Genomic DNA, 57,671 nt, shown 5'->3' on the forward strand with positions numbered 1-57,671 from the left:
GCCCCCCGCCTCCCCCGCCGCGGGGGGGGCCCCCGCCCCACACCCCCCCCCCCCCCCCCGCGCGGCCCCCCCCCGCCCCCCCCCCCCCCCCCCGGCCCCGGGGGGGGGGGCCCACCCCGGGGCCGGACCCTGCGGCAGGGGCCGCGCACCGCGCACCGGCCGGCGGGACGGATCCCGCCGGCCGGTGCGCAGGTGGCGTGGGCGTTACGCCCGCGGCTTCTCGCGCATCTCGTACGTCGCGATGACGTCGCCGACCTTGATGTCGTTGAAGTTGCCGAGGTTGATACCGCCCTCGAACCCTTCGCGGATCTCGGTGACGTCGTCCTTGAAGCGACGCAGACCCTCGATGTTGAGGTTCTCCGCGATGACCTTGCCGTCGCGGATGAGGCGCGCCTTGGTGTTGCGGCGGACCTCGCCGGAGCGGATGAGCACACCCGCGATGTTGCCCAGCTTGGACGAGCGGAAGACCTCGCGGATCTCCGCCGTGCCGAGCTCGACCTCTTCGTACTCCGGCTTGAGCATGCCCTTGAGGGCCGCCTCGATCTCCTCGATCGCCTGGTAGATGACCGAGTAGTACCGGACGTCCACGCCCTCGCGCTCCGCCATCTGCTGGGCGCGTCCGGCGGCGCGGACGTTGAAGCCGATGACGATGGCGTCCGAGCCCATGGCCAGGTCGATGTCCGACTCCGTGACCGCACCGACGCCGCGGTGCAGGACGCGGATGTCGACCTCCTCGCCGACGTCCAGCTGGAGCAGGGACGACTCGAGCGCCTCGACGGATCCGGAAGCGTCACCCTTGATGATCAGGTTGAGCTGCTGGACCTCGCCGGCCTTGAGCACCTTGTCCAGGTCCTCCAGGGACACGCGGCGCGTGCGCTTGGCGAACGCTGCGTTGCGCTCGCGGGCGGCGCGCTTCTCCGCGATCTGGCGGGCCGTACGGTCCTCGTCGACCACGAGGAAGTTGTCACCCGCACCCGGGACGTTGGTCAGGCCCAGGACCTGGACCGGCGTCGAGGGGCCGGCCTCGGCGACGTTGTTGCCATTGTCGTCGAGCATGGCGCGGACGCGGCCGTAGGCGTCGCCCACGACCATCGTGTCGCCGACGCGCAGCGTGCCTCGCTGGACGAGGACCGTCGCCACGGCACCGCGGCCGCGGTCGAGGCGGGACTCGATCGAGATGCCCTGCGCGTCCTGGTGGGGGTTGGCCCGCAGGTCGAGCGAGGCGTCGGCGGTCAGGACGACCGCCTCCAGCAGCGAGTCGATGTGCAGACCCTGCTTGGCGGAGATGTCGACGAACATCGTGTCGCCGCCGTACTCCTCGGCCACCAGGCCGTACTCGGTCAGCTGACCGCGCACCTTGGTCGGGTCGGCACCCTCCACGTCGATCTTGTTGACCGCGACCACGATCGGCACGTCGGCCGCCTTGGCGTGGTTCAGCGCCTCGACCGTCTGCGGCATGACGCCGTCGTTGGCCGCGACGACCAGGATCGCGATGTCGGTCGACTTCGCACCACGGGCACGCATGGCGGTGAACGCCTCGTGACCCGGGGTGTCGATGAAGGTGATCTTGCGCTCTTCACCGTTGACCTCGGTCGAGACCTGGTAGGCACCGATGTGCTGGGTGATGCCGCCGGCCTCGCCCGCGATGACGTTGGTCTTGCGGATGGCGTCGAGCAGGCGGGTCTTTCCGTGGTCGACGTGACCCATGACGGTCACGACCGGCGGACGGACGACCAGGTCCTCCTCGGAGCCCTCGTCCTCACCGAACTCGATGTCGAAGGACTCGAGCAGCTCACGGTCCTCCTCCTCGGGGCTGACGATCTGAACCTGGTAGTTCATCTCGTCGGCGAGGAGCTGCAGCGTCTCGTCGGAGACGGACTGCGTGGCCGTGACCATCTCGCCCAGGTTCATCATGACCGCGACGAGGGAGGCCGGGTTGGCGTTGATCTTCTCCGCGAAGTCCGTGAGCGACGCGCCGCGGGAGAGACGGATCGTCTCGCCGTTGCCGCGCGGCAGCATCACGCCGCCGACGCTCGGGGCCTGCATGGCCTCGTACTCCTGACGGCGCTGCCGCTTCGACTTGCGGCCGCGCCGCGCGGGACCGCCCGGACGCCCGAAGGCACCCTGCGTGCCGCCACGGCCACCGGGACCACCCGGACGGCCGCCGAAGCCGGGACGGCCACCGCCGCCGCCGAAGCCACCGCCGGGACCGCCGCCACCGGGACGGCCGGCGAAGCCGCCGCCACCACCGGGACGACCGCCGCCGCCACCGCCGGGACGCCCGGCGAAGCCGCCGCCGGGACGGCCGGCGCCGCCGGGACGACCCGCACCGCCCGGACCGCGGCCGCCGGGGCCGGGGCGCGGGCCGGCAGCGGGACGCTGCGGCATCATGCCGGGGTTCGGACGCGGACCGGCCGGGCCGGGACGCGGACCGCCCTGCGGACGGGGCATCGAGCCCGGGGTCGGCCGGGCGCCGCCCGGAGCCTGCGGACGCGGACCGCCGCCCTGGGCGCCGGGCGCCTGCGGACGGGGACCGGCGCCGGGGGCACCGGGGCCGCCGGGACGCGCGCCCTGCGGACGGGGCGCCTGCGGGCGCGCCATGCCGGTGGAGCCACCGGAGGTGAAGGGGTTGTTGCCCGGACGCGGGCCGGCCGGACGGGCACCCGGACGCGGGGCCTGGCCGCCGGAACGCGGGCCGGACTGGCCGGGACGGGCCTGGCCCTGGCCGGGACCGCCGGGACGGCCGGCACCGGGCTTGGGGGCACCCGGACGGGCGCCGGGGCGCGGGCCCTGGGCGGCGGCCGGGGACGGAGCCGGGGCCGACGGCGGAGCGGTGAACTCCGGCGTGGCCGGCGCCGCGGGGGCCGGACGCGGTGCGGGCTTGGGACCCGGCACCGGACGCGGGCCCGGCGCGGGGGCCGACGGGGCCGCGGGCTGCTGGGCCGCGGGCCTCGGGGCGGCCGGCGGCCTGGGGGCAGCCGGACGCTCCCCCGCCGGCTTCGCGGCGCGGGAGGGACCCCCGGACTGCGCCGGTGAAGGCGCGGCGGGCCTGGGGGCGGCCTTCTTCGGGGCACCCGGCTTGGCGGACCTGCCGCTGCCGTTGCCCTGCTGGAAGGCGTCAGTCAGTTTGCGTACTACGGGCGCCTCGATCGTCGAGGACGCCGATCGGACGAATTCACCGAGTTCCTGGAGCTTGGCCATGACGACCTTGCTCTCGACACCGAACTCCTTGGCGAGTTCGTAGACCCGGACCTTAGCCACTTCGCTCCTTTGAGGTCCGGGTTGCGGCCGGACCGTCGCTAGTTCATGGGCGTACTCATCGCGTACTCATCGAGTGCTCATCGCAATCTCGACCTGCTTTCGACTCGCGAGGTACCAGGCCGCACGGGGGGTTCCGTACGGCACGCTTCTTACGGTGTTGCCTGATCGACAACTGTTGTCCGCTCGACGTATCGGCGCAACGCCTTTGTGTCGAGCGCTCCCGCGGCACGCAGTGCCCGCGTGAACGCCCGGCGGCGCACCGCCTGGTCAAGACAGACCAGGGCGGGGTGTACATACGCACCCCGGCCGGGCAGCGTACCGCGAGGATCGGGGACGCAGGCGCCCTCGACCGCCACGGTGCGCAGCAGATCCTTCTTGGCCGCTCGCTCCCGGCACCCCACACAGGTGCGTTCAGGGCATGCTCGGGCGGGCGTCCGGCCAGACACAGCTAAGTCTACCTCCCCGCGCCGACCTCACCCTTTTGGGGCAGGAATCGAACGGTTGTTGTCGTGATCTCAGCGACCTGCGGCTGGGATCTATTCCCCGTTCCGGGCACCGGTCTGCTCGGTGTCCGGACGGATGTCGATGCGCCATCCGGTCAGCCGGGCGGCGAGCCGGGCGTTCTGCCCCTCCTTGCCGATGGCCAGGGAGAGCTGGTAGTCGGGCACGGTCACCCGGGCCGACCGGGTGGCCATGTCCACGACCTCGACCTTGGAGACACGGGCCGGCGAGAGCGCGTTGGCGACCATCTCGGCCGGGTCGTCCGACCAGTCCACGATGTCGATCTTCTCACCGTTCAGCTCGCCCATCACATTGCGCACCCGGGCGCCCATGGGGCCGATGCAGGCCCCCTTGGCGTTCAGGCCCGAACGGGTGGAACGGACGGCGATCTTCGTGCGGTGGCCGGCCTCACGGGCGATCGCGGCGATCTCCACGGAACCGTCCGCGATCTCCGGGACCTCCAGCGCGAAGAGCTTCTTCACCAGGTTCGGGTGCGTCCGGGACAGGGTCACGGACGGTCCCCGCACGCCCTTGGCCACCCGGACGACGTAGCAGCGCAGCCGCGTGCCGTGCGCGTACGTCTCGCCCGGGACCTGCTCCTGCACCGGCAGGATGGCCTCCAGCTTGCCGATGTCGACCAGCACGTTCTTCGGGTCGCGGCCCTGCTGGACCACGCCGGTGACGATGTCGCCCTCGCGCCCGGCGTACTCGCCGAGCGTCGCGTCGTCCTCGGCGTCGCGCAGCCGCTGCAGGATGACCTGCTTGGCGGTGGTGGCGGCGATACGGCCGAAGCCGGACGGGGTGTCGTCGAACTCGCGGGGCTCCTGGCCCTCCTCGAGGTCCTCGGGGTCCTCCTTCGCCCACACGGTCACGTGCCCGGTCTCCCGGTCGAGCTCCACGCGCGCGTGGCGGCGGCTCCCCTCGGTGCGGTGGTAGGCGATGAGGAGGGCCGACTCGATCGCCTCGACCAGCAGGTCGAAGGAGATCTCCTTCTCCCGAACCAAGCCCCGCAGGGCACTCATGTCGATGTCCACGGCTACGCCTCCTCTTCCTTCTCGTCCTCGCTGCTGCTGTCCTTGCCGTCCCTGCGGCTGAACTCGACCTGCACGCGCGCCTTGGCGACGTCCTGGAAGGCGAGTCTGCGGGCGGTGGGCCGGCGGCCCTTCACGCCGGGCACCTCCAGGTCGACTCCCTCGTCGTCGACCCGCAGGATCCTGGCCACCAGCTCGCCGCCGCCGGCCAGCTGGAACTTCACCAGCCTGCCGGTGGCGCGCACGTAGTGCCGGTGTTCGGTGAGAAGGCGCTCCGCGCCCGGGGTACCGACCTCGAGGAGGTACTCCCCCTCGCCCATCGCGTCCGTCTCGTCGAGCTTCGCCGAGAGCGCGCGGCTCACTTCGGCGATCCGGTCCAGGTCCGCTCCGGTGTCGGAGTCGACGACGACGCTCAGCACACGCTTGCGTCCCACGGAGTCCACGGTGATCTCTTCCAGATCCAGTCCCTGGGAGGCGACGAGCGGTTCCAGGAGCTCTCGCAGCCTCTCGCTGTGGGTGGTGCTCATCCGGGTGACTCCTCGGCCGCGTGTGCTGTTGTGGGATGGGGCGCGTGTCTGGTCAAAGGGTATCCGGTCCCGGGGGGTGTTGCCGTCCACCTGGGCACGGGCGGTGCCGCTGAGTGGTGCCCGAGGGGGGCGCGGGTACGGTGATCACGGGCGAGCCGCCCCTGTCGCTCCGTTCGTACGCACCCCGAGGACGTCTGCCGTGCCGTTGCCCCCCTCACCGCGCCCCCTTGCGGGACCGCGCAGAAGGAGCCTGCTCGCCTCGGCGGCGGGCGCCGCCCTGCTCACGGGCTGCTCCGGCGGGCCCGACGACTCCGGCGCCGCCACGGGCGGCGGCCCCTCGCTCGCCGACCGGGTGCGCGCGCGTGCCGCCCGGGACAGCCAGGATCTGGCGGAGCGGTACGACGCGGTGATCGCGGCGCATCCGGCGCTGGCCGAGCGGCTGCGGCCGCTGCGGGCCGAGGTCGTGGCGCACCGGGACGCGTTCGGCGGCGCGGCGGCGGCCTCGCCCGGCGCGTCGGCGGGCGCCTCGGCGGGCGCCTCGGGCACCCCGTCCCCGGACGCGCCCGGGACGTCCGCGACGCGGGCGGCGGCCACGGCGTCCGCCGGGACCGCGGCGGCGGAGTCCGGGGCGCCGGCGGGCGCCGAGGCCTCGCCGTCCGGTGGGGTGCCGGCCACTCCCCGGCAGGCCCTGGCCTCGCTGGCCGCCGCCGAGCGCGGGCTCGCCGACCGCCGGGTGGCCGGCCTGGGGGAGGTGCCCGGCGAGCTGGCACGGCTGCTGGCCTCGGTGGCGGCGGCCGGGGCGGCGCACGCGTATCTGCTGACGGAGGGCGACAGGTGAGCGGGGCGACGGAACACACTGCCATGGGGTCGGCCAAGGGGTCGGCCATGGGGTCGGCCAAGGGGTGGCTCACGGCCCTCCAGGCGGCGATCGCGGCGGAGCACGCGGCGGTGTACGGCTACGGCGTGGTCGGCGGCCGTCTCGGCGAGGAGCGGCGCGCGGAGGCCCGGGCGGCCTACGACGCCCACCGTGCGCGGCGCGACGCCCTCACGCGCGAGGTGCGGGACCTGGGGGAGCGTCCGGCGGCCGCCGCGGCGGCGTACGCTCTGCCGTTCCCGGTGACGGACTCCGCCACGGCCGTACGGTTCGCCGCCGAGCTGGAGGAACGCGTGGCCGGGGTCTACTCCGACCTGGTGCGGGCGGCCGGGGGCGCGCGGCGGCGCGAGGCGGCGGGTGCGCTGCGCGAGGCGGCGGTCCGGGCGGTGCGCTGGCGCGGGGAGAGCGTAGCCTTCCCTGGTCTCGCCGAACGGGCCGGTGGCGCCACCGGCCCGGCGACACCGACCACCGGATCGGCGACACCGCCCGCGTGAGGCGGACGGCACGGGCGTGAGGACGCCCGGAGGGACGCACGGAAGGACGCACGGAGGGACCGCGGAGGCGCGCGCAGGGGCCGGGGCGCCCACGGCGCGCACCCCGCGGGGCAGGCGCCGACGGCGCACGACGACAGCGCGGAACGCGTCGGGGAAGTCGAGGAAGGAACGACTCGCGCATGGCTTTCGAACCGCCGCGGCGACTGGTGCGGGCACTCGGTGAGACGGCACCGGACGACGACTGGCTGGAGAGGCTGCCCGGACTGGCGCGACAGGCCGTGGCGCTGCGTGAGCTGACCGTCGAGCGGGTGCAGGTGCCCGGGGGGCGCAGCAGCCTGGTGCTGCTGGTGCGGACGGCGGACGGCACACCGGCCGTGCTCAAGCTGGCACCGCCCCGGGCCCGTCCGGAGAGCGAGCGCGCCGCGCTCGCGCACTGGGCCGGGCGCGGGGCCGTGCAGCTGCTGGAGGGCGGGCCGGGGACCGAGCCGGAGAGCGAGGGCGTGCTGCTGCTGGAGCGGCTGCACCCCGATGTGTCGGTGCGGTCGCTGCCCGAGGCGAAGGCGCTGCTGGAGGCCGCGGGGACGCTGCGGCGGCTGTGGGTCGAGCCGCCCGCCGGGCACTCCTTCGAGACGGTCGCCGAGCGGACCGGGCGCCAGGCGGAGGCGATGCGGGCGGGCGCGGAACGCGACGCCGAGCTGGCGCCGCTGGTGGACGCGGCGCTCGCGGCCCGTACGGAGCTGCTGGCCGCGCCGCCGGAGGAGCGGCTGCTGCACGGCACGTTCCGGCAGAGCAAGGTGCTGGCGGCCGACCGGCTGCCGTGGCTGGCCGTGGGTCCGGACCCGGTCGTCGGCGAGACCGCCTTCGACCTGGCCCGGCTGGTCCGGGACCGGGTGGAGGACCTGATCGCCTCCCCGTCGGGGGCCGCCACCACCCGGCGGCGGATCAGACGGCTCGCGGAGTCCCTGGAGGTGGACCAGGAGCGTCTGCGCGGGTGGACCCTGTTCCGCGCCGTGGAGTCCGGCGTCCGGGCCCGCCGGGTGGGCCGCCCCCGGGACGCGGAGCTCCTCCTGGAATTCGCCGCCTGGCTCTGACCGGCCGTCCCGCCCCGCGGCACCCGCCCGGACGACCACCGCCTCCGCCGGGGCCCCCGGTCGCACACCTGCCCGCGCCCCGCCCGCCCGCGCCCCGTCCGACTCCGCGCGCGGCCCCACGTCTCCACGCGGCCCCAGGGCTCACGCGCGGGGGCAGACGGCCGCGCGGCCCCGTCCCGCACGCGCGCGGACACCGGACCCGGCCGCACGGCCGCACGTGCCGTCCACCGCAGGCCCGGCGTGCCTCCCCAGCCGGTACGGCACGACCGCACCCCGCGGACACGCGGCTCACCCGGCCAACCGCGCCCGCACCGGCACCGGCACCTCCGTGCCGATCCCCCGGCCACGGACGCACAGCCCACCCCCCCCAGAGCTCAGGCCGCGCGGGCCGAGGACCGCCCGCGCCACCGGTGCACGGTCCCGCCGGGGAGCGGCGCGCACCCCGGGCGGGCCGGCCGGTGCCGCACGACCACGCCCCCGCGCACACGTGCCCCACCCCGCCGGCCACAGACACACCAGCGCCGCCGCACCAGCCCCCGGCCACAGCCATACAGCCCACCGCCCTCGCGGACTTCAGGGTGCGAGGGCGGTGGGCCGGCCGGTGTGTGTGGGGCGGGTCAGGCCGTGAGGCGGGTGACGGCCTCCTCGACCGTCACTTCCTCGCGCTCGCCCGTGCGGCGGTCCTTCAGCTCGACCACGCCCTCGCCCGCACGGCGGCCGACGACCAGGATCCGGGGGACGCCGATCAGCTCGGAGTCGGTGAACTTCACGCCCGGGGAGACGCCGGCCCGGTCGTCGACCAGGACGCGGACGCCGGCGGCGGCGAGCTTCTGCGAGACGTCCAGGGCCAGCTCGGTCTGCAGCGCCTTGCCCGCGGCGACCACGTGGACATCGGCCGGCGCGACCTCGGTGGGCCAGATCAGGCCCTTGTCGTCGGCGTGCTGCTCGGCCAGGGCCGCGACCGCGCGGGAGACGCCGATGCCGTACGAGCCCATGGTGACGCGGACCGGCTTGCCGTTCTGGCCGAGGACGTCGAGCTTGAGGGCGTCGGTGTACTTGCGGCCCAGCTGGAAGATGTGGCCGATCTCGATGGCGCGGTCGAGCCGGAGCCCGGTGCCGCACTTCGGGCAGGGGTCGCCCTCCCGCACCACCACGACGTCGACGTACTCGTCGACCTGGAAGTCGCGGCCGGCGACCACGTTCCTGGCGTGGGTGTGCTCCTTGTTGGCGCCGGTGATCCACGCCGTGCCGGGCGCGACCCGCGGGTCGGCGATGTAGCGCACCTTCTCCAGGCCCTGCGGGCCGACGTAGCCGCGGACCAGGTCCGGGCGGCCCACGAAGTCCTCGGCGGTGACCAGTTCGACGGCGGCCGGGGCGAAGTGCGCCTCGACCTTGTCCATGTCCACCTCGCGGTCACCGGGCACGCCGACGGCGATGATCTCGCCGCCCACCTTGACCAGCAGGTTCTTGAGCGTGGCGGAGGCCGGGACGCCGAGGGACGCGGCCAGGGTCTCGATGGTGGGGGTGTCCGGGGTCGGGATCTCCTCGGCCGCGGGCACGGCGGAGCCGTCCACCGGGCTGACCTCGTAGGTGATCGCCTCGGTGTTGGCGGCGAAGTCGCAGTTCGGGCAGTCGGCGAAGACGTCCTCGCCGGCGGCGGCCGGGGCGAGGAACTCCTCGGACTTGGACCCGCCCATCGCACCCGCGGTCGCCGCGCAGATGCGGTAGTCCAGGCCGAGGCGCCGGAAGATGCGCTGGTAGGCCTCGCGGTGCAGGGCGTAGGACTCGGACAGGCCCTCGTCGGAGACGTCGAAGGAGTAGGAGTCCTTCATCAGGAACTCGCGGCCGCGCAGGATGCCGGCCCGGGGCCGGGCCTCGTCACGGTACTTGTTCTGGATCTGGTAGAGGATGACCGGCAGGTCCTTGTAGGAGGACGCCTGGTCCTTCACCAGCAGGGTGAAGATCTCCTCGTGGGTGGGGCCGAGCAGGTAGTCGCCGCCCTTGCGGTCCTTGAGCCGGAACAGCTCGCCGCCGTACTCGTCCCAGCGGCCGGTGGCGTCGTACGGCTCGCGCGGCAGGAGCGCGGGCAGCAGCACCTCCTGGGCGCCGATGGCGTCCATCTCCTCGCGCACGATCCGCTCGACGTTCGCGAGGACCTTCCTGCCGAGCGGCAGCCAGCTCCAGATGCCCGCGGCGGTGCGGCGGACATAACCGGCGCGGACCAGCAGCTTGTGGCTGAGGACCTCGGCGTCGGCCGGGTCGTCGCGCAGTGTCTTGGCCATCAACTGGGACATGCGCTGGACCGGTGCGTTCGCCATGGTTGTCGTACTCCTGCCGATGGTGGTCCCCCGGCTCCGGCGAAGCCGGGAGCGGGGGGAAGGTGATGGCTAGGAGGTTAGCCGGGCGGGGTGGGCCGGTGGAAATCGGTTTGCCGGCGGCGGGGGTGCGTTCAGCGCCGCCGCAGCGGCAGCGGGGCGCCCATCACGGCGTACGGCATCGGGGCGCTGGGGAAGAGGACCTGACGGGCCAGGTCCTCGTAGCCGAGGGAGCGGTACAGGGCGCGGGCCGGGCTGTCGGTGTCGATCGCGGAGAGGATCGAGCGCGGCTCGGCGGCGCCGTCGGTGATGGTGGTGATCAGGGCGCGCCCGATGCCGAGGTTCTGGTGGCGCGGGTGGACGTGCAGTTCGGTGATCACGAAGGAGTCGTCGAGCCAGTCGTCGTGCCCGCGGGCGCGCAGATAGGGCTCGACGACGGTGGACCACCAGTGGGCGCGGTCGTTGGGCATCCCGTAGACGAAGCCGGCGAGCCGGCCGTCGGCGGTGGTGGCGCCGAGCGCGCGGGCTCCGGGGAAGGTCATGTGGCGCAGCACGATCTGCCGGCGTACGGCGACCTCGTCGGGGCCGAGTCCGAAGGCGACGGCCTGTACGGCGAGGGCCTCGTCCACGCGGGCCGGCAGGTCCAGGGGGCCGATCACGACGTCGTCGGGGCGGCGGCCGGGGGCGTGACCGGGAAAGTGCGGCATGCCGGGGAGACTACCCGGCTCCCACCGGCCTCAGAACAGTGCTGGTGGCACCGGCCGGAACACCGGTCGGAACAGCACGCTCATCCGGTCAGAACAGCACGCTCATGAAGGAGCCGACCTCCTGGAAGCCCACCCTTCGGTACGTCCGCCGTGCGGGGGTGTTGAAGTCGTTGACGTACAGGCTCGCGACCGGGGCGACGTCGGCCAGCGCGTAGCGCAGCACCGCCGCCATGCCGGGGGCCGCGAGTCCCCTCCCCCGGTACTCCGGGGCCACCCACACCCCCTGTATCTGGCAGGCGCGGTCGGTGGCCGCGCCGATCTCCGCCTTGAACATCACCTTGCCGTGCTGGTCGAGGCGGGCGAAGGAGCGGCCGGAGCCGACGAGTTCGGCGACCCGGGCCTGGTAGAGCAGGCCGCCGTCGCCGGCCATCGGGGAGACGCCGACCTCCTCGGTGAACATCGCCACGCAGGCCGGCATGATCGTCTCCATCTCGTCCTTGCGGATGCGGCGGACGTAGGGGTCCGGGGCGATGTCGGAGGGCAGCCGGTCGGTGATCATGAGCGGCTGGCGGGCGCGGACCTCGCGGGCGGGTCCCCAGCTGGGTTCGAGCAGCCGCCACAGCTGGGCGGTGGGCTCGGCGGGGCCGACGATCGAGGAGCAGCGGCGGCCTGCGCGGCGGGCGCGGTCGGCGAAGGCGCGTACGGCGCGCGGGGTGGCGCAGATCGGGACCAGGTTGGCGCCCGCGTAGCACAGGGACGCGAGCATGCCGTCCTCGTACCAGCCCCACATCTCGCCGCCGAGGCGCCACGGGTCGAGTCCGGCGACCCGTACGCGGGACGTCACGAAGGCGTTCGCGACCGGCTCGCGGTCGAGGACGGCGAGCGCGGCGTCCAGGTCGCTCGGTTCGAGCACCCGTGAGGTGGTCTGGGTCAACACGTACGGGGCCTCACGCTGGGGGTTTGGCTGATCTCCGCACTGTACCCGCCCGATCCGGGCGGCGCCGCCCCCGGGCAGGGGGCGGCGGGACCGGCCGGGCGGTGGTGCTCCGGGGTGCTCAGCCGGCGACCGAGACCTCGGGTTCGCCGGAGGCGGCGCCCTCGGCCTCCATGCGTGCGGCGAGTTTCATGGCCTCCTCGATCAGGGTCTCCACGATCTTCGACTCCGGCACGGTCTTGATCACCTCGCCCTTGACGAAGATCTGCCCCTTGCCGTTGCCCGAGGCCACCCCCAGATCCGCCTCCCGCGCCTCCCCCGGCCCGTTCACCACACACCCCATCACCGCCACTCGCAGCGGCACCTCCAACCCCGTCAGCCCCGCCGTGACCTCCTCCGCCAGCTTGTACACATCCACCTGCGCCCGCCCGCACGACGGACACGACACGATCTCCAGACCCCGCTGCCGCAGATTCAACGACTCCAGGATCTGGATACCGACCTTGACCTCCTCCACCGGCGGCGCCGACAGCGACACCCGGATCGTGTCCCCGATCCCCCGCGACAACAGCGCACCGAACGCCACCGCCGACTTGATCGTCCCCTGGAACGCCGGACCCGCCTCCGTCACCCCCAGATGCAGCGGATACTCACACCGCTCCGCCAGCTGCCGGTACGCCTCGATCATCACCACCGGGTCGTTGTGCTTCACCGAGATCTTGATGTCCCGGAACCCGTGCTCCTCGAACAGCGACGCCTCCCACAGCGCCGACTCCACCAGCGCCTCCGGCGTCGCCTTGCCGTACTTCTGCAACAGCCGCCGGTCCAGCGACCCCGCGTTCACCCCGATCCGGATCGGCGTGCCATGGTCCTTCGCCGCCCGCGCGATCTCCCGCACCTGGTCGTCGAACTTCTTGATGTTGCCCGGGTTCACCCGCACCGCCGCGCAGCCCGCCTCGATCGCCGCGAACACGTACTTCGGCTGGAAGTGGATGTCCGCGATCACCGGGATCTGCGACTTGCGCGCGATCGTCGCCAGCGCGTCCGCGTCGTCCTGCGTCGGACACGCCACCCGCACGATCTGGCACCCCGACGCCGTCAGCTCCGCGATCTGCTGCAGCGTCGCACCCACGTCCGAGGTCCGCGTCGTCGTCATCGACTGCACCGACACCGGCGCGTCCCCGCCCACCGCCACACTGCCGACCTGGATCTGCCGGCTCCTGCGGCGCTCGGCGAGCTGGGTAGGAACGGACGGCATGCCGAGAGAAATCGCAGTCATCTGCTGTGCAACCCCAAGTCGTGGATCAAGGTCCGGCCCCGTTGAGCGGCGGGCTCCAGGCTCTGAGATTACGGTACGGCCGCCCTCGCGGGCACATCCCACCCGGCCGTGCCCGCCCGTGAAAGGGCGGCCGGGCGCGGTGCGCGCCCGGCCGCCCTCTGGACGGACGCAGGCTAGGAGATCTTGACCGGGTTGACGACGTCCGCCACCAGGACCAGCAGGGTGAAGCAGATGAAGACGCTCGCCACCACGTAGGCCACGGGCATCAGCTTGGCCACGTCGAAGGGGCCCGGGTCCGGACGGCGCAGCACCCTGGCCAGGTGGCGGCGCAGCGACTCCCACAGGGCGCCGGCGATGTGCCCGCCGTCGAGCGGCAGGAGGGGGAGCATGTTGAACAGGAACAGGGAGAGGTTGAAGCCGGCGACCAGCATCAGGGCCATGGCCAGCTGCTGGGTGGGCGGGATGTCCAGGGTGAAGATCTCACCGCCGACGCGGGCCGCGCCGACCACGCCCATCGGGGAGTCGGGCTGCCGGGGGGCGCCGTCGAAGGCCGCGTCCCACAGGGCGGGGATCTTGCCGGGCAGGCTCGCGATGGAGTCGACGGCCTCGCCGAGCCGGTCGCCCATCCAGGTGACCGACTGGCCGAAGTCCTGGCGGACGACGCCGGTGGCGGCGCTGAACCCGAGGAAGCCCGCGGTGACGTACTGCCCCTGGACGATCTGGCCGTGGGAGTCCTTCTTGGCGACCTTGTTGGTGGCGATCTTCGCGTGCAGGGTCACGTCCCGGCCGTCCCGGTCGACGACGATCGCCACGTCCTTGCCGGGGGTGGCGCGGATGAGGTCGGAGAGCTTGTTCCAGTCGTCGGTCCGCACCCCGTCGAAGGAGACGATCCGGTCGCCGGCCTTGAGGCCGGCGGCGGCGGCCGGGGAGGCCGGGTCCGACTTGGCGCAGGTGTCGCGGTTCTCGCTCTGCGCGATGACGCACTGGGAGACGGAGCTGACCGAGGTGGTCTGCTGGGAGATGCCGAAGCCCATCAGGACGGTGAGGAACAGCGCGACGGCGAGCACCAGGTTCATGAAGGGGCCCGCGAACATCACGACGACCCGCTTCCACGGGGCGCGCGTGTAGAACAGGCGCTTGTCGTCGCCGGGGCGCAGCTCCTCGAAGGCGGCCGAGCGGGCGTCCTCGATCATGCCGCGCCAGGGCGAGGTGGAGCGGGCGGCGATGCGGCCGTCGTCGCCGGGCGGGAACATGCCGATCATGCGGATGTAGCCGCCGAACGGGATGGCCTTGATGCCGTACTCCGTCTCGCCCTTCCGGCGCGACCAGATGGTCGGGCCGAAGCCGACCATGTACTGCGGCACCCGGATGCCGAAGAGCTTGGCGGTGGACAGGTGCCCCAGCTCGTGCCAGGCGATCGAGACCAGCAGGCCGATCACGAAGACGACTATGCCGAGGATCATCATCAGGGATGTCATGCACGCGCCTCCGCGGTCGCCGTCTGCGCTGTCAGTTCCCGGGCCCGGGCGCGGGCCCAGGTCTCCGCTTCGAGGACGTCCGGCACGGTGAGCGAAGTTCCCGCGCCGCCGGGGTTCCCCCGCCCGGGCGAGGCCGGGAGCGCGGGCGTGCCGTGCTCCTCGACCACCCGGGTCACGGTGTCCATGATCCCGTTGAAGGGCAGTGCGCCGCGCAGGAAGGCGTCGACGCACTCCTCGTTGGCCGCGTTGAACACGGCCGGGGCGGTGCCGCCCAGCCGGCCCACGTGCCGGGCCAGGCCCACGGAGGGGAAGGCGTCGTCGTCGAGCGGGAAGAACTCCCAGGTCGACGCCTTGCTCCAGTCGAAGGCGGGCGCGGCGTCGGGGACGCGTTCGGGCCAGCCGAGGCCTATGGCGATGGGCCCGCGCATGTCGGGGGGCGTCGCCTGGGCGAGTGTGGATCCGTCGGTGAACTCAACCATCGAGTGGACATACGACTGCGGATGCACGACGACCTCAATGCGGTCGAAGGGAATGTCGTACAGCAGGTGCGCCTCGATGACTTCCAGGCCCTTGTTGACCAGGGTGGCGGAGTTGACCGTGATCACCGGTCCCATGGCCCAGGTGGGGTGGGCGAGGGCGTCCTCGACGGTGACGTGGGCCAGCTCCTGCCGGGTACGTCCGCGGAAAGGGCCGCCGGACGCGGTGACGACCAGCTTGCGCACATCGGCCCTGGTGCCGGCGGCGAGCGCCTGGAAGAGGGCGGCGTGCTCGGAGTCCACGGGGATGATCTGGCCCGGCTTGGCGAGGGCCCTGACCAGCGGGCCGCCGACGATGAGCGACTCCTTGTTGGCGAGCGCCAGGGTGCGCCCGGCCTCCAGGGCGGCGAGGGTCGGGGCGAGGCCGATGGAGCCGGTGATGCCGTTGAGGACGGTGTGGCAGTCGGAGGCGGCCAGCTCGGTGGCCGCGCCGGGGCCGGCGAGGATCTCGGGCAGCGGCCCGGCGGTCCCGTACTGGGCGCGGAGCGCCTCCCGCAGTTCCGGTACGACGTCCTCGCGGGCCACGGCGACGGTCCGCACCCCCAGCCGGCGGGCCTGTTCGGCCAGGAGACCGACCCGGCCGCCGTTGGCGGAGAGCCCGGTCACCCGGAACCGGTCCGGGTTGCGCAGCACGAGGTCGATGGCCTGGGTGCCGATGGACCCGGTGGACCCGAGGACCACCACGTCCTTGGGCCCGTCCCCGCTGACGGGGTCGAAGACGAGGTGCGGATCGGCGAGTGGGGCTGGACTGTCGCTCATCCCTCCATTGTGGCGGCAAGCAGCCGGCGGACGGGACGGGGCGTGCTCCTCGGGGAAGGCGCGTCGCCGCGACCGGGCAAGGCGAGCCACCGTCGATGACCGCTGCTGCTCGGATGACCGGGCGCTGACGTGGGCATGCGTCGTGTGGAGCCAGACCTCCCAGACCTCACGGACAAGGGCCCGCACCGCTCGGCGGGCGCGGTCGGTCTGCTGGTCGCCGCGACCGCCGAGCTGCGGGGTCTCACCGTCCCGCACTACGACACGGACTTCGAGACCATCGCCTCTGTCACCGGGCAGCCGACGCAGTGGCAGGCACCGCCCGGCAGCCTGTAGCCGTCAGCGGATCGGCCGGTGCACGTTCTCCCGTTTCGACGGGCCGGGTTCCGCCTCCGCGATCCACGGGCCGTCGTCCGAGGGGTCGATCACGCCCTGCTCCAGCCAGGTGTAGGCGCCGCCCAGGACGCCCTTGACGACCTTGCGGTCGAGGTCGTCGGTGTTGGTCCACAGGCGGTCGAACAGCTCCGCCACCCGGATGCGCGACTGGCGGCAGAACGCGTCGGCGAGCTGGTAGGCCTCGCGGCCGTGGTCGCCCTGGGAGCGCAGCAGCTCGGCGCGGACACAGGCGGCGCTCATCGCGAACAGCTCGGCGCCGATGTCGACGATCCGGCCGAGGAAGCCCTGCTTGGTCTCCATCCGGCCCTGCCAGCGGGACATGGCGTAGAACGTCGAGCGGGCCAGCTTGCGGGCGTGGCGTTCGACGTAGCGCAGGTGCCCGGAGAGGTCGACGTGCCCGGCCGGGTGGAACTCGGCGTACGAGCGGGGCAGCTGGCCCGGTCCCGCGACCAGTCTGGGCAGCCACTTGGCGTAGAACACGCCCGCGTTGGCGCCCGCCCTCGCCTTGTCCGACAGGGACTTGTCGGGGTCGATGAGGTCGCCGGCGACCGAGAGGTGGGCGTCGACCGCCTCCCGTGCGATCAGCAGGTGCATGATCTCGGTGGAGCCCTCGAAGATGCGGTTGATGCGCAGGTCGCGCAGCAGCTGCTCGGCCGGGACGGCGCGCTCGCCGCGGGCGGCGAGCGAGGCCGCGGTCTCGAAGCCGCGGCCGCCGCGGATCTGCACCAGCTCGTCGGCCATGCGCCAGGCCATCTCGGAGCCGTAGAGCTTGGCGAGGGCGGCCTCGATGCGGATGTCGTTGCGGTTCTCGTCGGCCATCTGGGACGACAGGTCGAGCACCGCCTCCAGGGCGAAGGTGGTGGCCGCGATGAAGGAGATCTTGGAGCCGACCGCCTCGTGCAGGGCGACGGGCTTGCCCCACTGCTCGCGGGCCGCGGACCACTCGCGGGCGATCTTCAGGCACCACTTGCCGGCGCCCGCGCACATCGCCGGCAGGGACAGCCGGCCGGTGTTGAGGGTGGTCAGGGCGATCTTCAGGCCCTGGCCCTCCTCGCCGATGCGGTTGGCCGCGGGAACGCGGACCCGGTGGAAGCGGGTGACGCCGTTCTCGATGCCGCGCAGGCCCATGAAGGCGTTGCGGTTCTCCACCGTGACGCCCTCGGCGGAGGCCTCGACGACGAAGGCGGTGATCCCGCCGCGGTGCCCCTCGGACTTCGGCACGCGCGCCATGACGACGAGGAGGTCGGCCACCACCCCGTTGGTCGTCCAGAGCTTGACGCCGTCGAGGACGTAGTCGTCGCCGTCGGGGACCGCCGTGGTGGCCAGGCGCGCCGGGTCCGAGCCGACGTCCGGCTCGGTCAGCAGGAACGCCGAGATGTCGGTGCGGGCGCAGCGCGGCAGGAAGGTGTCCTTCTGCTCCTGGGTGCCGAAGATCTTCAGCGGCTGCGGTACGCCGATCGACTGGTGCGCGGAGAGCAGGGCGCCGACCGCGGAACTGGCCGAACCGGCCATGGCGAGCGCCTTGTTGTAGTACACCTGGGTCAGGCCGAGGCCGCCGTACTTGGTGTCGATCTTCATGCCGAGCGCGCCGAGTTCCTTGAGCCCGGTGATGACCTCGTCGGGGATGCGCGCGTCACGCTCGATCCGGGCCGAGTCGATCTTCGTCTCGCAGAAGTCGCGCAGCTTGGCCAGGAACTCCTCCCCGCGCTGGACGTCGTCCTCGGCCGGCAGGGGGTGCGGGTGGATGAGGTCGAGCCGGAAGCGGCCGAGGAACAGTTCCTTGGCGAAGCTCGGCTTGCGCCAGTCCTGCTCCCGGGCGGCTTCCGCCACCTGGCGCGCTTCACGCTCGGTGACGGTGGGTTTGTTGGTGGCTGGTGCGGACATGAGGCTCACCTCGCCGCGAATAGGGATCTTGGGGACGGTACGTTACTGACCGGTGCTACTGGATCGTATGTACCCGATGGCGGGTGGGCTCACCACCCCTCGCGCACGGGCACTCGCAGCGCACCGCCTGTTTCGGTGCGGTTTCCCCCAAGCATCGGATGGGCGCGGCGTGAAGGCCAGTTGTGAACTCCTTCACCGGATTCCTATGAATTTCTCGAAAACCCCCGCCGAACCGCACAGTTGTGTCATAGGGTCCACGATCACTTGGGCTTGTCCGTTCGGTGGGGACCGTGTTGCGGAGGGGCTCGTAGCGGCAACGTATGGCTGGGGGGCGCATGCGGGAAGTCGACGTGTCGAAGTCGGCCGGACGAGTGAGGGCCGAGGAGACGTCCGGGGGAACAGCAGGGAAAACGGGGGCGGTTGGGGCCACGGAGGCCGATGGGGCCACTGCGGCCGCGAAAGTTTCCGAGAAAACGATTCGTCGAACGGCGCATCGAACGGCGGTGGCGGAAACGCGCCCGGCGCCGGTCCATGACCGGCCGTGGGGCCGAACGGGTGACGGCAAGGCCCGCTGGTACCGCCCCCTGGCGCTGGTCACGGACAGTTGCGGAATCGGGGTGCCGCTGACCGCGGCGCTGGCCGCCGACGGGCAGGAGGTGCCGGCGCTCGGCGGACTGGTCGGCGCGGGCGTGTGGACGGCCATCCGGGCGAGCCGGCGGCGGTACGCCGCCCAGCGCCTCGGGGAGTCCTGGGGGATCCTGGCCGCCGTACGGGACTGGGTGCTGCTGGCCGGCGTGCTGGCGCTGGCGCTGACCCTCCTGGGCCTGGAGAACGGCCCGCGCCCGACCCTGGCGCTCGCCGGGCTCGTCCCCGGGCTGGCGCTGACCGCCACGGTCGCGCCCCTGACCCGGCTGCACCTGAACCGTCAGCGGCGGGAGGCACGGGCCGTGCGCCGGGCGCTGGTGGTGGGCGAGCCGGCCGCCGTGGACCAGGTCGTCGGACGGCTCGCCTCCCGCACCGACCACGCCTACGTGGTCGTGGGCGTGGTCCCGGTCGGCCCCCAGGACGTGCAGTGCGGCATGCCCGTGGCCGAGCGGCTGGCGGCGACCACCACCGACCGCGCCCGGGAGGCCGACGCCGTCCTGCGGGCCGCGGCCGGCCTCGGGGCGGACGTCGTGCTGGTGGCGCCCGGACTGCGGATGACCGGCGAACGGCTGCGGCACGTGGCCTGGGCGCTGCACGGCGCCGGACTGCAGCTCGCGGTGGTGCCGGGGCTCGCCGAGGTCACCGAGGCGCGGGTACGGCCCACCACCGCCGCCGGATTAACGGTTCTCCAGGTGGCGCCGCCCGCCCAGGAGTTCGGCCAGCCGTGGCTGAAGTCCCTGCTGGACCGGCTCGGCGCGGCGGTCGGCCTCGTCACCCTGGCCCCGCTCTTCGCCGTGCTGGCGCTGGCCGTGCGGTGCACCTCGCCGGGGCCGGTGTTCCACCGGCAGACCCGCTGCGGGCTGGGCGGCAAGCCGTTCACGATGTGGAAGTTCCGCACGATGGTGGCCGACGCGGAGGCCCGCCGGGCCGAACTGACGCGCTCCGGGGCCAACCAGCACGACGGGCACATGTTCAAGATGCGCCGCGACCCCCGCGTGACCCCGCTCGGCGCCGTGCTGCGGCGGGTGTCCCTGGACGAACTGCCGCAGCTCCTCAACGTCCTTCGTGGTGACATGTCCCTGATTGGGCCGCGGCCGCCGCTCCCCGACGAGGTGGCCCGCTACGACCGCACCGAGCTGCGGCGGCTGGCGGTCAAGCCGGGCATGACCGGACTGTGGCAGGTCAGCGGGCGCTCGGACCTGTCCTGGGACGAGACGGTGTCGCTGGACCTGTGGTACGTCGACAACTGGTCGGTGGCCACCGACGTCGAGATCATGACCCGTACGCTGCGTGCCGTCGTCGACGGCCGCGGGGCGTACTGAGGTGGCCGCCGCCATGCGTCACCCCCTGCCCGGGACGCCGCCGCGCCCTGCCGGGACCGCGACGCCCCGCGCCCCTCACGGGGCCCCGCCCCGCTGCCGGGCCCCGGAGGGGGACGGCTCAGCCCCGCTGCTGCTCCAGCCACCACCGGTACGTGGCGGCGATGCCGTCCCTGAGCGGCACGGCGGGCTTGAAGCCGAGGGCGGTCAGCCGGGAGACGTCCAGGAGCTTGCGCGGGGTGCCGTCGGGCTTGCCGGTGTCCCACACGATCTCGCCCCGGTACTCCGTCACCTCGCGCACCAGCTCGGCCAGTTCGCTGATCGGCAGGTCCTCGCCGCAGCCGATGTTGACGGGCGCCTCCGCGTCGTAGCGCTCCAGCAGCAGGGCGCAGGCCGCGGCCACGTCGTCGACGTGCAGGAACTCCCGGCGCGGGGTGCCGCTGCCCCACAGGACCACTTCCGGGGCCCCGGCGGCGCGGGCCTCGTGGAAGCGGCGGATCAGGGCGGGCAGCACGTGCGAGGTGGCCAGGTCGAAGTTGTCGCCGGGGCCGTAGAGGTTGGTCGGCATGGCGCTGATGTACGCGGCGCCGTACTGGCGGCGGTAGGACTGGACCTGGGTGATACCGGCGATCTTGGCGATGGCGTAGGCCTCGTTGGTCGGCTCCAGCGCGCCGGTGAGCAGGGAGTCCTCGCGGATCGGCTGCTCGGCGAGCTTGGGGTAGATGCAGGAGGAGCCGAGGAAGAGCAGGCGCGGGACACCCGCGGTGTGGGCGCCCGCGATCACGCTCAGCTGTATCCGCAGGTTGTCCTCCAGGAACTGCACCGGATACGTGCTGTTGGCCATGATGCCGCCCACCTTGGCGGCGGCCAGCACGACGGCGTCCGGGCGGGCGTCGCGCAGGAAGGCCTCGGTCCGCGCGGCGTCGCGCAGGTCGAGCTGCTCCCGGGTGCGGGTGACCACCTCGTGTCCGTCGGCCGTCAGCCGGCGGGCCACCGCGGACCCCACCAGGCCGCGATGGCCGGCGACGAACACCCGGGCCCCGCGCGGGAGCAGCGGGGACTCGGAGGCGGACTCGGGCGAGGGCGGGGGCGGGGGCGAAGCGTCAGCGTTCATGCGCGGATTGTGCCAGCGTCCGGCGCCACCGGGGGACGTTCTTCAGAAAATCAGGGCAATTCACATGAAAACGTGACCGGTTGGTCGCGTCGGAGGGGGTACTGAATGGGCAAGTCGGCGCTGATCACCGGAGTGACCGGCCAGGACGGCTCGTATCTGGCGGAGCTGCTGCTGGGCAAGGGCTACACGGTGCACGGCCTGATCCGCCGCTCCTCGAGCTTCAACACCGAGCGGATCGACCACATCTACCAGGGCCCCGACCAGCCGGAGCGGTCCTTCATCCTGCACCACGCCGACCTGTCGGACGGGGTGGCGCTGGTCAACCTGCTGCGCGACCTGCGCCCCGACGAGGTCTACAACCTGGGCGCCCAGTCCCACGTCCGCGTCTCCTTCGACGCGCCCCTCTACACCGGCGACGTCACCGGCCTGAGCACGGTCCGGCTGCTGGAGGCGGTGCGGGCCAGCGGCATCGACACCCGTCTGTACCAGGCGTCCTCCTCGGAGATGTTCGGCGCCACCCCGCCGCCGCAGAACGAGAGAACGCCGTTCCACCCCCGCAGCCCGTACGGCTGCGCCAAGGTCTTCGGCTACTGGACGACCGTCAACTACCGCGAGGCGTACGACATGTTCGCGGTGAACGGCATCCTGTTCAACCACGAGTCCCCGCGCCGCGGCGAGACGTTCGTGACCCGCAAGATCACGCGCGCGGTCGCCCGGATCAAGGCCGGCCTGCAGGACCGTCTCTACCTCGGCAACCTGGACGCGGTGCGCGACTGGGGCTACGCGCCCGAGTACGTCGAGGCGATGTGGCGGATGCTCCAGCAGGACCGGCCCGACGACTACGTGGTCGCCACCGGCGAGGCCGCTACCGTCCGGCAGTTCCTGGAGGTCGCCTTCTCCCACGCGGGCCTGGACTGGACCGAGTTCGTCCGCTACGACCCCAAGTACGAGCGCCCCAGCGAGGTCGACGCGCTGATCGGTGACGCCTCCAAGGCGGAGGAACTGCTCGGCTGGAAGGCGTCGGTGAAGGTCCAGGAGCTGGCCCGGATCATGGTGGACGCCGATGTGGCGCGCCTGGAGGACGAGCTGGCCGGCGCCGCCGTACGCGTGGACCGCTGAGACCCGCCGCTCCTCCGCCCGCCGCTCCTCCCGCCCACCGGCACGCCGGCCCTCCCCCGCCGCCGGGCGGCCCGGACTCCCCCCTCCCCGGGCCGCCCGGCACCTTCTTCCCGCCGCGCCCCGCCGCCCCCTCCCCGGTACCGGCGCCCCGCACCCCGGGCCCACAGCTCACAGCTCACAGCTCACAGCTCACGGTCCGCAGCCGCCGGCCCCCGGCTCAGGGTTCAGGGCTCCCGGCTCCCGGCTCCCGGCTCCCGGCTCAGGGCTTCCAGCTCCCGGCCTCGGCCCCGGCCCCGAGCCCTCCAAGACGCCCCCCACAGCGCCAGTACCACCCGCTCGCACCGCTAGGAGAAACAATGCACGGCAGTTCCACGCAACCACGGCTGCTGAGCCGCCGGACCAGACACCGGCGGCGCCTCACCGCGCTCGCCCTCGCCTGCGCCGCTCCCCTGCTCTGCCTGCCGCTCACCGCCACCGGCGCCTCGGCGCTCACCGCTCCGGTCGCCCTGACCGCGGACACCCTCTCGACCTGGCAGACCAACGGCGTCGTCTACGCCCTGGCCCAGGCCGACGGGGTGGTCTTCGCGGGCGGCACCTTCTCGGCGATCCGGCCCGCCGGCACCGCCGCCGGCGGCAGCGGCGAGCGGCCGGCGCTGAACTTCGCCGCGTTCGACGCCGCCACCGGCGCCCCCGTCGACTGCGACCTGTCGTTCACGGTCGGCAGCGGCACCGCCACCGTGCGGTCCCTCGCGGTGTCCCCGGACGGCAGAACCCTCTATGCGGGCGGCTACTTCGGCGCGGTCAACGGCTCCGGAGCGAGCAGCCTGGTCGCCATCGACATCGCCACCTGCACCCCGCGTACCGACTTCCGCCCGTCGGTGCCGGCCACCGTGCGGGCGCTGTCGGTGACCGCCGGCACGGTGTACTTCGGCGGCGACTTCACCACCGTCAACGGCACGGCCCGGCAGCGGTTCGCGGCGGTGGACACCACCGGCGCGCTGACCGGGTGGACGGCGAACGCGGACGCCCCGGGGCGGGCCGTGCAGGTCACCGCCGACGGGCAGCACGTGGCGGTCGGCGGCGACTTCTTCACCGTCAACGGCAGCGACTCGCACGCCCTGGCCGTCACCGACGCCACCACCGGCGCGGTGACCCGCGCCTACCCGCGCGGCTTCTTCCCGGACACCTCCGTGGTCAAGGCCATCACCGCCGACTCCACCGGCGTCTACACCGGCAGCGAGGGCACCGGCGGCGGTGTCTTCGACGGCCGCGCCGCCTTCGAGCCGGACACCTTCGCCCAGCGCTGGCGGGACACCTGCCTGGGCGCCACCCAGGCCCTCCAGCTCTACAAGGGCCTGGTCTACAGCGCCTCGCACGCCCACGACTGCTCCTCGATGGGCGAGTACCCGGACGGCCAGCGCCGCCATCTGCTGGCCGAGGGCGTCAACGACCCGAAGCTGGTGGGCTGGGCGCCGGACACCAACGACGGCATCGGCGAGGGCATCGGCCCGCGGGTGTTCACCCTCGCCCCCAAGAACGGCACCGACTACCTGTGGGTGGGGGGCGAGTTCACCACGGTCAACGGCACCGCGCAGCAGTCGCTGTCCCGGGTCTCCTCGGGCCCCGACACCGGGGCGCCCACCCTGCCGCAGGTCAAGGTGGAGAGCATCGAGCCGGGCCGGGTCGCCGTGCACGTCCGCTCCAGCTACGACACCGACGACAGCCACCTGACCTACCGGATCTACAAGGACGGCGGCACCACCCCGGTGCACGAGTTCTCCGCCGACTCGCTGCCCTGGTCGCGCCCGCAGGTGACCTGGACCGACACCGCCGTGGCGGCCGGCGAGACGCACTCCTACCGGGTCAGCGTCAGCGACGGGACCAACACCTCCGCCAAGTCCGCCGCGCAGTCGGTGACGGTGGCCTCGGCCGCCGACGCCTACGCCGCCGCCGTGCGCGGGGACGGCGCCGCCCTGTACTGGCGCTACGACGAGGCCTCGGGCGCGTACGCGGCCGACAGCTCCGGCGCCGAGGACAGCGGCGTCCACTGGAACGCGCCGGCCCAGGGCGGCACGGACGCGGCGGCCCACTCCGGCTCGGCGGTCGGCTACACCGGCGCGCAGAAGGAGTGGACGTACAGCGACAAGGCGCACAGCGCGCCGTCCTCGTTCTCGCTGGAGCTGTGGTTCAAGACCACCGCCACCAACGGCGGCAAGCTCGTCGGCTTCGGCAACAAGGTGCAGCTGCCGTCCAACCGCTACGACAAGCACGTCTACATGACCAACAACGGCCGGCTGGTCTTCGGCGTGTACGCGGGGTCGGTGCGGACGGTCACCACCTCGCAGTCGTACAACGACGGCAAGTGGCACCACGTGGTCGCCACCGAGGGCGGCGACGGCATGAAGCTGTACGTCGACGGAGGCCTGCGCGCCTCCAACCTGCTCGTCACCGGCAACGAGTCGGGCACCGGCTACTGGCGGGTCGGCGGCGACACCCTGTCCTCCTCCTGGACCAACGCGCCCTCCAGCCCGTACTTCACCGGGCTGATCGACGAGGTCGCCGTCTACAACAAGGCCCTGACGTCGAGCAAGGTGCTGACGCACTACCAGCGGGGCTCGGGAGCCCAGTAGGACGGAGCGCGGGCGCCGGCCCGGCCGCGGTCCTCCGGGCCGCCCGGGTGCGCGCCCGCCCCCCGTGGGGGGGGGCCCGGCGGCCCCCACCCACGTCAGGTGAGCGAGGCGTACAGCGTGTGGAGGCGGTCGCCGACCGCGTCCAGCGAGAAGGACGTGCGGGACAGCTCCCAGGCCGCCTCGGAGGCGCGCTCGCCGGTCTCGCGGTCCAGCAGCGGGAGGATCTCCGCGGCCAGCCGGTCCGGGGTGCGGGCCACGCGGCCGGCCCCGGTGCGGGCGAGGTCGTCGGCGAGCCCGTTGGTCGGCGTCACCACCGACGGGACGCCCACCGACAGGGCCTCGAGGACCGACATCGGGAACGGCTCGTCCACCGAGGGCAGGACGTGCACATGGGCGCGGCGCAGCTCGTCCAGGACGGCGTCCGGGGCGAGGGTGCCCAGGTACTCGACGGAGCCGGCCACGCCCAGTTCCCCGGCCAGCTTCAGGGCCGTGCCGAGCTCGCCCTCGTCCGCGCCGGCCAGCACGAAACGGGCGTCGGGGTGCCGGCGCAGCACCTCGGGGGCGGCGGCGACGAAGTCCGCGGGCCGTTTGCGGGCCTGCATCCGGGCCAGGTAGAGCAGCCGGGGCGGGCCGGGCGGGTGCGGGCGGCGGTCCTGGGCGGGCACGCCGTTGACCAGCCGGACGCCGTTGCCGGGGTCCTTGCCGCCGAGCACCGCGTCCAGCGCCTTGCGCTCGTAGGACGTCAGGTGCAGCACGGCGTCCGCGCGCCGCAGCACCCGGCGCACCGCCAGTACGTCGAGCAGCCGGGCGAGCGCCTTGTCGCTGGGGTCGACCATGCCGTGGGTCTGCACGACCAGGGGCCGCCGGGCGCTCAGCGCGGCCAGCGCGACGGGCAGGGTGACCAGGTCGCGGGCGAGGTGGACGTGGACCACGTCGGCGTCCCGGACGAGCCGGCGGGCGCCGGCCAGCAGCGCCGGGGAGGTGATCCCGCTGAAGCCGGCGCCGGGCAGCACCCGCCGGGCCGGGTACAGGCGGGCGGGACGGCCGTCGACGTGCTCCGGCAGCGGCCCGTCGAAGCCGGAGCCGAGGGCGACGATCCGGGACTCGACGCCGAGCCGGGCCAGCGAGCCGGTGAGGTTCACCGCGACCCGCACGGGGCCGCCGAACGCCTGGGTGGGGGTGTGCAGGGTGACGGCGTGCAGGGCCCTCACCGGGTGCGCTCCCGCGCGGTGGCCGGCTGCTGCCCGGGTTCCTTCAGGGCGCGGGTGCCGTCGGCGGTGTGCAGGGTGAGCTCGGGCAGGTCGCGGGCGAGGACCGTGCCGGCCGAGACCACCGCGTGCCGGCCGACCGTCACGCCCGGCAGTACGGTCGCGCGGGCCGCGATCCAGGCGCCGTCCGCCACGGTGATGGGCGCGTTGCGGTAGCGGAAGTCGGTGGTGCGGTGGTCGTGGCTGCCGGTGCACAGCAGCGCCTCCTGGGAGACGCAGACGTGCGAGCCGATGGTGACCGGTTCGAGGTTGAGCAGCCAGGCGCCCTCGCCGATCCAGGTGTGGTCGCCGATGGTGAGCTTCCACGGCCACAGGACGCGGACGCGGTGCCGGATCAGCACCCCTTCGCCGATCCGCGCGCCGAAGGCGCGCAGCAGCGCCACCCGCAGCCTCGCCGGGCAGAACCACGCCATGAACAGCGTGTTCATCACGCAGAACCACAGCGCCTGGGTGACGAGGCCGCGCCCCTTGTCGTATCCGGACAGTGTGAATGTTCGAAGATCGCGCAAGAGTCCCCCCTCTTCCGTGATCCACCCTAGGGATTCCGCATCCGGTTCGCACACAGATCCGTAGACTCTGTGAACGAAAAGCAGAGGGGGGCCTATGGCGGCGGGAACGCCGGCTGCCGGATCACCGGCTGTCGTACGACCGTTGGGCGGCGACCCGGCGGCGGAGAAGGGGTCGCCGCGCGGCGCCCTGCGGCGGGTGCTGGCGCTGCCGCTGGTGCTGGGCCTGACGGTGCTGCTGCCCGCGTTCGTCACGCTGCGGCAGGGCGTGGGGCCGCACGACCAGGCGTACTGGCTGCAACTGGTGCTCACCGTGTACGCCGGCGCCCGGCTGTCCACGATGATCCTGGGCCGCCACCGCAAGCTGCTCCAGGGCACGTTCTGGCTGTTCGTCTACATGGCGATGGGCATCGCCCCGCTCGCGCAGACCGTGATGGGCAAATATCCGGTGCCGGTGGCCGGTTCGCGCTCCGACCTGGCGCTCGCCGTCGGGCTGGTGCTGGCGGCGTGCGCGGCCTTCGACGCGGGCGCGCTGCTGGTGCGGCCGGGGGTGCGGCCCACGGCCCGGACCGTCTTCCGTCCCGCCCAGGTGGCGCGGCGGCGCCTGGTGCTGCTGGTGGCGCTGGCGTTCGCGGCCGGCGGGCTGTTCGTCCTCAAGCTCGGCGGGCTCGGGGTGTTCTTCGCCAGCCGCATGGAGATCAGCCAGTCGATCGACAGCAGCGGTGTGGGCGACGGCGGTTCGCAGGCCGGGACGGCGATGCTGCGCGGCTTCGGCACGGTCCCGGCGCTGCTGGCGCTGATGGTCGTCACCCGGTGGCTGATCACCTCGCCGGCCGCCCGCGGGCGCGCGCTGCCGTGGATCGTGCTGACCGGGCTCGCGGCGCTGAACCTGGTGGTCAACAACCCGATCTCCAACCCGCGTTACTGGTTCCTGACCGTGCTGCTGGCCCTGCTGTTCACGATGTTCCCGCAGAGCCCCACGATGTACCGGACGGCGCTGACCCTGGGCGTCGCCGCGGCCGTGCTGATCTTCCCGTTCGCGGACAAGTTCCGCTACGACAGCGCGAACACCCCCGCCGCCGCGCAGACCTCCTCGGTCCTCGATCCGCTGGTGCTCAAGGACTATGACCAGATGGCGATGTTCGCCAACACCATCACCTACGCCGACGCGGGCAACGGCCACACCTACGGCCGCCAGCTGGCCGGCTCGCTGCTGTTCTTCGTGCCCCGTTCGGTGTGGACGGCCAAGCCGCAGGACACCGGGGTGATGGTGAGCCAGTGGATGGCGGCGGCCAACACCAACCGCTCCTCCCCGCTGTGGGCGGAGCTGTGGCTGGACTTCGGCTCGGCGGGCATGATCGCCGGGTTCGGGCTGATCGGCTGGGGGGCGGCCCGGGTGGACCGGCGCTACGCGCACAAGGTGGTGCGGGCGGGACCGCCGACCATCCTCACCCTGGCGGTGCCGCTGCTGGCCGGCTACTCCTTCATCCTGCTGCGCGGGCCGCTGCTGCAGGCCTCCGGGCGGATCGCGATCGGCGTGATGTGCCTGGCGCTGATCACGACACTGCGTCCGGAGCGGTGGCGGCAGCTGCGCTGACGGCCCCCGTCCCGGCGGGGGCGCGGGCCGCCCGCAGCCAGGCCGCGCCGCCCTTGAGCACCGAGCCCAGGCACAGTCCCCAGGCGGCGCCCGTCACACCCGCCCAGGCGTACCCGGCCAGCAGCAGTCCCGCCGACACCGGTGAGAACATCAGCTGCACCGGCAGGGTGGCGCGGGGGGCGAGCACGCGCAGGGCGAGCAGCCCGCACACCCCGAAGGCCATCGCCGCGTACTGGGCGCCGGTGGCGGGCAGCACCTTCGCGGCCGCCTCCCAGGTGTCCCCGAGGAGCTGACGGCCGTAGCGGGTGGGCAGGGCGTACAGCAGGGCGGCCCAGCCGGCGGCCACGGCGGCGAGCGCGGCGCCCGCGGCCAGGGCCGCGCGCCGGGGCGCGGGATGGCGGCCGAGCAGCGGCGGCCCGAATCCGGTGGCCGCGTTGAAGGCCACGTTCAGCGGGCCGAACAGCGTGGTGGCACCGCGCAGGGCGCCCACCGCGAGCGGGGTGGCGAACAGGCCGAGGGCGAGCACGGCGAGCTGGCTGGTGGCGTTGCCGACGCCGAACTCGACCAGGAAGCGGCGGCCCAGGTGGCCGCGGGCGGCGTACCGGCGCAGGTCGGCCCGTGCGCCGCGGACGTGCGGGCGCAGCAGGGCCAGCGCCAGCAGCAGGGCGGGCAGCGCGGACAGACCCCACACGAGGGTGGTGCGCGCGGCGGAGGCGCCGCCGGGCTGCACGGCCAGCAGGGGCAGCGCGGCGGCGAGCCGCAGCAGGTCGGTGAGCAGCGCGAGGTGCGGCAGGCGCAGCACGGAGAAGCAGTAGCGCAGGGTGTCCTGGGTGAGCGTGACGGGCAGGACCAGGCCGAGCGCCCCGTAGACGGCCGCGTCCGGGGAGAGCAGGGCCGCGCCGCCCGCCAGCAGCGCGCCGAGGGCGGTGGAGGCGCTCGCCGTGAACACGACGGCGCCGCGGCAGGCCCGGCCCAGGGTCCGCGGCTCGCCCCGGTGCAGGACCAGCTCCTGGCCGACGTACGCCCCGAACGCGCCGAGCAGCACGGTGAAGACGACGTAGGCGGTGGCGAACACGGCGAAGGTACCGGCCTCGCTGTGCCGGGCGACCAGGACCAGGACGGCGATGTTGGTGAGCGCGCTCACCGCCTGGTCCGCGACGGAGCAGACGACGGCCGTGCGCGCTCTCACCGGCTGCCCGAGGACAGGGTCTTGAGGTTGACGGTCTCCTCGTGCCGGGCGGTGACGGGCGGGGTGGGCCGGCCACCGGCGGGGGCGGCGGTCCGCGCCGGCCGGCGACGCTGCTTGCGCTGGTGCCGGTCCGCCGAGTGCAGTACGGCGCCGAGCACCTGGCCGCCCGCGCCGTCGATGAGCTCGCGGACGCGCTCCAGCGCGGTGCGCGCGGTGGTGCGCGGGTCGCAGACCACGACGACGCCGTCCACGCGGTCCACCAGCGCGAGCGCGTCGGCGTAGGACAGCACCGGCGGGGCGAGGACGACCACGGTGGTGTTCGGGGCGTCGGCCTGGTCGATGAGGCGGGTGGTGGCCGAGGAGGTGAGGGTGCGGGCCACGTGCGGCACCCGGGCGCCGGGGACGAGTTCGAAGGTGCCGGACTCGCCGGCGTCGACCGTGATGTGCCGGCCGCCGGGCCAGGGACCGCCCTCCGCGGTGCGTGCGTTGGCCCAGCCGGCGCGTCCCTTGGGCGCCTCGGGCAGGCGGTCGGCGAGGCCGGGGTGGCGCAGGTCGGCCTCGACGAGCAGGGCGGACATGCCGGTCTCGGCGAAGCAGGCGGTGAGGTTGACGGCGACGGCCGCGGCGGTGGTGCCCTCGCCGTTCGGCTCGACGACCAGCAGCCGGCGGCGGTCGGTGAAGTGGCGGTCGTAGGCGAGCCGGAAGGCCACCGAGCGGTACTGCTCGGCCAGGGCGCCGTCGGCGGCGAGCAGCGGCTCCTCGGGCGCCTTGGGCAGGGCGGCGAGGACGGGGGCGCGCAGCGCGCGGGCCACGGTCTCCGCCGAGCGGGCCGAGGGGTCGAAGATCATCCGCAGCCAGGCGCCGAGCAGCCCGACGGCGAGGCCGAGCACTCCGCCGAGGGCGATCAGCAGCGGGGTGCCCAGTCCTTCCGCGCTCGTCGGGGGCTCGGCGGTGACGGTGACGTAGCCGGGGGTGGTGTCGAGCGCCTTCAGCTCGCTGATGTTGTTGGTGAGCTGGGTGATCTGGCTGAGCAGGTTGGCCTGCGCGGCCAGCGCGGTGCCCTTCTCGCTGTCGCTCTGCAGCCGGTCGATCTGCCTGAGGAGGTCCTCGCGCTGCTTGGCGAGCGGGTTGAGCTGGTTCTGGTAGCCCTTGACCATCTTGGCGACGGTGCCGGCGGTCTGCTTCTCGCGGTAGTCGAGATAGGCCTCGGCGAAGGCGTTGGCGCCCGCGGCGGCGGCCTTGGGGGTGCCGGCCACGTAGGAGAACTTCAGCACCAGCGTGTCCGGCGGGTTGGTGACCTGGAGGTGGCTCTGCAGCCGGCCGGCGTCGGAGGCGCTGCGGCCGAGTTTCGTCGCGGCCCGGGAGGCCACCGAGTTGCCGGCGGCGGTCTGCCGCTCGCTGCCGATGTTGATCTGCTTGTCGACGGATATCCCGGCCGCCGCGTACGGGTTGATGGTGGCCGCGCGGACGAGGACCTCGCTGGAGGCCTCGTACGACGGCGCCGACCCGAGCGCGAACCAGGCGCCGGCGAGCAGTCCGGCGATCAGCCCGCCGGCCACCAGGACGCGGTGCCGCAGGACCTGCTGCACCTGGTCGCGCAGGAGTTCCGGCTCGTCCTGCTGCCCGCGTGCCTCTTCGTTCATGCGCGTGCCGCTCCTTCGTGCGCGGTGGTGCCCTGTTGCAGTGCCTCGGCGAGCAGGTCGTCCAGGCGGCCGAGCCCGGCCGCGCGGCTGAGCCGTTCGTCCACGTACGCGGGGCCGCGGGCCCCGAGCCGGCCGGCGCCCTCGGGGTCGGCCGCCAGGTCCCGGACGGCCTTCAGCAGTGCCGCCGGGTCCTCCGGAGCGACCAGCACCCCGGCGCCCGAGCGGCGCACCTCGTCGGCCGTGCCGCCCTCGGCGGCGACCGAGGCGACCACCGGCCGCCCGGCGGCGAAGTACGAGGTCAGCTTGGACGGCACGCTCATGTCCAGGACGGACGCCCGCTGGGTGACCGCGAGGACGTCGGCGGCGGCCAGCACGTCGGGGAAGTCGGCCTCCTCGGCGGGCGGCAGGAAACGCAGGTTGGGCACGTCCCGTGCCCGCTCCTCGAGGTGGGCGCGCTGGTTGCCGTCGCCCATGAGGACGAAGTCGGTCCCGGGGTCGAGGCGCGCCGCGTCGACCAGCACCTCCAGGCCCTGCTTGAGTCCCATGTTCCCGGAGTGCAGCACCACTTGGCGCTCCGGCGCCCAGCCGAGCCGGGCGCGCGTCTCGGCGCGCGGCCGCCAGGGGCGGGCGACGTGGGACCAGTTGGGGACGAGGCGGATGCGGCCGGGGTCGACGCCCATCGCCTCGACGCGGGGCCGGAAGCTGTCGTGGATGACGCCGACGAGGGCGGCCCGGCCGAGCGCGTACCGTTCGGCGCGGGCGGCCACCGCGGCGGCCCGGTCGCCGCCGCTGATGCCGCTCTGCGCCGCCGCGGCGCCCATCAGGTCCTGGACCACGGGCACGAACGGCACCCGGTGCCTGCGGGCGATGCGGGCCGCGGCGACCGCGCCCGCCAGGCTCGGCATCTGGGCGACCACCGCGTGCGGGCGGGGCATCCGGGGCGGGGCGGCGAGCTGGTGGGCGAGCAGCGAGGCCTCGAACAGGGCGCGGCGGACGGCGGTCTGCCGCGCGGGCACGGTGTGCCGGCGCCGGTGGACGGTCACCCCGGCCCGGGACTCGGTGGTCCGCCAGCGGCCCGCGTACGCCGGGTCGAGCCGCCAGGACGGGTAGTGCGGCATGCCGGCGAGCACATGGGTGTCGGCGCCCCGGGCCGCCCAGTGCTCGGCGAGCTGGGTGGCGTAGGGCCCGATGCCGGTGTGCTCCGGCGCGTAGTTGGTGGAGACCAGCAGCACACAGCGGCCGGTCAGGACATCCGATCCGGTCAACACCGGTCCCCTTCCCCCCAGAAGTGATCCATGGCCACCTTAACCGTTCACCGGATCTCCCAGTGGACTTCACAGTAAGGTCGAGGACCATCAACTGCCGTTGACGGCCCGGCAACCGCCGTTGACGGACGGACATTCGCTGTGACGTTCACTGTGGGGGGAGAACGCATGGTCCATCGTGTCGGCTACGCACCCGGTGTCTACGACCTGTTCCACATCGGGCACTTGAACATTCTGCGTCATGCCCGCAGCCAGTGCGACTATCTCGTGGCCGGTGTGGTCTCGGACGAGATGGCCGAACTCGCCAAGGGGCGCAGGCCGGTGGTCCCGCTGCCGGAGCGCCTGGAGATCGTGCGCAGCGTCCGGCACGTGGACGCCGCGTTCGTGGAGACCGTCCCCGACAAGCTGGAGACCTGGAAGCAGGTCCGGTTCGACGTGATCTTCAAGGGCGACGACTGGCGGGGCACCGACAAGGGCGAGAAGCTCGAGCGCGACTTCGCGACGGTGGGCGTCGAGGTCGTCTACTTCCCGTACACCGTCCACACCTCCAGCACCCTGCTGACCAGGGCGCTGGACGCGCTGGTCACGCCGGGTTCCGGGGAAGCGCGGACAGCTCCCTGAACCACTTGGCGAGGAACGCCGCCAGGAACAGGGCGTGCACGGCGGCGAGTACGGCGTAGACGAGCCGGAAGAGGTCCGGCGCGCCCAGCGTGAGGAACACCAGGCAGAACACCCCGTAGTCCACCGGCAGCAGGGCCACGGCCCGCAGCCGGGAGGGCGGAGCCGCCGGGGTGGCGCCGGCCGCGGCGGGGCGGCCGCGCTTGAGCTGCTCGGTCAGCAGGCCACCGCAGAAGGTGACCACGGCCGCAAGCTGGAAGCCCAGCGGCACAAGCAGCCAGCCGTCGCCGGGCAGTTCGAAGAAGCGGTGGAAGGAGATCAGCACCGCCGAGTGCAGCGCGACCATCTTCGCGCAGTCCACCACGTGGTCGAGCCACTCCCCCGCGGGACCGCCCCGGCCGGTGAGCCGGGCGAGCTGGCCGTCGGCGGAGTCGAAGGCGAAGCCGACCACGAGGGAGGCGTACACCGTGAGGGCGAGCGGCCAGGAGGGACGCTCCAGGGCCACGGCGGCGATCCCCGAGTACGTCAGCCCGGCGCTGACGAGGGTGACCTGATTGGGCGTCATCCCCAGCCGGTACGCACCTGCCGCCAGATAGCGGCCCGCCGGCCGGTTCACGTAGCGCGAGTACAGCGACACGCCCTTCGCGGACTTCTGCGCCCCGCGCAGCTCCCCCAGCACCGACGTCCCCACGAGCCCCCCACGTGTTCCGCTGTGCGGCGCCTCCCCCGGCGCCACGGTGACGCCATGATGACATGCGCCGAACAGGTGCACGTGCGTGTTCGAGGTGCCGCGCGCACGGGTGCGCAGGGGTGTGAGGGGGGTGCCGAAGCGCCGCGGCGGACGGGACGGCTCCCTCCGGCCGTCGCCGCGCCGACCACCGCCCGCGCCCACGGCCCCGGGGTGCCGCGGCCCACCGGGGAGGGGGCGCGGGTGCCGCGCGCCGCGCACCCCCCGGGGTGCCGTGCCCCAGGGTGCCGTGCCCCCGGGTGCCGCACGCCTCCGGGTGCCGCACGCCTCCGGGTGCCACGCGGACGGGTGCAGCACGCACGGGTGCCCGGCCCCCGGGTGCCACGCGCACGGGTGCGCCGTGTGTACGAGTGCCGTGCTCCCACGTGCCGCGCGCCCAGTCACCGGCGCGGCGGGCCGAGGGACAGGCGCGCTGCGCGCGGAGCGCCTGTCCGGGTGCCGGGACGTCGCCGTGAGCCGACCGGGGCGCGCCCGCCGCCCCGAGCGGCGCACCGGCTTCGCCGGGCACCCCGGCCCACCGCGCGCGGAACACCTGCCGAGGCCCGGGCACCGGGACGTCGCCGTGTGCCGGCCGGTGCGCCGCACCCGCCGCCCCAAGCGGCACCACCGGCTTCGCCGGGCACTCCCGGGCGGCCTCCGGCTGGACGGCCTCCCCCCTGACGGGCCGGGGCCCCGCCGGGCGCGGGGCGTGTCATCAGGTACCGGGCCCCGGGTACCCGTAGGGCTGTGAACGGGAGCAGCCCGAGGAGGTGACGCTCGCCGTGACCGAATCCTTCCGGCCGGGCGGGCCGGCCGAGGCGGTCGTGCCCCGTGGACCGGGCCCGCCCGGCGGGTCCCGGCCGCCGGGCGGGCCCGGCGAGCGCGCCACCACCCCGGACGCCCAATCCAGGCCGCCGCGCGGGCCCGGCGAGCGCGAGACCCCGCACGCCGACGCCCGGTCCGGGCCGCCCGGCGGGCGCGGCGCCCCGGACGGGCCCGGCGAGCCGGGCGGGCCGGCCGGGGCGGGCGGCGGGCGGCCGCCTGCCGGGACGTACCGGCGGACGCTGCCGGGTGACGACGACCTCGACCAGCTCCAGGCCGGGCTGCGGCAGCTCGCCGAAGCCCATGGCCGTATCCGCGGCCTGCTGGACGCCGTGGTGACCATCAGCGGCGCCCGGGAACTCGACGCGGTGCTGCACACCATCACGGAGTCCGCCCGCAGACTCACGGGCGCCCGCTACGCCGCGATCGGCGTCCTGGGCGAGACCCGGACGTTCACCGCGCTCATCACCTCCGGCTTCGGGGCGGACCGGTTCCGCGAGGAGGGCGGGGCCGAGCTGCCCCACGGCAGCGGACTGCTGGGCGAGCTGGTCCGCCACCCGCAGGCCCTGCGCGTGGCCGACCTGGCCTCCCACCCCCGCTCCGCCGGCTTCCCCGAGGGGCATCCCGTGATGACCAGCCTGCTCGGGGTGCCGATCCGGGTCCGCGGCACCGTCTACGGCAACCTGTACCTCACCGACAAGAGCGGCGGCGCCTTCAGCCAGGAGGACGAGGACATCGTCCTGGCCCTGGCCGGGGCCGCGGGCGTGGCCATCGAGAACGCCCGCCTCTACGAGCGGCTGCGCCGGGCCACGGAGGACTTCCAGCGACGGCTGCTGCCGGACCTGCCGGCGCTGCCGGGGCTGGAACTGCAGGCGCGGTACCGGCCGTCCACCGAGGCGCCCCGGATCGGCGGCGACTGGTACGACCTGATCCACCTGCCCGAGGCGGTGCCGTGCCTGATGGTGGGCGACGTCATGGGGCACGGCCTGGAGGCCGCCACCGTGATGAGCCAGATCAGCAACATGCTCCGGGTCATCGCCTTCGACGAGCGGGAGCCGGCCAGCCGGATCCTGCACCGCCTGGACACCGTGCTGCACGCACTGCACGGCGCGCCGCTGGCCACCGCGCTGGTGGCGCGGCTGGAACCGGCGCCGGAGGGCGGCCGGCTGCTGCGCTGGTCCAGTGCGGGCCATCTGCCACCGCTGCTCATCAGCCCCGGTCACGAGGCGCGCTATCTGCACGCCGACACGGGCCTGCCGCTGGGCGTCGACCCCGCCATGCCCCGGCCGGACAGCGCCTGGCCGCTGCCCGCCGGGGCCACCCTGCTGCTGCACACCGACGGGCTGGTCGAGCACCCGGCGCACACCCTCGACGAGGGGATGGCCGAGGCCGCCCACATCGCCGCCACCCACGCCTCGCACCCGCTCGGCGAGCTGTGCGACGCCCTGGTCGCCCACCAGCCCACGCTGCACGACGACGTGGCCCTGCTGGCCGCCCGCCTCACCCCGTGACGGCCCCGCGCACCCGGTGGGTAGGCCGCGCGCCCCGCCCGTGCGGGCGTGCCGCGCCCCGCCCGACCGGCCCCGCACGCGCGTCGGAGGCCCGGCCCGCACGTCGGGAGGCCCGGCCCCTACGGCGGAGGCCCCCGCACCCACGGCGGACGCCCCGCCCCGCACGTCGAAGGCCCGGCCCGCACGCCGGACGCCGAGCCCGCAGGTCGGACACCCAAGCCCGCACGCCGGAGGCCGGAGCCCCCGCACAGCGGGCTCCGGCCTCCGGCGGGCGGTGGGTCCGGGTCTACAGGGCGAGACCGGTCAGGACCAGGACGCGCTCGTAGGTGTAGTCCTCCATCGCGAACCGCACGCCCTCGCGGCCCACGCCCGACTGCTTGGCGCCGCCGTAGGGCATCTGGTCGGCGCGGTACGAGGGGACGTCACCGATGATCACGCCGCCGACCTCCAGGGCGCGGTGGGCCCGGAAGGCGGCCTGCAGGTCGTGGGTGAACACCCCGGCCTGGAGGCCGTACTTGGAGTCGTTGACCGCGGCGAACGCCTCGGCCTCGCCGTCGACCCTGGTCACTGTCAGGACCGGCCCGAAGACCTCCTCGCAGGCGAGCGTCACGTCGGCCGGGACGTCGGTCAGCACGGTCGGCGCGTAGGAGGCGCCCTCGCGCTTGCCGCCGGTGAGCAGCGTGGCGCCGGCCTCGACGGCCTCCTGCACCCAGGACTCCACACGCTTGGCGGCGTCCTCGCTGACCAGCGGGCCGACGTCGGTCGCGGAGTCCGAGGGGTCACCGGTGACCTGGGCCTCCACGGCGGCCACGATGCGCGGCAGCAGCCGGTCGTACACCGAGGCGTCGGCGATCACGCGCTGCACGGAGATGCAGGACTGGCCGCCCTGGTAGTTGGAGAAGGTGGCGATGCGGGTCGCCGCCCAGTCCAGGTCCTCGTCGCTCGCGAAGTCGGCGAGGACGACGGCCGCGCCGTTGCCGCCGAGCTCCAGCGTGCAGTGCTTGCGCGGCACCGAGTCCATGATCGCGTAGCCGACCTTCTCGGAACCGGTGAAGGAGATGACCGGCAGGCGCTCGTCCTGGACCAGCGCGGGCATCCTGTCGTTGGGGACCGGCAGGACGGACCAGGAGCCGGCCGGCAGCTCGGTCTCGGCCAGCAGCTCGCCGAGGACCAGGCCGGACAGCGGGGTGGCCGGGGCCGGCTTGAGGATGATCGGGACGCCGGCCGCGATCGCCGGGGCGACCTTGTGGGCGCACAGGTTGAGCGGGAAGTTGAACGGCGCGATGCCGAGCACGACACCCTTCGGGAAGCGGCGGGTCAGCGCGAGGCGCCCCTGGCCGCCGGCGTCGGTGTCCAGGCGCTGGGCGTCGCCGCCGTTGAACCGGCGGGCCTCCTCCGAGGCGAACCGGAACACGGACACCGCGCGCCCGACCTCGCCGCGCGCCCACTTGACCGGCTTGCCGTTCTCGGCGGAGATCAGCTGCGCGATCTCCTCGGTGCGCTCGGCGAGCCGCCTGGCCACGTGGTCCAGGGCGGCGGCCCGGACGTGCGCCGGGGTGGCGGCGAACTCCTCGCGCACCGCGTACGCGGCGGCCACGGCCTCCTCGATCTGGGCGTCGGTCGGCACGGCGACGCTGCCGACCGTCCGGCCGTCCCACGGGGAGGTGACGTCGAAGGTGTCCTCGCCGGTGACCTGGCGGCCGGCGAGCCAGAAGGCGGTGGTGGAAGTCATCGTGAGGGTCCCGGCCCTTCCGCGTTGGGATGTCTGCTTGCGTCGTCAACGGTAGGGCGGGACCGGCCGTGCGGTGCTTGTCCGAGGTGGAGCAGTGCGAATCCGCGGTGCGCCGGTTTGGCACAGGAGGGGCCGCTGTTTCGGCACAGGACGGGCCGCCGGTTCGGCACAGGAGGGGCCGCTGTTTCGGCACAGGACGGGCCGCCGGTTCGGCACAGGAGGCGCTACGACTGCTCCGTGGAGGTCGCCTTCAGCGCCAGCCACAGCTCCATGCGCACGTCCGGGTCGTCCAGCGAGCGCCCGAGGATCTCCTCGACCCGCCGCATCCGGTACCGCAAGGTGTGCCGGTGCACGCCGAGGTCGGCGGCGGCCGCGTCCCACTGGCCGTGGCGGGACAGCCAGGCCCGCAGCGAGGCCACCAGGTCGCCGCGTCCGGTCGCGTCGTGCTCGTACAGCGCCCGCAGCAGCCCGTCGGCGAAGGCCCGGACCGCGTCGTCGGCCAGCAGCGGCAGCACCGATCCCGACGCCAGCTGCTCGTGCTCGACGAGCACCCGCCCGCGCCGGCGCGCCACCGACAGCGCCTGCTCGGCCTGCTTGTAGGCGGCGGCCGCGGCGATCGGCCCGGCGGGCGCGGACAGGCCCACGACCAGCTCGTCCTCGTCGGTCCCGGCCGGCTGCTCCGGCACGGCCGCGGCCCGCGCCGCCTCCAGCGCGACGGCGTACTCCCCGCACGCGGCGACCGCCGCGCCGCCGTCCGCGGCCAGCACCACCAGCCGCTCGCCCTCGGGTACCACCAGCACCGCCTCGCCGGAGCGCGCGGCGGCCGCCTCCACCACGTCGGCGAGGCCCTCGAGCGGGTCGCCGCCGGCACCGGCGGCGGCGGGCACGCGGGCCGCCGACGGCTTGGCGGGCTGCACGCGCGCGTGCCCGTCGGCGTGCGCCCGTGCGGCGGACGCGGAGGCCGACTCGGCGACGATCATCCGGAAGGGCGCGTCCAGCAGTCCGCCGTACAGGTCCCCGGCGACGGCCCGGGCGTGGTCGGGCTGCCCGGCGAGCAGCATCCGCAGCACGGCGGCGCCGACGCGCTGCTCGGCGGCGTGCAGCGAGCGCGAGCGTTCGGTGGTGAGGGTCAGCAGGGCGATCGCGGAGTGGACGGCGTACCGCTCGGCGGTGCCGAGGGCGGCGGCGGTGCCCACGGCGAGCGCGGCGCGCGGCCGGCGGCCGGTGCCGATGGAGTGCAGCTCGACCCGGTCGTCGGTCTCGGGCCCGCCGACCACGGCGGAGGCGGGCGCGGGCCGGTCCCGCAGCCGTTCGACGTCCGCGGTGAGCCGGGCGGCCCTGCGGCCCGCCCACTCGGGTGCGGTGGCGACCACGGCACCGGAGGCGTCGTAGAGCGCCGCCCAGCCGTCGACCTGGGAGGCGAGCGCGGACAGCAGTCCCTCGGGGCCGGCGCCGAGCGCCTGCCTGGTCAGCTCCCGCTGGGCGGCGAAGCCCGCGGTGACCGCGCGGTACTGGTCGGCGGCGATGGCGGCCGACACGGCCTTGCTGATGGCCAGGAAGGGGGTGCGCCGGGGCACCTCGAGCAGCGGCAGGCCCTCCTCCTCGGCCGCGTCGACGAGGGCCTTGGGCACCTCCTCGTAATTGACCCCGACGGCGAAGCCGAGCCCGACCACGCCCGCCTCGGCCAGCCGCTTGACGTAGCGGCGCATGGCCTCGGGGTCCTCCGCGTCCAGCTTGAGCGCGGTGACCAGCAGCAGCTCCCCGCCCTCCATGTACGGCACGGGGTCGGCGAGCTCGCTGACGTGCGCCCACCGGACGGGCACGTCGAGGCGGTCCTCGCCCGCGCGCACGGTCAGCTTGAGCGCGGAGTGGTGGACGAGCGAGGCGAGCGTCGGGGGCATGGTGCCTTCAGGTCTGCGGAGGTCTGATGATCGTTGTGATCTTTTGGCCGCCGCGTATGAACGGCCTGTGGTGATTCTGCCTCACTGTACGGTCACCCGGGGACCGCGCGCCCGCTTGCCGGGGATTCAGCCCCTCAGGTCCACCAGCAGCGGCGGGGCGTGCTCGCCGTCCACCGTGGTCAGCGACAGCACCGCGTGCCCCGGCGGGACCTCGTGCGCCAGCTGGGAGGCGGACCAGCGGTCCCGTTCGACCTGCTTGGTCGTCACGGCGTCGGTGGTCACGGCCCGTCCGGTGACGAGCTTGCGCAGGGCGTGGATCGCGCGGGTCATCGGCTGGTCGGCGAAGACGGTGTGCTTGGCCACCTCCTTGGTCTCCACCCATTCGGTGCCCCAGGCGTGCGCGAACCGGCTGCCGTCCCAGGTGGTGACCCCCGACAGCGCCATACGGCAGCCGACGGCGCCCAGCAGCGGGCCGTGCAGCGCCTCCGGCACGTCCGCCATCGAGCGCAGCGCGAGGACGACCCCCGCCTTCTGCGAGCGCAGCCGCTGGATCCGGCGGACGGACTCCGGGGTGACGGCGCCGGTGGCGTCGTCGAGGACCAGGCAGGCGAAGTGGGGGCGCCGGGTGTCCCGTACGACGGTGTGGAACTGGGCCAGGATCAGCCGGGTGATCACCCGGCACGCCTCCTCGTGCCCCCGCTCGGGCAGGTCGACGCGCACCCGCAGCGGGTGGTGGGCGACGGCCCGCAGCGAGAAGGGGCGGCTGCCGGAGCCGCCGGCGCCGAAGAAGTCGGCGAACACCGGACGGTCGAGCAGGGCCAGCCGGCCGGCCAGGGCGGGGCCCGGGTCGGCGGCGCCGCCGGCCTGCCGCATCCGCGCGTCGAGCTCGCGGCGCATCGCGGCGTGCTCGCCGGCGTCCAGGGCCGCCCGCAGCGCGGCCAGCGCGCCCGGGTCGCCCTCCAGCAGCTCACGCAGCACCGGCAGCGCCGGGAAGTGCCCGTGCACCGCCCGGTACGGGCCGAGAAGCTGGGCCAGCGCGGTGGCGGCGCCCTGGGCGCCGACGGTGTCGAGGTCCCCGGCCAGGGCCTCGGCGAGGACGGCGGCGGCCTCGTCGGGGTCGTCGGATCCGGCGTAGGGGTCCAGGTCGTGCACGGAGCCGGGGTCGCCGACGCGGACCACCACGTCGTACGACGGGTCCGGGCCGAGCCGTGATCCGGCCGCGGAGACCGCGACCAGCGCGCACCGGCCGGTCAGCGCCTGGAGGGCGAGCGCCTCGGCGACCGGCTGGGTGACGTGCCGGGTCTTGCCGGAGCCGGGCGGGCCGACCAGGAGCAGCGAGGTGCCGAGGGTGTCGGGGCCGACGGCCGCGCCCGCGTCGTGGTAGGCGCGCGGGGTCCGCTCCCCGGGCACCCAGCGCCCGATGCGCACCTGCCCCTCCAGCAGGTCGTGGCGCGCGGCGCGGCGGGGCAGGTCGCGGTCGCCGGAGGGGTGGGTCCAGGCGGCGCCGCCCTCCCGCAGGACGGTGCCGGTGAAGGCGGCCGGACGCGCCTCGCGCAGGGCCGCGGTCCAGGCCCGCCCGACCCGGGCGCAGTCCACGTCGTTCATCCGGCCGGCCGCCACCTCGGCGGTGAGCAGGTCGGCCGCCTCGTACTGGCCCGCGTGCCGCAGTGCGGGCCACTGCGAGCGGGGCAGGCCGGCGGGCGGCGGGGCGGCCGGGCCGGCGGCGGCGCGCCGGCGGGCGGCGGCGCGCCGGCGGGCGGCGAGTTCCCCGGCGTACGCCCGCCAGCCGCCGACCCGGGCGAACGGCCAGACCACGAGGGCGGTGACGACCGCGTACAGGGCGTCGGTGAACAGCTGGGAGGCGAACAGGCCGTAGCCGCCGGACACCAGGGCGACCAGCGAGAACACCGGATCGACGACGGGCAGCGGGTCCCAGCCCGCGCCGGGGAAGGCGTCGGGGAAGACCAGGCTGAGCGCGCCGAGCGCGCACACGGCCGCGAGCACGGCCCGGGCGGGCTGCGGGCGGCGGCCCACGAAGTGCCGTACCACCTCCGGCCAGCTGCCCAGGTGCCCGACGGCGTAGACGAGCACGGCGAAGAACACGCCGTCGTAGACCACCGCGGCCTCGCGGCCCTGCCAGCCCTTGGCGGAGACGGTGCCGCCCCACCACCAGTCCTCCGGGGTGAACAGCTTCAGCGGGGCCCACTGGTACGGCAGCGCGCCCTGCCGCCACAGCGACCACACGAGCAGCGCGAGGACCAGCGGGATCAGCAGGCCGACCACGGTGATCGGGGGCAGCCGCTCGGGGGACCGCGCGCTCCTGGGCGGGCGGTGGCCCAGGCGCCAGATGCCGGGTCCGGCGGCCGGGCGGGGGGCGTCCAGCCACTCGGCGACGGCCGCGCGCGGCGCGGGCGGCGCGGGGGCCTGCGCGGCCCGCTCCACGGACGGCGCGGTCCCGTGCGGCGCGCCCGGCGGACGCTCGGGCACCGGCGGCGTCGCGGGGGCCTCCCGCGGCTTCGCCGGGCGCGGCACCGGGTTGGCGTGCCGTGGCTGCGCGCCCCGGGCTTCCTGCGTCCCGTCGTCCATCGCCCTTGCCCCCTGACCAGCCGTTCCGTCCACCATCAGCGAGTCAATCTAACGCCCGGACAAGGGGAGTTCACCGTTTGCCGGGTCAAGCCGCGCGGCGGCGTCCCGTCGCACGTCCCGCCGCACGTCCCGTCGCACGGCGCGCGCCCCTGTCCGCCCGCCCGTGTCCCTCTCGTGTCCCTCTCTATATCCACCACGGACAACGGCGACCCACGACAGCGCCCACATGGAGCATGCCGACACCCCGTCCGCCGCCCTAACCTGCGAAGAAAGAAGGAAAGCGTCCGAAAAACGCCCCCCGTGTGCGTGGAACGCCCTCGACCGCACGACCCGAAAGATCTCATCAGGGAGCCCCCCCATGACCGCACTTGAGCAGGAGCGCCGCGTCGTCACCGCCATCCCCGGCCCGAAGTCGCAGGAGCTTCAGGCCCGCCGTCTCGCCGCGGTCGCGCAGGGCGTGGGCTCGACGCTGCCCGTCTTCGTGACCCGCGCCGGCGGGGGCATCGTCGAGGACGTCGACGGCAACCGCATCATCGACTTCGGCTCCGGCATCGCCGTGACCTCGGTCGGCGCGTCCGCCGAGGCCGTCGTGCGCCGCGCCTCCGCGCAGCTCGCCGACTTCACCCACACCTGTTTCATGGTCACGCCGTACGAGGGGTACGTCGCCGTCGCCGAGGCGCTGGCCGAGCTCACCCCCGGTGACCACGCCAAGAAGTCCGCCCTGTTCAACAGCGGCGCCGAGGCGGTGGAGAACGCGGTCAAGATCGCCCGCGCCTACACCAAGCGGCAGGCGGTCGTCGTCTTCGACCACGGCTACCACGGCCGTACGAACCTCACCATGGCGCTGACCGCCAAGAACATGCCGTACAAGCACGGCTTCGGCCCGTTCGCCCCCGAGGTCTACCGGGTCCCGGTCGCCTACGGCTACCGCTGGCCGACCGGCCCGGAGAACGCGGGCCCCGAGGCCGCCGCGGCCGCCATCGACCAGATCACCAAGCAGGTCGGCGCGGACAACGTGGCCGCGATCGTCATCGAGCCGGTGCTCGGCGAGGGCGGCTTCATCGAGCCCGCCAAGGGCTTCCTGCCCGCGATCCGGCAGTTCGCCGCGGACAACGGCATCGTCTTCGTCGCCGACGAGATCCAGTCCGGCTTCTGCCGCACCGGCCAGTGGTTCGCCTGCGAGGACGAGGGCATCGTCCCGGACCTGATCACCACCGCCAAGGGCATCGCCGGCGGTCTGCCGCTGGCCGCGGTGACCGGCCGGGCCGAGATCATGGACGCCGCGCACGCGGGCGGCCTCGGCGGCACCTACGGCGGCAACCCGGTGGCCTGCGCGGCCGCGCTCGGCGCGATCGAGACGATGAAGGAGCTCGACCTCAACGCCAGGGCGAAGAACATCGAGGCGGTCATGAAGTCCCGCCTGGCCGCCATGGCCGAGAAGTTCGACATCATCGGCGAGGTCCGGGGCCGCGGCGCCATGATCGCCATCGAGCTGGTCAAGGACCGCGGGACCAAGGAGCCGAACCCGGAGGCGGCCGGCGCACTCGCCAAGGCCTGCCACGCCGAGGGCCTGCTGGTCCTGACCTGTGGCACCTACGGCAACGTCCTGCGCTTCCTGCCCCCGCTGGTGATCGGCGAGGACCTCCTCACCGAGGGACTGGACATCATCGAGCAGGCGTTCGCGCGCATCTGAGCGGCGATTACGCCCATCGGGCGACGCTGCGGCAGACCGTGTGAAGAAGGTGTGCGGGGTGCGCGACAGCGGGCCGTTCCCGCTGTCGCGGGCCCCCTCGCTGCCGTAGCTTCTACGGCAGATGAGAGATACACCCGCCCACAGGGGACTGTGGGCGGCATCAGGCCGTCGCCTCCCCAGCTTCGACCTGGTCCGTGCCTCGCGCACACAACCGGAGCCCCCGGGTTCCGGGTCTCCTCACCGATCGGACGGTCGCCCGCCCCAGACCCCCCGGGGCGCGCGGCGATCCGGTCAGGACGGTCGACGTCGATGGGACGACCGCCCCCCGAAGGGCCGGCGCACACCCCCCTTGCGCCGGCCCTTCGGCGTGCGCGGGTCCGCGCCCGCCAGGGGTGCGCGGGTCCGCGCCGCCGGGCGGGCCGGATTTGCGAAGCTGGATGCCGTGCCGACCTCCCGTGAGCAGGACCTCCAGCGCGTGCCCGCCGAGCCGGACGCGGCGTCCGCCGCCGGCGCCGGACGGACGGGGTCCCGTCTCGTGCCGCCCCTGCTCGTGTCCCTGACGGCCGGGCTGCCGGCCCTGCTCTTCGCGCTGATCACCTGGCAGGTCGTGGCCGGCGGCCCCCTGCTCGGCGCGGACCGGGACGCCAGCCGCGCGCTGCTGCACCCCGACCGCGCCTCCGAACTGCTCGCCGATCTCGGCAATGCGCAGGTGGCGCTGCCGGTCATGGTGGCCGTCCTCGGGTACGCGGCCCTGCGCGGCCGTGCCACAGGCGTGGACCGGTGGTGGCTGCCGCCGCTCGTGGCGGCCGGGGCGATGGCCGTGCTCCCGGCGTTCGTCGTGCCGCTGAAGGTGTGGACCGCGCGGCACGGAACGGCCGTGATGCCGCCCGGGACCGGGTACTACCCGTCGGGCCACACGGCCACCGCCGCCGTCGCCTACGGTTCCGCGGCGCTCGTCCTGCTTCCCCTGCTGCTGACGGCCCTCGCCCGGCGGCTGGTGGCCGCCGGCTGCCTCGCCCTCGTGCTCGGGGTGTCCTTCGGCCTGGTACGGCGCGGCTACCACTGGCCGCTGGACGTCGTGGCGAGCTGGTGCCTGTGCACGGTGCTGCTCACGCCGCTCCTCCTCCTGCGGCACCACCCGCGCCACGGGCGCCGGCGCGGGTACTGGCGCGGCTTCCGGCGCGGGGCCCGGCCGCAGTAGGCGCCTACCCGTCGCCCGCGCCGACACGGGCCGCCCCTGCACCTCGGTCGCGCGCCCGACCGGGGCGGAGGGGCGGGGAACCCGGCCGGGGCGCGGGTTCGGGAAACCCGGCCGCGGCGCAAGCGGAGACCCCGGCCGCCGCGCAGGCTCGGAGACCCCGGCCGCGGCGCAAGCGGAGACCCCGGCCGCCGCGCAGGCTCGGAAAACCCGGCCGCGGCGCAAGCGGAGACCCCGGCCGCCGCGCAGGCTCGGAAAACCCGGCCCGGGCACAGACGGAAACCCGCCCGCCCCACAAGCCCGGAAAACCCGGCCGCCGCGCAAGGCCGGAAAACCCGGCCGCGGCGCAGGGGTGGGACGGCGTTCGCCGGGGCGCCGGGCGCCGGGAGGCCGGTGCGGGCAGTTGTGGGGAGCCGGCGCGTCAGCGGTCCCCCTCCACGGCCAGGCGTGCCGCCGCCTCGTGCAGGGCCAGCTCCAGCAGCGCCGGGTCGGTGAGGGTGCCGGTGCCGTCGGGCGGGACCAGCCAGCGCACCGGGCCGGACGTGCGCTCCGGGTGCGGTACGACGATCCAGGTGCCCGCCCCGACGCCGCGGATCCCGGTGCCCAGCCAGCGGGCGGCGGTGCCCGGCGGCACCAGGAAGCCCATGCCCCCGTCCCCGAAGCCGGCCAGCACCGGGCCGAGCCGGTCCAGGGCGCGGGTCAGCACGTCGAGGGTGGGAAGCCCGAGCCGCCACGGCAGGATGAGCACGTCCCAGACCCGGCCGGCGGGCAGCAGGGCGACGCCCCGCGGCTCGCGTTCCCACTGCCGGCGGCAGGCCCCGGGGTCGGGTGCGGCGGATGCCAGCCACGTGACCGCCGGCCTCGTTCCAGTCCCGGTCATGCGAAGACCTCCCTTCGTCCGGACGCGGGTGCGCGTCACAGAAAGGAGGGAGGTCCCCGCCGGGCATTACGCGGGTCGCGGCCGCCCGTCGGGGCGAACCGGTGCACGCCGGTCCGCCCCGTGCGCCGGCGCACGCCCGGCGGTCAGCTGTCGAAACCCAGTCCGAGCCGGTCCATCGTGCGCAGCCACAGGTTGCGCCGGCCCTCGTGCGCGTCCGCCCGGGCCAGCGACCACTTGGTGAGCGCGATGCCGGTCCAGGCGAACGGCTCGGGCGGGAACGGCAGCGGCTTGCTGCGGACCATCTCCAGCTCGGTCCGCTCGGTGCGCTCCCCCGCCAGCAGGTCGAGCATCACCTCGGCCCCGAAGCGGGTCGCGCCCACGCCCAGGCCGGTGTACCCGGCCGCGTACGCCACCCTGCCCCGGTGGGCGGTGCCGAAGAACGCGGAGAAGCGCGAGCAGGTGTCGATCGCCCCGCCCCAGGCGTGGGTGAAGCGGACGCCCTCCAGCTGCGGGAAGCAGGTGAGGAAGTGCTCGGCGAGCCGGGCGTACGTCCGGGGGCGGTCGTCGTACTCGGCGCGCACCCGGCCGCCGAAGGGGTAGACCGCGTCGTAGCCGCCCCACAGGATCCGGTTGTCCGCGGACAGACGGAAGTAGTGGAACTGGTTGGCGCAGTCGCCGAGGCCCTGGCGGTCCTTCCAGCCGACGGACGCCAGCTGCTCGGCGGTGAGCGGCTCGGTCATCAGGGCGTAGTCGTAGACCGGGACGGTGTACGGGCGCGTCCGCCGCACCAGGCTGGGAAAGACGTTGGTGCCCAGCGCGACCCGGCGGGCGCGGACACGGCCGTAGGGGGTGCGTACGGCCATGCCGGCGCCGTCGGGCCGCAGGCTCAGCGCGGGCGTGTGCTCGTACACGCGCACGCCGAGCCGCAGGCAGGCGCGTTTGAGGCCCCAGGCCAGCCTGGCCGGGTTGACCAGGGCGACGCCCCGGCGGTCGAGGAGCCCGGCCTCGAAGGTGGGCGAGGCGACCTGCTCGCGCACGGCGTCCCGGTCGAGGAGCTCCAGGCCCTCGGCCAGGCCGCGCCGTTCCAGCCGCGCGTACCACTCGCCCAGCTGCCGGGCCTGGTACGGCGCGGTGGCGACGTCGATCTCCCCGGTGCGCTCGAAATCGCAGTCGATCCCGTGCCGGGCGACCGTCTCCTCGATGGCGTCGAGGTTGCGGGCGCCCAGCTTCTCCAGCGCGCGGATCTCCCGCGGCCAGCGGGTGAGACCGTTGGCCAGGCCGTGGGTCAGGGAGGCGGCGCAGAAGCCGCCGTTGCGGCCGGAGGCGGCCCAGCCCGCCTCGCGGCCCTCCACCAGCACGACGTCGGTGGCGGGGTCGCGCTCCTTGGCGATCAGCGCGGTCCACAGACCGCTGTAGCCGCCGCCGACGACCAGCAGGTCGCAGGTCTCGGCCCCGGTGAGCGCGGGTTCGGGGCGCGGCCGTCCGGGGTCGTCCAGCCAGTACGCGACCGGCTGGGCCCCGGAGAGGGATGCGAGGGCTTGCTTCGAGTAGTCGTCTCCGCTCATGGCGCCTGGGGCCATGATGTCAACTCCCCACGGTGTGTCGTGCCGGCTGTGCCGGCTGTGCCGGTTATGCCTTCTGCCGGGACCGCCGGTTGGTGACGATCATCGACACCAGGACGAACAGCACGGCGACGAGGAACATGGTCGTGCCGATGACGTTGATCTGGACGGGCGTGCCGCGCTGCGCCGAGCCCCAGACGAACATCGGGAAGGTGACGGTCGAGCCGGCGTTGAAGTTGGTGATGATGAAGTCGTCGAAGGAGAGCGCGAAGGACAGCAGCGCGCCGGCCGCGATGCCCGGAGCCGCGATGGGCAGGGTGACCCGCAGGAAGGTCTGCGCGGGCGAGGCGTACAGGTCGCGCGCGGCCTCCTCCAGCCGCGGGTCCATCGACATCACGCGCGCCTTGACGGCGACGACCACGAAGCTCAGGCAGAACATGATGTGCGCGATGAGGATGGTCCAGAAGCCCAGCTGCGCGCCCATGTTGAGGAACAGGGTGAGCAGCGAGGCCGCCATGACGACCTCGGGCATGGCCATCGGCAGGAAGATCAGCGAGTTCACGGCGGCCCGCGCGCGGAAGCGGTAGCGGACCAGCGCGAAGGCGATCATGGTGCCGAGCAGGGTGGCGCCGACCGTCGCCCACAGGGCGATCTGCAGGCTGATGCCCAGCGAGCCGCACATGTCCGCGACGCCGCAGGGGTCCCTCCAGGCGTCGGTGGAGAACTGCTGCCACTCGTAGTTGAAGCGTCCCTTCGGCTTGTTGAAGGAGAACACCGTGACGATGACGTTCGGCAGCAGCAGATAGCCGAGGGTCAGCAGTCCCGCGATGACGACGAGATGGCGCTTGAGCCAGTTGACGAAGGGCATTTAGACCAGATCCTCCGTCCCGGACTTGCGGATGTAGATCGTGACCATGAGCAGGATCGCGGCCATGAGGATGAAGGACAGCGCCGCGGCGGTCGGGTAGTCCAGGATCCGCAGGAACTGCGTCTGGATGACGTTGCCGATCATGCGGGTGTCGGTGGAGCCGAGCAGTTCGGAGTTGACGTAGTCGCCGGACGCCGGGATGAAGGTCAGCAGCGTGCCGGAGACCACGCCCGGCATCGACAGCGGGAAGGTGACCTTGCGGAAGGTCGTCCAGGGCCGTGCGTACAGGTCGCCCGCCGCCTCGTGCAGCCGTCCGTCGATGCGCTCCAGCGAGGTGTACAGCGGCAGGATCATGAACGGCAGGAAGTTGTACGTCAGACCGCACACCACCGCCAGCGGGGTGGCGAGCACCCGGTCGCCGGCGGTCCAGCCCAGCCAGCTCGTCACGTCCAGGACGTGCAGCGCGTTGAGGGCGCCGACGACCGGGCCGCTGTCGGCGAGGATCGTCTTCCAGGCCAGGGTGCGGATCAGGAAGCTGGTGAAGAACGGCGCGATCACCAGGATCATGATCAGGTTGCGCCAGCGGCCCGCGCGGAAGGCGATGAGGTAGGCGAGCGGGTAGCCGAGCAGCAGGCACAGGATCGTCGCGGAGGCCGCGTACAGCACCGAACGCAGGAACTGCGGCCAGTAGTCGGCCAGCGCGTGCCAGTAGGTCGCGAAGTGCCAGGTGACCTTGTAGCCCTGTTCCAGGGAGCCGGTCTGCACCGACGTGGAGGCCTGGTAGATCATCGGCAGCGCGAAGAAGACCACCAGCCAGAGCATGCCGGGCAGCAGCAGCCAGTACGGCGTGAGCCGGCGGCGTCTGGGCGCGGGCTTCTTGCCGGGCGGGGCCGGCGCCAGCGGCGGCGGCGCCTCGGTGAGTGCGGCCATCAGGCGGCCACCCCCTCGTCCGACTCCACGCTCTCCACTCCGGCGTCGATGTCCTGGGCGGCGTCCAGGCCGAAGGTGTGCGAGGGGTTCCAGTGCAGGACGACCTCGGCGCCGGGCACCAGGCGCGGGTCGCGGTCGATGTTCTGGGCGTAGACCTCGAACTCGGGACAGACGGGGCTGTCGATCACGTACTGGGTGGAGACGCCGATGAAGCTGGAGTCGGCGATCCGTCCGGTGATGCGGTTGCGGCCCTCGGGGATCGAGCCGGCCTCGTCGGCGTGGGTGAGGCTGATCTTCTCCGGGCGGATGCCGACCAGCACCTTGCCGCCGGCCGTGGCCGGGGCGGAGCACCGCGCGCCGGGCAGGGTGAGCTTGCCGCCGCCCGCCTTGAGGACGATGTCGTCGCCGCTGCGGGTGTCGACCTCGGCCTCGATCAGGTTGGAGGTGCCGAGGAAGTTGGCGACGAACGTGGTCTGCGGGTTCTCGTAGAGGTCGGTGGGCGAGCCGAGCTGCTCGACGCGGCCGGCGTTCATCACGGCGACCGTGTCGGCCATGGTCATGGCCTCCTCCTGGTCGTGGGTGACGTGGATGAAGGTGATGCCGACCTCGGTCTGGATGCGCTTGAGCTCCAGCTGCATCTGGCGGCGCAGCTTCAGGTCCAGGGCGCCCAGCGGCTCGTCCAGCAGCAGCACCTTGGGGTGGTTGATCAGCGCGCGGGCGACCGCGACGCGCTGCTGCTGGCCGCCGGAGAGCTGGTGCGGCTTCTTGCGGGCCTGCTCGCCGAGCTGCACCAGCTCCAGCATCTCCTCGACCTGCTTCTTCACGCTCTTGATGCCGCGCCGGCGCAGGCCGAAGGCGACGTTCTCGAAGATGTCCAGGTGCGGGAAGAGGGCGTAGGACTGGAAGACGGTGTTCACCGGCCGTTTGTAGGGCGGCAGGTGCGTCACGTCCTGGTCGCCGAGGTGGACGGTGCCCACGCTCGGCTCCTCCAGGCCGGCGATCATGCGCAGTGTGGTGGTCTTGCCGCAGCCGGAGGCGCCGAGCAGGGCGAAGAAGGAGCCCTGCGGAACGGTGAGGTCCAGCGGGTGGACGGCGGTGAAGCTGCCGTAGGTCTTGCTGATTCCGGAGAGGCGGACGTCGCCGCTGTTGTCCGTGGTCGTCATCTCGTCACGCCCCTGTGAGCTTCGCGAACTTCTCTTCATAGGCCGCTTCTTCCTTCTCGCTGAGCGCGCGGAAGGCGTGCGACTTGGCGGCCGTGGCCTTGTCGGGCAGGATCAGCGGGTTGTCCGCCGCCGACTTGTCGATCTTCGTCAGATAGGGCCTCACACCGTCGACCGGGGACACGTAGTTGACGTACGCGGCGAGCGCGGCGGCCTGGTCGGGCCGGTAGTAGAAGTCGATGAGCCGCTCGGCGTTCTCCTTGTGCCGCGCCTTGTTGGGGATCAGCATGTTGTCGGTCGACGTCATGTAGCCGCTGTCGGGCAGGATGTAGCCGACGTCCGGGCTGTCCGCCTGGAGCTGGACGATGTCACCGCCCCAGGCCACACAGGCGGCGATGTCGCCCTTGGTGAGGTCGGAGGTGTAGTCGTTGCCGGTGAAGCGGCGTATCTGCCCCTTGTCGACGGCCTTCTGCAGCCGGGCCATGACGCGGTCGTAGTCGTCCGGGGTGAACCGGGCCGGGTCGATGCCCATGTCGAGCATGGTCATGCCGACGCTGTCCCGCATCTCCGACAGGAAGCCGACCCGCCCCTTGAGCCTGGGGTTGTCCAGCAGGTCGGAGACCGACTTGACCTCGATCCCGTCCAGCGCCTTCTTGTTGAACGCGATGACCGTGGAGATGCCCTGCCAGGGGTAGGAGTACGCGCGTCCCGGGTCCCAGTCCGGGGAGCGGAACTGCGGGGAGAGGTTGGCGTAGGCGTGCGGCAGGTTCGCCGGGTCCAGCTTCTGGACCCAGCCCAGGCGGATCACCCGCGCGGCCAGCCAGTCGGTGAGGACGATCAGGTCGCGGCCGGTGTCCTGGCCGGCGGCGAGCTGCGGCTTGATCTTGCCGAAGAACTCGTTGTTGTCGTTGATGTCCTCGGTGTACTTGACCCGGACGCCGGTCCGCCGGGTGAACGCCTCCAGGGTGGGGCGGTGCTTGCCGCTGTCGTCGACGTCGATGTACTCGGGCCAGTTGGAGAAGTTCACCACCTTCTCCTGGGCCGAGTGGTCCTCGGCGGAGGTGCCGCCCTGTGTCTTGCCCGCGGCGGGGATCCCGCAGGCGCTCAGCGTCCCCAGGCCGCCGAGCGCGAGCGCGCCGCCCGCGGAGGCGCGCAGCAGTGAACGGCGGGTGAGGGAGGCCCGGCCGTTGCTCAGGCTGCGCCGTAGGGCGGCCGCTCGGGCCGCGGACAGGCGGTCGGGCTGGTACTGCTCCATGCGCGTGTTGCCCTTTCGGAGGGATTCGGCCTGGTCGGGCCGGTGGTGGCTATCGGTCCCCGAAGATGGTGCGGTGCCAGTCCTTGCGGGCCACCGCCGTGTTGTCGAACATGACGTGTTTGATCTGGGTGTACTCCTCGAACGAGTACGAGGACATGTCCTTGCCGAAACCGGAGGACTTGTAGCCGCCGTGCGGCATCTCACTGATGATCGGAATGTGGTCGTTGATCCACACGCATCCCGCCTTGATCTCCCGGGTGGCGCGGTTGGCCCGGTAGACGTTCCCGGTCCAGGCCGAGGCGGCCAGTCCGTACGGTGTGTCGTTGGCCAGCCGGATGCCCTCATCATCACCGTCGAACGGGAGAACGACCAACACCGGGCCGAAGATCTCCGACTGGACGATCTCGCTGTCCTGCGCCGCGTCCGCGATCAGGGTGGGGCGGTAGTAGGCGCCGTCCTTCAAGTCTCCCTGGGGAGCCTCGCCGCCGGTGACCACGCGGGCGTAGGCGCGGGCCCGGTCGACGAAGCCGGCCACCCGGTCGCGCTGGGCGTGCGAGACCAGCGGGCCGAGGTCGGTGCCGGGGGCGAAGGGGTCGCCCAGCCGGACGGTCTCCATCAGGGCGGCCGTGCGCTCGACGAACGCCTCGTACAGCGGGCGCTGCACATACGCGCGCGTGGCGGCCGTGCAGTCCTGCCCGGTGTTGATGAGGGCGCCCGCGACGGCGCCGTGCACCGCGGCCTCCAGGTCGGCGTCCTCGAAGACGACGAAGGGTGCCTTGCCGCCCAGTTCCAGGTGCAGTCGCTTGACGGTGGCGGTGGCGATCTCCGCCACCCGCCGGCCGACGGCCGTGGAGCCGGTGAAGGAGGTCATGGCCACGTCGGGGTGGCCGACGAGGTGCTCGCCGGCCACCCGGCCGGTGCCGGTGACGACGTTGACGACGCCGTCCGGGATGCCGGCGTCGGTGGCGGCCCGCGCGAACATCAGCGAGGTCAGCGGGGTCAGCTCGGCGGGCTTCAGCACGATGGTGTTGCCCGCGGCGATCGCCGGGAGGATCTTCCAGGCGGCCATCTGCAGCGGGTAGTTCCACGGCGCGATGGAGCCGACGACGCCGATGGGCTCGCGGCGGACGTACGAGGTGTGGTCGCCGGAGTACTCACCGGCCGACTGGCCCTGCAGATGCCGGGCGGCGCCGGCGAAGAACGCCGTGTTGTCGATGGTGCCGGGCACGTCGAACTCACGGGACAGCTTCAGCGGCTTGCCGCACTGGAGGGACTCGGCGCGGGCGAAGTCCTCCGCGCGGTCCGCGAGCACGGCGGCGAAACGGTGCAGCGCGTCGGAGCGCTCGCCCGGCGTGGCGCCGGCCCACTCGGGGAAGGCCCGGCGCGCGGCGGCGACCGCGGCGTCCACGTCGTCGGCGCCGGCCAGGTCGTAGGCGCACACCTGCGCGCCGGTGGCCGGGTCGACGACCGCGTGCGTGCGGCCCGAGGTGCCCTTGGCCGGACGGCCCGCGATGTACTGCGCGCCGTCCCTGAGACATTCCTGTGCCGGAAATCGGTCCGGGGTGGCGGTGCCCGGGTTGTGCATGTCGCTCTCCTCCGCCGTCGCCCGGCTCCGGCCGGGGAGGCTGGCGTAGCTCCAGCTCGATTTGAGTGCCGATCCTGACAGAGCCATGGGGCTCCAACAAGTGATTCCGTTGTTGCCTTTTGGTTACGCGACGGAATCTGTCGACCAGGTGTCGAGTCGGCGCGTAAAAGGCAGGACGGAGTGTCAGTGGTGCGTGCCACACTCGCGTGCATGGGGAGAATCGATTCGCGGGAAGCCCTGATCAGGGAGGTCCGCGCGGGGACGAGAGTCGGGTATCTGCACTTCTGGGGGCATCGTCCGCGGCCGGACGGCCGGGTGGGGGCGAGCTGCCTGAGTCAGTGGTGGCCGTCGCCCTTCACGGCCGACGGGGAGACCTACGCGACCGCGGAGCACTGGATGATGGCCGGCAAGGCGCGGCTGTTCGGCGACGCGGAGGCGGAGCGGCGGGTGCTGGCCGCGGGGCATCCGGCCGAGGCCAAGAAGGCGGGGCGGCTGGTGCGCGGCTTCGACGAGAGCATATGGGCGCGCGAGCGGTTCGGGATCGTGGTGGCCGGCAGCGTGCACAAGTTCGCGGCCCACCCGGAGCTGCGCGCGTTCCTGCTGGCCACGGGTGACCGGGTGCTGGTGGAGGCCAGCCCGGTGGACCGTGTGTGGGGCATCGGGCTCGCCGCGCACGACGAGGCGGCGGCCGACCCCGAGCGCTGGCGCGGGCCGAACCTGCTCGGCTTCGCGCTGATGGAGGCCCGCGAGCGGCTGCGGGCCGCGGCGTAGTCCCGGCCCCGGCCGGAAAAGGAGCGGGGCCGGCCGCCGGGGCCGGCCCCTGGGGCCCTGTGTCGTCGGGCCGGTGGCGGGTCAGAAGGTGCCCGCGGCGCTCATGAAGCTGGCGAAGATCAGCAGGCCCAGCAGCGGCAGCACCACGGTGGCGATGATCCCGCAGACCAGGCCGGCGGTCGCGGCGCCCTTGTTGGTGGCCTCGCCGCGGTTGGCCTTGCCGCGTCCGATGGCGCCGAAGATGATCCCGAGGATGCCGAGGACGACTCCGAAGAACCACAGGATGAAGGTCAGGCTGCAGACCACGCCGATGATGCCGAGCACCATGCCGGTGGTGCCCAGGCCGTTGCTGGGCTGCGGGGCCATGCCGTAGCCGGGGGTCTGCGGGTAGGCGGGCGGCGCGGCCGGGTAGCCGTAACCCGGGTGGGACTGCTGCGGGTAGCCGTAGCCGGGCGCGGGCTGCTGCGGCGGCTGGGACGGCGGCCCGAATCCACCGGGGCCGGGCTGGGTGTCGGACATGGTGTGGTCTCCCCTCCGTTGACAACCAGGCATCGTAGTGGGCCTGTTGGCCGCCGCAGGCCCGCCGGCCGGGACTGTCGCACGCACGGGGCGGGACCGGCGGCGGGCGGACCGCTGCGCGGGCGGGCGCCGTCCTCAGCGGGCGGGCGTCGTCCTCAGCGGGCGGCGGTGGCCGTCGCCGACGGCGGCAGGGCGCCGTAGTAGGGGTCTTCGCGGTCCTCGTGATCGATGGCCGTCGTGATGCCGATGACGACCAGGACGATCACCGCGATGCCGAGGAAGATGCCGATGATGCCGGTGATCAGGCCGGCCTGGGCCTGGCCGTGGTTGGTGGCCTCGCCCCGCTCGGCCCGCCGGCGGCCCTTGACGCCGAAGACCACGGCGAGGATGCCGAGCACGACCGACACCACGCCGTACAGGCAGAACAGGCAGCAGGACAGGATGCCGAGCACCATGGCGGCGATGCCCATCCCGTTCTGCGGGACCATCGGCAGGCCGGGCCAGCCGTAGGCCGGGTAGCCGGCGGGTCCGGCCGGGCCCGGGTAGCCGGGCGGCACCGGCTGTCCCGGATACCCGTACCCGCCGGGGGCGGCCGGGCCGGTGGGGGCGACGGGAGGCGGCGGCACGGGCGAGGTGCCGCCGGGCGCGTCATGGACGGGCGGAGCGAAATCCGCGGCCGGCATCGAGGCCATCGTCGCCTGGTCGTGCAGGGACGGCGAGGCGGCCGGCGGCTGCGCGTACGGCGGGTACTGCGCGGGGTGCGGCGCGGCCTGCGGCTGCGGCGGCACGGGCGGGTTCTTCTCCAGCGAGGGCCCGCTCCCCGGCGGCGCCCACGGGTTGTCCCCGCCTCCGGCGCCCCCGCCCGCCTGCGTACCGTCCGTCATGTCCTCGCGTCCCCCTCGGTCGATCGTCCCGTCATGCTACGGCCCGCCGCTCCGCCCCGGTCCCCCCGGCCCGGACTCCACGCGGTCCCGCCGCGGTCCCCGCCGCCGTGCCGCCGCGGTCCCCCGCCGCCCTGCCGTGCAGCCACCCCCCGGGGCAGGCGGCGCCGCACCCCGCGCCCCCGCCTACGATGGGCCTGCTCATCGATCAGCCGATCACCCGCGCCGCGCCCCGGGGCCGACGGCGCCGTTCCCGGGGAGGGACACCTTGACCGACCAGCGCGCACCCCGCGATCCGCACGCCTTCATCGCCGGACTGCCCAAGGCCGAACTGCACGTGCACCACGTCGGCTCCGCCTCCCCCCGCATCGTCTCCGAACTGGCCGCCCGCCACCCCGACTCCAGGGTGCCCACCGACCCCGAGGCCCTGGCCGACTACTTCACCTTCACGGACTTCGCCCACTTCATCGAGGTGTACCTGTCCGTCGTCGACCTGATCCGCACCCCGGAGGACGTCCGCCTGCTGACGTACGAGGTGGCCCGGGACATGGCCCGCCAGCAGGTGCGCTACGCCGAGCTGACCATCACCCCGTTCTCCTCCACCCGCCGCGGCATCGACGAGCGGGCCTTCATGGACGCCATCGAGGACGCCCGCAAGGCGGCCGAGTCGGAGTTCGGGACCGTGCTGCGCTGGTGCTTCGACATCCCCGGCGAGGCCGGGCTCGAGTCGGCCGAGGAGACGGCCCGGCTCGCCACCGACGACCGGCTGCGCCCCGAGGGACTGGTGTCGTTCGGGCTCGGCGGCCCCGAGATCGGCGTACCGAGGCCGCAGTTCAAGCCGTACTTCGACCGCGCGATCGCCGCCGGGCTGCACTCGGTGCCGCACGCCGGCGAGACCACCGGGCCGGAGACGGTCTGGGACGCGCTGACCGAGCTGCGCGCCGAGCGCATCGGCCACGGCACCAGTTCCGCCGGCGACCCGAAGCTGCTGGCGCACCTCGCCGAGCACCGGATCCCGCTGGAGGTCTGCCCCACCTCCAACATCGCCACCCGCGCCGTCCGCACCCTCGACGAGCACCCGGTCAGGGAGTTCGCCCGCGCCGGGGTGCTGGTCACGATCAACTCCGACGACCCGCCGATGTTCGGCACCGACCTCAACAACGAGTACGCGGTGGCCGCCCGCCTCCTGGACCTGGACGAGCGGGGCATCGCCGAGCTGGCCAAGAACGCGGTGCGCGCCTCCTTCCTCGACGAGGCCGGCAAGGCGAGGATCGCCGACGAGATCGACGCCTACACCGAGACCTGGCTCGCCCCCTGACACCGGCCCGCTCCCGGCGCCGGGACGCGGCCGGGACACAATGGGGCGCATGCAGACCGTGACCGCCGTGGCACACCGCGGCGACCCCTACCGCTTCCGGGAGAACACCGTCGACTCACTGCGCTCCGCGCTCGGCCGGGGCGCGGACGCGGTCGAGATCGACGTACGCCTGACCCGCGACGGCGTGCCGGTGCTGCTGCACGACGAGACGCTGAAGCGGCTGTGGGGCCACGACCGGCCGCTGCGCTCACTGACCGCGCGGCAGCTGGAGGAGCTCACGCGGGGCGGGGTGCCGACGCTGGCAGAGGCGCTCGCCGCGACGGACGGCAGCCGGGTGATGGTGGACCTGCCCGGCGATCCGGGCCCGGCGGCCGTGCGGCGGATCATCGGCGTGATCGGCGAGTGCGGTGCCCGTGAGCGCGTGTACTACTGCGCGGGCGCGGAGACGATGCTCGCGGTCCGCGCGGCGGACCCCTCCGCCGAGATCGCCCTGACCTGGACGACGCTCGCGCCGCCGCGGGCGGGGCTGCTGGCCGCCGTCCGCCCCCGGTGGCTGAACTACCGCTTCGGGCTGGTGGACCGCGCCCTCGCGGCCCGCGTCCACCGCGGCGGCCACCTGCTGTCGGTGTGGACCCCGGACACCCGCCGCTCCCTGCGCCGCCTGCTGGACCTCGGCGTCGACTCGGTCACGACCAACCGCGTCGACCTGCTGCACGCGCTGCGCGGGCGCTGAGCGCGGGCCGGACACCGCAGGGTCCGCCCCGGACTCCGGCCCGTAGGGGGCTCACCCGTACA

Annotated in this window: 44 protein-coding genes and 1 pseudogene; 15 read left to right on the top strand and 30 right to left on the bottom strand. The window is 73.9% G+C overall.

The window, feature by feature from the left end; translation table 11 throughout:
• Positions 1 to 204 precede the first annotated feature (204 nt).
• From infB to rimP, 4 genes are all read right to left on the bottom strand, one after another.
• Positions 205 to 3,261 (bottom strand): translation initiation factor IF-2, encoded by a 3,057-nt coding sequence (infB, locus tag ACI2LW_RS18355; RefSeq protein WP_404732235.1) that lies wholly within the window; start codon positions 3,259 to 3,261, stop codon positions 205 to 207.
• Positions 3,262 to 3,410: 149 nt separating this feature from the next.
• Positions 3,411 to 3,707 (bottom strand): YlxR family protein, encoded by a 297-nt coding sequence (locus ACI2LW_RS18360; RefSeq protein ID WP_404732236.1) that lies wholly within the window; start codon positions 3,705 to 3,707, stop codon positions 3,411 to 3,413.
• Positions 3,708 to 3,797: 90 nt separating this feature from the next.
• Positions 3,798 to 4,796: a transcription termination factor NusA gene (nusA, locus tag ACI2LW_RS18365; RefSeq protein ID WP_404732237.1), complete on the bottom strand. Its 999-nt coding sequence runs from the start codon at positions 4,794 to 4,796 to the stop codon at positions 3,798 to 3,800.
• Positions 4,797 to 4,798: 2 nt separating this feature from the next.
• Positions 4,799 to 5,320 (bottom strand): ribosome maturation factor RimP, encoded by a 522-nt coding sequence (gene rimP, locus ACI2LW_RS18370; protein WP_404732238.1) that lies wholly within the window; start codon positions 5,318 to 5,320, stop codon positions 4,799 to 4,801.
• A gap of 199 nt (positions 5,321 to 5,519) precedes the next feature.
• On the opposite strand from rimP, the gene ACI2LW_RS18375 reads away from it, so the two are divergent.
• From ACI2LW_RS18375 to ACI2LW_RS18385, 3 genes are all read left to right on the top strand, one after another.
• Positions 5,520 to 6,158 (top strand): hypothetical protein, encoded by a 639-nt coding sequence (locus tag ACI2LW_RS18375; RefSeq protein WP_404732239.1) that lies wholly within the window; start codon positions 5,520 to 5,522, stop codon positions 6,156 to 6,158.
• A 47-nt stretch (positions 6,159 to 6,205) separates the two neighbouring features.
• Positions 6,206 to 6,688: a ferritin-like domain-containing protein gene (locus tag ACI2LW_RS18380; RefSeq protein WP_404732240.1), complete on the top strand. Its 483-nt coding sequence runs from the start codon at positions 6,206 to 6,208 to the stop codon at positions 6,686 to 6,688.
• A gap of 179 nt (positions 6,689 to 6,867) precedes the next feature.
• Positions 6,868 to 7,779 carry an aminoglycoside phosphotransferase family protein gene (locus ACI2LW_RS18385; protein WP_404732241.1) on the top strand — a complete coding sequence of 304 codons (912 nt, stop codon included), beginning with the start codon at positions 6,868 to 6,870 and terminating at the stop codon, positions 7,777 to 7,779.
• A 617-nt stretch (positions 7,780 to 8,396) separates the two neighbouring features.
• On the opposite strand, the gene ACI2LW_RS18390 is transcribed toward ACI2LW_RS18385, so the two are convergent.
• From ACI2LW_RS18390 to dxr, 6 genes are all read right to left on the bottom strand, one after another.
• The gene (locus tag ACI2LW_RS18390; protein WP_404732242.1) at positions 8,397 to 10,097 is read right to left on the bottom strand and encodes a proline--tRNA ligase; all 1,701 of its coding nucleotides are present in this window, start codon (positions 10,095 to 10,097) and stop codon (positions 8,397 to 8,399) included.
• A gap of 131 nt (positions 10,098 to 10,228) precedes the next feature.
• Positions 10,229 to 10,801, bottom strand: coding sequence for a GNAT family N-acetyltransferase (locus tag ACI2LW_RS18395; RefSeq protein ID WP_404732243.1), 573 nt, complete (start codon positions 10,799 to 10,801; stop codon positions 10,229 to 10,231).
• Between the two features lie 88 nt (positions 10,802 to 10,889).
• Positions 10,890 to 11,738 (bottom strand): GNAT family N-acetyltransferase, encoded by an 849-nt coding sequence (locus ACI2LW_RS18400; RefSeq protein WP_404732244.1) that lies wholly within the window; start codon positions 11,736 to 11,738, stop codon positions 10,890 to 10,892.
• A 118-nt stretch (positions 11,739 to 11,856) separates the two neighbouring features.
• On the bottom strand, positions 11,857 to 13,014 hold the full coding sequence (gene ispG / locus ACI2LW_RS18405) for a flavodoxin-dependent (E)-4-hydroxy-3-methylbut-2-enyl-diphosphate synthase (RefSeq protein ID WP_404732245.1): 1,158 nt from the start codon (positions 13,012 to 13,014) through the stop codon (positions 11,857 to 11,859).
• Positions 13,015 to 13,187: 173 nt separating this feature from the next.
• Positions 13,188 to 14,480 (bottom strand): M50 family metallopeptidase, encoded by a 1,293-nt coding sequence (locus tag ACI2LW_RS18410; RefSeq protein WP_404732326.1) that lies wholly within the window; start codon positions 14,478 to 14,480, stop codon positions 13,188 to 13,190.
• Positions 14,481 to 14,488: 8 nt separating this feature from the next.
• Positions 14,489 to 15,787, bottom strand: a complete 1,299-nt coding sequence (dxr, locus tag ACI2LW_RS18415) for a 1-deoxy-D-xylulose-5-phosphate reductoisomerase (protein ID WP_404732246.1) — start codon at positions 15,785 to 15,787, stop codon at positions 14,489 to 14,491.
• Positions 15,788 to 15,931: 144 nt separating this feature from the next.
• On the opposite strand from dxr, the gene ACI2LW_RS18420 reads away from it, so the two are divergent.
• On the top strand, positions 15,932 to 16,120 hold the full coding sequence (locus tag ACI2LW_RS18420) for a hypothetical protein (RefSeq protein WP_404732247.1): 189 nt from the start codon (positions 15,932 to 15,934) through the stop codon (positions 16,118 to 16,120).
• A 3-nt stretch (positions 16,121 to 16,123) separates the two neighbouring features.
• Here the strand turns inward: ACI2LW_RS18420 and ACI2LW_RS18425 are convergent, their stop codons facing one another.
• Positions 16,124 to 18,064: an acyl-CoA dehydrogenase family protein gene (locus ACI2LW_RS18425; protein ID WP_404732248.1), complete on the bottom strand. Its 1,941-nt coding sequence runs from the start codon at positions 18,062 to 18,064 to the stop codon at positions 16,124 to 16,126.
• A gap of 617 nt (positions 18,065 to 18,681) precedes the next feature.
• Between ACI2LW_RS18425 and ACI2LW_RS18430 the strand changes: the two genes are divergently transcribed.
• On the top strand, positions 18,682 to 20,031 hold the full coding sequence (locus ACI2LW_RS18430) for a sugar transferase (protein ID WP_404732249.1): 1,350 nt from the start codon (positions 18,682 to 18,684) through the stop codon (positions 20,029 to 20,031).
• A gap of 118 nt (positions 20,032 to 20,149) precedes the next feature.
• Here the strand turns inward: ACI2LW_RS18430 and ACI2LW_RS18435 are convergent, their stop codons facing one another.
• Positions 20,150 to 21,142, bottom strand: a complete 993-nt coding sequence (locus tag ACI2LW_RS18435; protein ID WP_404732250.1) for a GDP-L-fucose synthase family protein — start codon at positions 21,140 to 21,142, stop codon at positions 20,150 to 20,152.
• A gap of 105 nt (positions 21,143 to 21,247) precedes the next feature.
• On the opposite strand from ACI2LW_RS18435, the gene gmd reads away from it, so the two are divergent.
• Together gmd and ACI2LW_RS18445 are read left to right on the top strand one after the other, a co-directional pair.
• Positions 21,248 to 22,261 carry a GDP-mannose 4,6-dehydratase gene (gene gmd / locus ACI2LW_RS18440; RefSeq protein WP_404732251.1) on the top strand — a complete coding sequence of 338 codons (1,014 nt, stop codon included), beginning with the start codon at positions 21,248 to 21,250 and terminating at the stop codon, positions 22,259 to 22,261.
• 356 nt (positions 22,262 to 22,617) lie between these two features.
• On the top strand, positions 22,618 to 24,891 hold the full coding sequence (locus ACI2LW_RS18445; protein ID WP_404732252.1) for a LamG-like jellyroll fold domain-containing protein: 2,274 nt from the start codon (positions 22,618 to 22,620) through the stop codon (positions 24,889 to 24,891).
• Between the two features lie 95 nt (positions 24,892 to 24,986).
• Here ACI2LW_RS18445 and ACI2LW_RS18450 read toward each other — a convergent pair whose 3' ends face one another.
• Both ACI2LW_RS18450 and ACI2LW_RS18455 read right to left on the bottom strand, forming a co-directional pair.
• A complete protein-coding gene (locus ACI2LW_RS18450) occupies positions 24,987 to 26,102 on the bottom strand; it encodes a glycosyltransferase (protein WP_404732253.1) in 1,116 nt (371 codons plus the stop codon).
• On the bottom strand, positions 26,099 to 26,668 hold the full coding sequence (locus ACI2LW_RS18455) for a WcaF family extracellular polysaccharide biosynthesis acetyltransferase (RefSeq protein WP_404732254.1): 570 nt from the start codon (positions 26,666 to 26,668) through the stop codon (positions 26,099 to 26,101). Before ACI2LW_RS18455 ends, ACI2LW_RS18450 begins: the two co-directional genes overlap by 4 nt.
• A gap of 94 nt (positions 26,669 to 26,762) precedes the next feature.
• Here ACI2LW_RS18455 and ACI2LW_RS18460 point away from each other — a divergent pair, with 94 nt between their 5' ends.
• Positions 26,763 to 28,262 (top strand): hypothetical protein, encoded by a 1,500-nt coding sequence (locus ACI2LW_RS18460; protein WP_404732255.1) that lies wholly within the window; start codon positions 26,763 to 26,765, stop codon positions 28,260 to 28,262.
• Here ACI2LW_RS18460 and ACI2LW_RS18465 read toward each other — a convergent pair.
• Genes ACI2LW_RS18465 through ACI2LW_RS18475 form a run of 3 tightly spaced genes read right to left on the bottom strand, consistent with a single transcriptional unit; the run spans position 28,222 to position 32,320 of the window.
• Entirely contained in the window at positions 28,222 to 29,451 is a 1,230-nt protein-coding gene (locus ACI2LW_RS18465) for a hypothetical protein (protein WP_404732256.1), read from the bottom strand. The two genes, ACI2LW_RS18460 and ACI2LW_RS18465, sit on opposite strands and share 41 nt — an antisense overlap.
• Complete coding sequence (locus ACI2LW_RS18470; RefSeq protein WP_404732257.1) at positions 29,448 to 31,094, bottom strand: lipopolysaccharide biosynthesis protein; 1,647 nt, start codon at positions 31,092 to 31,094, stop codon at positions 29,448 to 29,450. Before ACI2LW_RS18470 ends, ACI2LW_RS18465 begins: the two co-directional genes overlap by 4 nt.
• Positions 31,091 to 32,320, bottom strand: coding sequence for a glycosyltransferase (locus ACI2LW_RS18475; protein ID WP_404732327.1), 1,230 nt, complete (start codon positions 32,318 to 32,320; stop codon positions 31,091 to 31,093). Before ACI2LW_RS18475 ends, ACI2LW_RS18470 begins: the two co-directional genes overlap by 4 nt.
• Before the next feature lie 207 nt (positions 32,321 to 32,527).
• Here ACI2LW_RS18475 and ACI2LW_RS18480 point away from each other — a divergent pair, with 207 nt between their 5' ends.
• The gene (locus ACI2LW_RS18480; RefSeq protein WP_404732258.1) at positions 32,528 to 32,980 is read left to right on the top strand and encodes an adenylyltransferase/cytidyltransferase family protein; all 453 of its coding nucleotides are present in this window, start codon (positions 32,528 to 32,530) and stop codon (positions 32,978 to 32,980) included.
• Here ACI2LW_RS18480 and ACI2LW_RS18485 read toward each other — a convergent pair.
• Entirely contained in the window at positions 32,943 to 33,668 is a 726-nt protein-coding gene (locus tag ACI2LW_RS18485; RefSeq protein ID WP_404732259.1) for a CDP-alcohol phosphatidyltransferase family protein, read from the bottom strand. The genes ACI2LW_RS18480 and ACI2LW_RS18485 overlap by 38 nt on opposite strands.
• Positions 33,669 to 34,486: 818 nt before the next feature.
• Here ACI2LW_RS18485 and ACI2LW_RS18490 point away from each other — a divergent pair.
• Positions 34,487 to 36,037, top strand: a complete 1,551-nt coding sequence (locus ACI2LW_RS18490) for a PP2C family protein-serine/threonine phosphatase (RefSeq protein WP_404732260.1) — start codon at positions 34,487 to 34,489, stop codon at positions 36,035 to 36,037.
• Positions 36,038 to 36,323: 286 nt separating this feature from the next.
• Here the strand turns inward: ACI2LW_RS18490 and ACI2LW_RS18495 are convergent, their stop codons facing one another.
• The 3 genes from ACI2LW_RS18495 to ACI2LW_RS18505 form a co-directional block, all read right to left on the bottom strand.
• Positions 36,324 to 37,769, bottom strand: a complete 1,446-nt coding sequence (locus ACI2LW_RS18495) for an aldehyde dehydrogenase family protein (protein WP_404732261.1) — start codon at positions 37,767 to 37,769, stop codon at positions 36,324 to 36,326.
• Between the two features lie 224 nt (positions 37,770 to 37,993).
• On the bottom strand, positions 37,994 to 39,670 hold the full coding sequence (locus ACI2LW_RS18500; RefSeq protein ID WP_404732262.1) for a PucR family transcriptional regulator: 1,677 nt from the start codon (positions 39,668 to 39,670) through the stop codon (positions 37,994 to 37,996).
• A 126-nt stretch (positions 39,671 to 39,796) separates the two neighbouring features.
• Positions 39,797 to 42,256: an ATP/GTP-binding protein gene (locus ACI2LW_RS18505; RefSeq protein WP_404732263.1), complete on the bottom strand. Its 2,460-nt coding sequence runs from the start codon at positions 42,254 to 42,256 to the stop codon at positions 39,797 to 39,799.
• Between the two features lie 358 nt (positions 42,257 to 42,614).
• On the opposite strand from ACI2LW_RS18505, the gene gabT reads away from it, so the two are divergent.
• Positions 42,615 to 43,949, top strand: coding sequence for a 4-aminobutyrate--2-oxoglutarate transaminase (gene gabT, locus ACI2LW_RS18510; RefSeq protein ID WP_404732264.1), 1,335 nt, complete (start codon positions 42,615 to 42,617; stop codon positions 43,947 to 43,949).
• Positions 43,950 to 44,391: 442 nt separating this feature from the next.
• Positions 44,392 to 45,150 carry a phosphatase PAP2 family protein gene (locus tag ACI2LW_RS18515; RefSeq protein WP_404732265.1) on the top strand — a complete coding sequence of 253 codons (759 nt, stop codon included), beginning with the start codon at positions 44,392 to 44,394 and terminating at the stop codon, positions 45,148 to 45,150.
• 418 nt (positions 45,151 to 45,568) lie between these two features.
• Here ACI2LW_RS18515 and ACI2LW_RS18520 read toward each other — a convergent pair whose 3' ends face one another.
• The 7 genes from ACI2LW_RS18520 to ACI2LW_RS18550 all read right to left on the bottom strand — a co-directional run bounded on the left by ACI2LW_RS18520 (position 45,569) and on the right by ACI2LW_RS18550 (position 53,387).
• Complete coding sequence (locus ACI2LW_RS18520) at positions 45,569 to 46,027, bottom strand: hypothetical protein (RefSeq protein ID WP_404732266.1); 459 nt, start codon at positions 46,025 to 46,027, stop codon at positions 45,569 to 45,571.
• A gap of 143 nt (positions 46,028 to 46,170) precedes the next feature.
• A complete protein-coding gene (locus ACI2LW_RS18525) occupies positions 46,171 to 47,607 on the bottom strand; it encodes an NAD(P)/FAD-dependent oxidoreductase (RefSeq protein ID WP_404732267.1) in 1,437 nt (478 codons plus the stop codon).
• Positions 47,608 to 47,656: 49 nt separating this feature from the next.
• Positions 47,657 to 48,457, bottom strand: a complete 801-nt coding sequence (locus ACI2LW_RS18530) for an ABC transporter permease (RefSeq protein ID WP_404732268.1) — start codon at positions 48,455 to 48,457, stop codon at positions 47,657 to 47,659.
• Entirely contained in the window at positions 48,458 to 49,387 is a 930-nt protein-coding gene (locus ACI2LW_RS18535) for an ABC transporter permease (protein ID WP_404732269.1), read from the bottom strand. It abuts the gene before it with no gap.
• Positions 49,387 to 50,550: an ABC transporter ATP-binding protein gene (locus tag ACI2LW_RS18540; RefSeq protein ID WP_404732270.1), complete on the bottom strand. Its 1,164-nt coding sequence runs from the start codon at positions 50,548 to 50,550 to the stop codon at positions 49,387 to 49,389. The genes ACI2LW_RS18535 and ACI2LW_RS18540 overlap by 1 nt, the downstream gene beginning before the upstream one ends.
• A 4-nt stretch (positions 50,551 to 50,554) precedes the next feature.
• The gene (locus tag ACI2LW_RS18545) at positions 50,555 to 51,802 is read right to left on the bottom strand and encodes a spermidine/putrescine ABC transporter substrate-binding protein (RefSeq protein ID WP_404732271.1); all 1,248 of its coding nucleotides are present in this window, start codon (positions 51,800 to 51,802) and stop codon (positions 50,555 to 50,557) included.
• Positions 51,803 to 51,851: 49 nt separating this feature from the next.
• Positions 51,852 to 53,387 (bottom strand): gamma-aminobutyraldehyde dehydrogenase, encoded by a 1,536-nt coding sequence (locus tag ACI2LW_RS18550; RefSeq protein WP_404732328.1) that lies wholly within the window; start codon positions 53,385 to 53,387, stop codon positions 51,852 to 51,854.
• A 210-nt stretch (positions 53,388 to 53,597) separates the two neighbouring features.
• Here ACI2LW_RS18550 and ACI2LW_RS18555 point away from each other — a divergent pair, with 210 nt between their 5' ends.
• On the top strand, positions 53,598 to 54,158 hold the full coding sequence (locus ACI2LW_RS18555; protein WP_404732272.1) for an NADAR family protein: 561 nt from the start codon (positions 53,598 to 53,600) through the stop codon (positions 54,156 to 54,158).
• A gap of 81 nt (positions 54,159 to 54,239) precedes the next feature.
• Here ACI2LW_RS18555 and ACI2LW_RS18560 read toward each other — a convergent pair whose 3' ends face one another.
• Positions 54,240 to 54,677 carry a DUF4190 domain-containing protein gene (locus ACI2LW_RS18560; RefSeq protein ID WP_404732273.1) on the bottom strand — a complete coding sequence of 146 codons (438 nt, stop codon included), beginning with the start codon at positions 54,675 to 54,677 and terminating at the stop codon, positions 54,240 to 54,242.
• Positions 54,678 to 54,832: 155 nt separating this feature from the next.
• Entirely contained in the window at positions 54,833 to 55,561 is a 729-nt protein-coding gene (locus ACI2LW_RS18565; protein WP_404732274.1) for a DUF4190 domain-containing protein, read from the bottom strand.
• 136 nt (positions 55,562 to 55,697) lie between these two features.
• On the opposite strand from ACI2LW_RS18565, the pseudogene ACI2LW_RS18570 reads away from it, so the two are divergent.
• Both ACI2LW_RS18570 and ACI2LW_RS18575 read left to right on the top strand, forming a co-directional pair.
• A pseudogene (locus tag ACI2LW_RS18570) lies at positions 55,698 to 56,876 on the top strand (adenosine deaminase).
• Positions 56,877 to 56,925: 49 nt separating this feature from the next.
• Positions 56,926 to 57,609, top strand: coding sequence for a glycerophosphodiester phosphodiesterase (locus tag ACI2LW_RS18575; RefSeq protein ID WP_404732275.1), 684 nt, complete (start codon positions 56,926 to 56,928; stop codon positions 57,607 to 57,609).
• Positions 57,610 to 57,671 lie beyond the last annotated feature (62 nt).

The organism is Streptomyces sp. NPDC004065, from assembly GCF_044903565.1.
Lineage (GTDB): Bacteria > Actinomycetota > Actinomycetes > Streptomycetales > Streptomycetaceae > Streptomyces.

Coding starts and splice junctions, on each gene's coding strand:
- rimP (WP_404732238.1), bottom strand. CDS start 5,320: ATGAGCACCACCCACAGCGAGAGGCTGCGAGAGCTCCTGGAACCGCTC.
- ACI2LW_RS18380 (WP_404732240.1), top strand. CDS start 6,206: ATGGGGTCGGCCAAGGGGTGGCTCACGGCCCTCCAGGCGGCGATCGCG.
- ACI2LW_RS18385 (WP_404732241.1), top strand. CDS start 6,868: ATGGCTTTCGAACCGCCGCGGCGACTGGTGCGGGCACTCGGTGAGACG.
- ACI2LW_RS18390 (WP_404732242.1), bottom strand. CDS start 10,097: ATGGCGAACGCACCGGTCCAGCGCATGTCCCAGTTGATGGCCAAGACA.
- ACI2LW_RS18395 (WP_404732243.1), bottom strand. CDS start 10,801: ATGCCGCACTTTCCCGGTCACGCCCCCGGCCGCCGCCCCGACGACGTC.
- ispG (WP_404732245.1), bottom strand. CDS start 13,014: ATGACTGCGATTTCTCTCGGCATGCCGTCCGTTCCTACCCAGCTCGCC.
- ACI2LW_RS18410 (WP_404732326.1), bottom strand. CDS start 14,480: ATGATGATCCTCGGCATAGTCGTCTTCGTGATCGGCCTGCTGGTCTCG.
- dxr (WP_404732246.1), bottom strand. CDS start 15,787: ATGAGCGACAGTCCAGCCCCACTCGCCGATCCGCACCTCGTCTTCGAC.
- ACI2LW_RS18425 (WP_404732248.1), bottom strand. CDS start 18,064: ATGTCCGCACCAGCCACCAACAAACCCACCGTCACCGAGCGTGAAGCG.
- ACI2LW_RS18435 (WP_404732250.1), bottom strand. CDS start 21,142: ATGAACGCTGACGCTTCGCCCCCGCCCCCGCCCTCGCCCGAGTCCGCC.
- gmd (WP_404732251.1), top strand. CDS start 21,248: ATGGGCAAGTCGGCGCTGATCACCGGAGTGACCGGCCAGGACGGCTCG.
- ACI2LW_RS18445 (WP_404732252.1), top strand. CDS start 22,618: ATGCACGGCAGTTCCACGCAACCACGGCTGCTGAGCCGCCGGACCAGA.
- ACI2LW_RS18460 (WP_404732255.1), top strand. CDS start 26,763: ATGGCGGCGGGAACGCCGGCTGCCGGATCACCGGCTGTCGTACGACCG.
- ACI2LW_RS18470 (WP_404732257.1), bottom strand. CDS start 31,094: ATGAACGAAGAGGCACGCGGGCAGCAGGACGAGCCGGAACTCCTGCGC.
- ACI2LW_RS18480 (WP_404732258.1), top strand. CDS start 32,528: ATGGTCCATCGTGTCGGCTACGCACCCGGTGTCTACGACCTGTTCCAC.
- ACI2LW_RS18495 (WP_404732261.1), bottom strand. CDS start 37,769: ATGACTTCCACCACCGCCTTCTGGCTCGCCGGCCGCCAGGTCACCGGC.
- ACI2LW_RS18500 (WP_404732262.1), bottom strand. CDS start 39,670: ATGCCCCCGACGCTCGCCTCGCTCGTCCACCACTCCGCGCTCAAGCTG.
- ACI2LW_RS18505 (WP_404732263.1), bottom strand. CDS start 42,256: ATGGACGACGGGACGCAGGAAGCCCGGGGCGCGCAGCCACGGCACGCC.
- gabT (WP_404732264.1), top strand. CDS start 42,615: ATGACCGCACTTGAGCAGGAGCGCCGCGTCGTCACCGCCATCCCCGGC.
- ACI2LW_RS18520 (WP_404732266.1), bottom strand. CDS start 46,027: ATGACCGGGACTGGAACGAGGCCGGCGGTCACGTGGCTGGCATCCGCC.
- ACI2LW_RS18525 (WP_404732267.1), bottom strand. CDS start 47,607: ATGGCCCCAGGCGCCATGAGCGGAGACGACTACTCGAAGCAAGCCCTC.
- ACI2LW_RS18530 (WP_404732268.1), bottom strand. CDS start 48,457: ATGCCCTTCGTCAACTGGCTCAAGCGCCATCTCGTCGTCATCGCGGGA.
- ACI2LW_RS18535 (WP_404732269.1), bottom strand. CDS start 49,387: ATGGCCGCACTCACCGAGGCGCCGCCGCCGCTGGCGCCGGCCCCGCCC.
- ACI2LW_RS18540 (WP_404732270.1), bottom strand. CDS start 50,550: ATGACGACCACGGACAACAGCGGCGACGTCCGCCTCTCCGGAATCAGC.
- ACI2LW_RS18545 (WP_404732271.1), bottom strand. CDS start 51,802: ATGGAGCAGTACCAGCCCGACCGCCTGTCCGCGGCCCGAGCGGCCGCC.
- ACI2LW_RS18550 (WP_404732328.1), bottom strand. CDS start 53,387: ATGCACAACCCGGGCACCGCCACCCCGGACCGATTTCCGGCACAGGAA.
- ACI2LW_RS18555 (WP_404732272.1), top strand. CDS start 53,598: ATGGGGAGAATCGATTCGCGGGAAGCCCTGATCAGGGAGGTCCGCGCG.
- ACI2LW_RS18560 (WP_404732273.1), bottom strand. CDS start 54,677: ATGTCCGACACCCAGCCCGGCCCCGGTGGATTCGGGCCGCCGTCCCAG.
- ACI2LW_RS18565 (WP_404732274.1), bottom strand. CDS start 55,561: ATGACGGACGGTACGCAGGCGGGCGGGGGCGCCGGAGGCGGGGACAAC.
- ACI2LW_RS18575 (WP_404732275.1), top strand. CDS start 56,926: ATGCAGACCGTGACCGCCGTGGCACACCGCGGCGACCCCTACCGCTTC.